The organism is Streptomyces ruber (genome assembly GCF_014648075.1).
GTDB lineage: Bacteria > Actinomycetota > Actinomycetes > Streptomycetales > Streptomycetaceae > Streptomyces > Streptomyces ruber.
This window is the reverse complement of sequence record NZ_BMQK01000013.1, coordinates 57,672-114,660: the sequence shown is the minus strand read 5'-3', so window position 1 is coordinate 114,660 and position 56,989 is coordinate 57,672. Positions and strand designations below refer to the sequence as shown.

The window sequence follows — 56,989 nt, the reverse complement described above, 5'->3', positions numbered from 1 at the left end:
GTTCCCGCGAACACGCGCTCGGGATACACTCGCCGCCGGCAACAGGGGGCCCATCGGGCGCAGCAGACGGGGAGGCCGCGGGTGGCGGTGCACGCCAAGAAGATCGCGCTGTTCGTGGTCGTGGTCTTCGTCCTCTACGTGATCATCACGGATCCGGAGAAGGCCGCCGACTACGTCCAGATAGGGTTCGAGGGCATCTCCAGTGCCGCCGGGGCCATCGGCGACTTCATGACGTGGATCGCCAACGGGGGCAAGTGACCCTCCGGGACCGCCGGCACGCCACCGTCGCCGTGCCCCCTGGGAGCGCCCCATGATCCGCCACCTGGTCCTCTTCAAGCTCGACGAGGGTGTCGAGCGCGACGACCCGCGCGTCGTGAAGGGCGTCGAAGCCTTCCGCGCCCTCGGCGGGCAGATCGACGAGCTGCGCTTCTGGGAATGCGCCTGGAACGTCTCCGACCGGCCCATCGCGTACGACTTCGCGATCAACTCTGCGGTCGACGACATGGACGCCCTCCAGCGGTACCTGGAGCACCCGGCGCACCAGGCGGGCGTCGCCCTGTGGCGTGAGTTCGCGACCTGGGTGATCGCCGACTACCCGTTCTGATCCGCGCTCCGCCCGGCCGGAGCACAGCGCCGCACGCGTACGGAGCCCCTCGCCAGGATGGCGGGGGGCTCCGGCGCTCCTCAACACGGAGGGGTGCGGTGCTTGCGCACGGTGCGGATGTCTTGTGATGCTATGACCGCTTTTGAGGGATGAGTTACGGATGCGTTGACGGAGCGAGTTGACGGAGCAAGAGGTGGAGTTGACCGTGCCGGCCAGTACCGCCCCTCAGGCCCTGCCCCACACCGAGGCCCCACCACCCCGGGACCCCGGACCCCCGGCCCCGGCCCCGGCCCCCGGCCCCGCACCGGCCCATGGCCTCACTTCCGGCCTCGCACCGGCTCCGGTTTCCAGATCCGCACCACCCCCGGAATCCGCACTGCCGTCACCGCCGTCCGACCCCACGCCCGCTTCCGACCCCACGCCCGCTTCCGACCCCACGCCCGCTTCCGAACCCACGCCCGCTTCCGAACCCGCGTCGCCCTCCGTATCCGCTCCCGGTCCCGCCTTCCCCCCCTCCCCCGCGTCCGAGCCCGCGCTCAGGCCCCCCGCCGACAAGCGCCGCGGTGCCGACACCCGGGCGCTGACCCAGGTCCTCTTCGCCGAGCTGAAGCAGCTTGAGCCCGGGACGTCCGAGCACGGCCGGGTGCGCGGTGCGCTCATCGAGGCCAACCTCCCCCTCGTGCGGTACGCCGCCGCCCGCTTCCGCAGCCGCAACGAGCCGATGGAGGACGTGGTCCAGGTCGGCACGATCGGGCTGATCAACGCGATCGACCGGTTCGACCCGGACCGCGGGGTGCAGTTCCCGACCTTCGCGATGCCGACCGTGGTGGGCGAGATCAAGCGGTACTTCCGCGACAACGTCCGCACCGTCCACGTCCCGCGCCGCCTGCACGAGCTGTGGGTGCAGGTGAACAGCGCGACCGAGGACCTCACGACGTCGCTGGGCCGCTCCCCCACGACCGCCGAGATCGCCGGGCGGCTGCGCATCTCCGAGGAGGAGGTCCTCTCCTGCATCGAGGCCGGCCGCTCGTACCACGCGACCTCGCTGGAGGCGGCCCAGGAGGGCGACGGGCTGCCGGGGCTGCTGGACCGGCTCGGCTACGAGGACCCGGCCCTCGACGGCGTGGAGCACCGGGACCTCGTACGCCACCTCCTCGTCCAGCTCCCGGAACGCGAGCAGCGCATTCTGCTCCTGCGGTACTACAGCAATCTCACCCAGTCGCAGATCAGCGCGGAACTCGGCGTCTCGCAGATGCACGTGTCCCGGCTGCTCGCCCGTAGCTTCGCGCGTTTGCGTTCGGCCAACAGAATCGAAGCCTGAGCCGGCCACTGAACCGAACACCGAACCGGGCACAGCGCGCACACCCGGCGAAATACCGAAGCGGCCCGAACACCCCGGACGGGCCGGGGCGGCCACACTCCACGCACTTCGGGACCCACCGGCATTCATCCGCCCGACCGGCCCGCATTTCCGCCGTCTCCACCGACTCCGCCGACGGACATTCCGCGGGTACGGCCCCGTCGGGTTCGAGCGCCGCGGGCCGCGGCGGCCCGTGCATCCGGGCACGCGGAGGCTTATGCACCGCGTGGGTGGGGCACGCGGGGCGCACGACAGCAGATGGGGCGCACAGATTGGGGTCCCGCCACAGCTTCGCAGGCCACGGCGTGCAACCGAATGAAAGCTCGACGCGTCACCGCTGGGAGCGAATCGTCTATCGCCGCTCTTTCCGACAGTTCTGGGCCGATATTCCGCCAGAACCCCTCTTTCCTGGGCCGATTCCTCTCGGTCATGTCGACATGTCACTACAGCGTGTTGCCGACATGTGACATTCTGCGGGAAGCGCGTTTGCCGCAGCCCCGCCTCCGGTATTCAGGTGGAGGCTGCGTTCCTTACGACGGGAGCGCCGCAACCGTCCGCGACCCAAAGGGGGTGGCATGTCCGCAGACCAGGGCAGCCCGAAGGTGCTCACGCTCGCGAAGAGCGAGCCCGCGCCCGAAGCTCTCCAGGCCGCCGCTCAGGAACTTCAGGCCCCTCAGGACCTGCCCGTCCCCGAGCTGGCCTTCCCGGCCACGGAGTCCATCGACACCCGGACCCTGTCCCGCTCCCTGTTCCTGCGGCTCGCCGCACTCGACGAGAACAGCCCCGAGCGCGCCTACGTCCGCGACACCCTCATTGAACTCAACCTCCCGCTGGTGCGCTACGCCGCCGCTCGTTTCCGGTCGCGCAACGAACCCATGGAGGACATCGTCCAGGTCGGAACGATCGGTCTGATCAAGGCGATCGACCGTTTCGACTGCGAACGGGGCGTGGAGTTCCCGACGTTCGCGATGCCCACGGTCGTGGGGGAGATCAAGCGGTTCTTCCGCGACACCTCGTGGTCGGTGCGGGTGCCGCGCCGGCTCCAGGAGCTGCGCTTGGCCCTGACCAAGGCGAGCGACGAGCTCTCCCAGAAACTCGACCGGTCCCCGACGGTCACCGAGCTCGCCGGCGTCCTGGGCGTCTCCGAGGACGACGTGGTCGACGGCCTCGCGGTCGGCAACGCCTACACGGCCTCCTCGCTCGACTCCCCGGCCCCCGAGGACGACGGCGGCGAGGGTTCCCTGGCCGACCGCCTCGGCTACGAGGACAGCGCGCTGGAGGGCGTGGAGTACCGGGAGTCCCTGAAGCCCCTGCTGGCCAAGCTGCCGCCGCGTGAGCGCCGGATCATCATGCTGCGCTTCTTCGCGAACATGACGCAGTCGCAGATCGGCGAGGAGGTCGGCATCTCCCAGATGCACGTGTCCCGCCTGCTGACCAGGACGCTGGCCCAGCTGCGGGAGGGTCTGATCTCGGACTGAGCCGGACCGGTCGCACGGACGGAGCCGTATCGCTCCCGTCGTCGTCCCGATCACGGCACCACCCGCGACACGCGGACGGTCCGACGGGTCACCGGCCGTACCGGCGCGACGCGCCGGGCGGGGCGACGACGAGGTGAGGACTTACCGGTCGAAGGACGGGATGCCCGCCGAAACGGGATGTCCGCCGAACGACGAAAGACCGCCGGTCAGACGGCAAGAGACCGGTCAGACGGCAAGAGACCGGTCAGACGGCAAGAGACCGGTCAGACGGCAAGAGACCGGTCAGACGGCAAGAAGCCGACCGAACGGCAAGTGGCCGCCGGGGCGCTGCGTGCAGCACCTCGGCGGTTCTTCCGTGTGCCGCCGGGAAACGGCACCTCTTCGCGTGCCGCCGGGAAGCGGCACCTCCCTGTGCGCCGCCCGAGCGGCGAAGGGGCGTCGCGCGGTGGTCGCGGCCGCGGCGGCCGCGCCGACCGCTACTTCAGCGCGAGCCAGGCGACGGCGGCGACGACCACGACGGCGACGACGACGCCGACGATGAGGCCGACGCGCGGCCCCGCGGACGCGGGTGCCTGCTGACGGCCCTGGGACGTCTCGTCGTCGACGAAGGCACGGAACATCTGGGTGCTGCCGGCGGGATCGTAGTTGCCCTGGGGGCCCTGGGTGTTAGCCATGCCCCCGGACCCTAGCGAATCCGAGGGGTCCGCCCAAGCGCGGGGCCTGTGTTGAGCGGGCCGGTACCACCGGTACGGGGCCTTTCGGGCGGGTTCCCGCAGTACCCCCGGGCCCTCCCGGCCCGACCGTCCGCCGACCCGACCGTCCTCCGGCCCGACCGTCCTCCGGTCCTCCGGTCCTCCGGTCCTCCGACCGACCGTCCCGCACACCCGCCCCTCCCTCACCTCACCAGCGAGTTTACGTTCGCCAATGCTTGCCTTTGCCAAGCTTTTAGCTCCGAATGCTCCTTTTCGGTTGCCTGCAGCAACCATCAAACCCTATGGTTGTCCTAAGCAACGAATGCTGGAGGCGCGATGGCGGAAACCGCGCAGTACGAGGAGCTGGCCCGCCAGCTCAGTGCCATCGGGGTCGTGAAGCGCGAGATGGGCCGGACACTGCCGTCCGACTGTCCGGCCGGCTCGGCCGGCGTGCTGACACTGCTCGGCCGGCACGGCGACATGCGGATGAGCCGGCTCGCGGAGCTGCTCGCCGTGGACATGTCGGTCACCAGCCGTCACGTCGCCCACGTCGCCGAGCGCGGCTGGATCGAGCGGATGCCCGATCCCGCGGACAAACGTTCGCGCATCCTCCGCCTGACCCCTGCGGGCCTGGCACAGATGGACGTGCTCAACGCATGCACCACCCAGCTGCTCGCCGACCGGCTGAGCGACTGGCCGGAGGACGAGCTCCGGCGGCTGACCGAGCTCATGGCCCGGCTGCGGGAGAGCTTCGGCGACTGCCGGATCGGTCCGCGGGCGCAGGCACAGCAGGCGGCATCCGTCGCTGCGGACGACGACACAACCCGTACACCCGCATAAGCAGTAAGAAGAAAAGGAAGCCCATGGCAACAACCACACCAGCCGGTGTGCGGGCCCACGCGAAGCACGGGGGCGCCGCTCCCGACAGCGGCGCTCCGATGACACACCGGCAGATCATGGAGGCGCTCTCCGGGCTCTTGCTCGGCATGTTCGCCGCCATCCTCTCCTCGACGATCGTCACCAACGCACTGCCCGAGATCGTCAACGACCTCGGCGGCGGCCAGAGCGCCTACACCTGGGTCGTCACCGCCTCACTGCTGGCGATGACCGCCTCCACCCCCCTGTGGGGCAAGCTGGCGGACCTGGTCGACAAGAAAATCCTGGTCCAGGCGGGCCTGGTCATCTACGTCATAGGTTCCGTCGTCGCGGGTCTGGCGCAGAACCCCGCGATGCTGATCAGCGCGCGTGTCATCCAGGGTCTGGGCGCCGGCGGTCTGTCCGCCCTGGCGCAGATCATCATGGCCGCGATGATCTCTCCGCGTGAGCGTGGCCGTTACTCCGGCTACCTGGGCGCGACCTTCGCCGTCGCGACCGTCGGCGGTCCGCTGCTCGGCGGTGTCATCACCGACACCAGCTGGCTCGGCTGGCGCTGGTGCCTCTACGTCGGCGTGCCGTTCGCGGTCATCGCCCTGATCGTGCTGCAGAAGACGCTGCACCTGCCGACCGTCAAGCGCAAGGTCAAGGTCGACTGGGCCGGTGCCTTCTTCATCACCGCGGCCGTCTGCCTGCTGCTGATCTGGGTCACCTTCGCCGACGACAAGTACGACTGGCTGTCCTGGCAGACGGCCGTCATGGTCGGCGGCTCGGTCCTGCTCGCGCTGATCTTCGTCTTCGTCGAGTCCAAGGCCAGCGAGCCGATCATCCCGCTGCGCCTGTTCAGGAACCGCACCATCACCCTGGCCTCGCTCGCCTCGCTGTTCGTCGGTATTGCGATGTTCGCGGGCACGGTCTACTTCAGCCAGTACTTCCAGCTGGCCCGGGACAAGTCCCCGACCATGTCGGGCGTGATGACCATCCCGATGATCGGCGGCCTGTTCGTGTCGTCCACGGCCTCCGGCATGATCATCACCAAGACCGGCAAGTGGAAGGCGTGGCTGCTGGCCGGCGGCGTGCTGCTGACCGCGGGTCTGGGCCTGCTGTCGACCATGCGCTACGACACCGCGTACTGGCACATCGCCATCTTCATGGCGCTGATGGGCCTCGGCGTCGGCATGATGATGCAGAACCTGGTGCTCTGCACGCAGAACCAGGTGGCCCCGAGCGACCTCGGTTCCGCCTCCTCCGTGGTGACCTTCTTCCGGTCCCTCGGCGGTGCGGTGGGCGTCTCGGTGCTCGGCTCCGTGATGTCCACGCGGATCAGCCACTACGCCTCGGACACCATCGGCTCGCTCAGCCCGCAGGAGCAGCAGGCGGCCGGACAGGCCTCCGGCGGCGGCGCCATCCCCGACATGGACGCGCTGCCCCCGGGCATCCGCGAGTGGCTGGAGAGCGCCTACGGGCACGGCATCGCCGACATCTTCCTGTACGTCGCGCCGATCGCCCTCCTCGCCTTCATCGTGACCCTGTTCATCAAGGAGGTGCCGCTGCGCACCAGCGGTGCCCTGGCGCAGGCCGCCGAGACCTCCGCCGGCACGCCCTCTCCCGCCGAGGCCCCGGCCGCGGCGCAGGGTGCGGCTCCGGTCGCCGAGGAGAAGGTGCCGGCCATGGCGTCCTCCGTCAGCGCGCCGGGTCCCGAGGGCACGCAGCGGCTGGCCGCGGTCGCCTCGGCGGCGACGCCGGCGTCCGGACAGTCCGGCTCCGCGGCCGGCGGTATCCCGGTCCACGGCTTCGTCCGCGGTGCCGAGCAGGCTCCCGTGCCGCAGGCCGCCGTCACGCTGATCTCCCTCGGCGGACGCCAGCTCGGCCGCTCGGTGGCCCAGGGCGACGGTGCCTACACGGTGCACGCGCCCGGCGCCGGGTCGTACGTCCTGATCGCCGCCGCCGACGGCTTCCAGCCGCAGGCGTCCACGATCGTCGTGAACGGCGCCGAGCCGGTCGCGTACGACATCCTCCTCAGCGGTACGAGCGGGCTGAACGGCCTGGTCCGGGACGCCGAGGCCGGTACGCCGGTCAAGGACGCGATGGTCGTCGTCACCGATGTGCGCGGCGATGTGCTCGCCACCGGGACCACCGGTGAGCAGGGCGAGTTCCACTTCGCCGAGCTGGTGCCCGGCACGGTCACGGTCGCGGTCAACGCGCAGGGCCACCGCCCCCAGGCCCTCCCGGTCGAGGTCGGCGGTACCGGTGTCACCCGCATCGAGATCGACCTGCGCTCCGGCGCCCTGCTCCAGGGAGTCGTCCGGGCGGCCGGCGGTCCCCTCGGGGACGCCCGGGTCACCCTGGTCGACGCGGCGGGCAACGTGGTCGGCACGGCCACGACCGGCGCGGACGGCGCGTACGCCTTCTCCGACCTGGACGGCGGCGAGTACACCGTCATCGCGACGGGCTACCCGCCGGTGGCGACGGCACTGACGGTCACCGGCCGCGGTGTCGACGACCACGACATCGAGCTCGCCCACCCCGGCGAGTAACCCGGTCCCCGGCCCGTGGAGCGCGTGCAGAGCGGACACGCGCTCCACGGGCCGGTTCCACTTCCGCCCGTTTTACCCTTGCTTCCGCCTCTTTGTCTTCCTGCCTTTTTATTCTCTGTCTCTCTTTCTTCCGGCCCACGTCCGGCCACCCCACGCCTCGGCACCACCCACAAGGAGCTGCGCCACCATGCCACTGACCGCGAAGATCCGTACCCGTGACGGCTGGGCCGTGTCGCACGCGGTCGTCACCCTGACCGACATGACCGGCTCCCAGGTCCTGCGGGCCGAGGCGAACGACGACGGCGTCGTCCAGGACGCGACGGTCCTGACGCCCGGCGCGTACACCGCGATCGTGACCGCGGTGGGTTACGCCCCCGCCGCCGCCACCGCGTTCGTCACGGCGAGCGGCCGCGCCGAGATCGGCGCCGTGACCCTGACCCGCCAGGGCGGCACCGAACTGCCGCCGCCCGGCCTCTGGTCCATCGACCCGGTCCACTCCTCCGTCACTGCGGTCGCCCAGCACCTCGGCTTCGCGAGCATCCGCGGCCGGTTCGACGAGTTCGCGGGCCGGATCGAGATCGCGCCCGACGACGTGGCCAAGTCCCGCGTCGAGGCCGCCATCACCTCGGCCTCCATCGACACGGGCAACCGCCTGCGCGACGGCCACCTCAGGTCGCCCGACTTCCTCGACGCCGAGAACCACCCCCAGATCACCTACGTGTCCTCGGGCCTCACGGCGATCGGCACCGACCGCTGGTTCGTGCACGGCGAGCTGACCCTGAACGGCGTGGTCCGCCCGGTCGACCTGGACCTGACCTACCTCGGCACCGGCCCCGACTCCTACGGCGCCACCCGCGCCGCCTTCCGCGCCACCGCCGAACTGCGCCGCGACGACTTCGCCATCAAGTACAACGAGGTCCTCCAGGCGGGCATCGCCGCCGTCGGCACCACCCTGAAGATCGAACTGGACATCCAGGCGGTACAGGGGGAGCTGCCGCAAGCCTGATCTCGCGTGCGTGATCTCGCGGGCTGCTCCGGCCAGCCCGGGCCCACCCGGGACCGTTCCGGGACCGTCAGGGACCGTTCCGGGACCGTCAGGGACTGTCCGGTACCGGCCCGAGACCGGTATGGGACCGTCCGGTACCGGCCCAGGACCGTCAGGGACCGTCCGGTACCGGCCCAGGACCGTCAAGGACTGTCCGGTACCGGCCCGAGACCGTCCGGTACCGGCCCGAGACCGTCCGGTACCGGCCCGGGACCGTTCCGGGCGGGACACTCCGGCAGCCTGATCCCGGCAGGGACACCCTGAGGGTCGCGGCACCCCGTACGCTGCCGCCATGGCACCCCAGATCGCGACCAACACCGCCGTGTCCCTGCCCGAACTGCTGGACTTCGTACGCCCCCGCCACCGCGCGATCCTGCTCACCCGACGCGCCGACGGCAGCCCCCAGGGCTCGCCCCTGACCTGCGGCGTCGACGACTCGGGCCGCATCGTCGCCTCCACCTATCCGGAGCGCGCCAAGACCCGTAACGCCAAGCGGGACGACCGCGTCAGCCTGATCGTCCTCAGCGACGAGTGGAACGGCCCCTGGGTACAGGTCGACGGCACGGCGGAGGTCATCGACTCCCCCGACTCGGTCGAGCCGCTGGTGGAGTACTACCGCAACATCGCCGGGGAGCACCCGGACTGGGACGAGTACCGCGCGGCCATGCTCAAGCAGGGCAAGTCGATCATCCGTGTCACGCCCACCCGGTGGGGACCCGTGGCGACGGGTGGTTTCCCGGCGCGGCTGGCCGCACCGCAGGACTGAGCCGGGCGGTGGTGGCGCGGCGGTTCGGCGCGGCGGCTCAACGCAGCCGCGCCACCATCGTCTCTATCCCGGCGATCACGATGTCCAGCGCCATGGTGAAGTCACGTTCGTACATCTCGGTCACCGTGTCGCCCCCGCGAGCGCTCATCAGCGCCCTCGTCGTCTCGATCGCCTCGCCGGCCCGTGACGTCCGCGGTGTCCGTGTCACCGCCGTCATGGCCTCGCTGAAGTACTCGTCCCGGCTCACCCCGGCAGCCGCGCACCGCTCCATGAAGTGGCCCTCGATCGTGCCGAATCCGTACACGAACTGGAAGACCGCGGCGAGGGCCCCGGCCTGCCCGTGCACCGGCAGGCCCGTCCGCCGGATCACCCGCTGCACGGCCCGCGAGAAGCCGAGCGCGTGCGGCCCGATGTTGAGGTACGTGCCGACGAGCGGCGACACCCAGGGATGCCGCACCAGCAACTCCCGGTACTGCGCCGCCAGCGCCCGCAACTGATCGCGCCAGTCCTCGCCGGCCCGGTCCGCGGAGTCGTCCGTCGGCACCCGCATCTCGCCGAACACCCGGTCGAGCGCCAGTTCGAGCAGGTCGTCCTTGGTCTCGACGTACCAGTACACGGACATCGCGGTCACGTTCAGCTCGGTGGCCAGCTTCCGCATGGAGAACTTCGCCGCCCCCTGCGCGTCGAGCAGCCGTACCGCCGTCGCGGTGATCCGCTCCCGGTCGAGCCCCGACGGCTGCCCGCCCCGCTCGGCCCGCGCCCCGTCCTCCAGCCAGACGCTGGCCCGCGCCGGACGTCTCGTCCGGTCGGCTGCCCTCACCATGGCGCACCTTCCTCGGAACCACATCACGAACCGCTACGGTCCTGACCATCGATGCTATGTGGGCCCTTACCCCGCTGCGCCCACGGGAGAATCCGGCCCGTGCGCCGGATCTTCCGGACCTTCCGGCTCCGTCGACTTCGTCTGCTCCGTCGACTTCGTCGATGCCGTCGATGCCGTCGATGCCGTCGATGCCGTCAGCTCCGTCGGCTCCGTCCGCCCGGCCCGCCGTAGCAACGCCGCCGCCAGCAGGCCACCCAGCAGCACGGCCACCGCCCCCACCAGCTGGCTCGTCTCCAGCCCGGAGGAGAACGCGTCCGTGATCCGTTCGCGCTCCCCGTCCGAGCCGGCCGCCGCCAGGGCCGCCGGCAGGGAGCTCGCCGCCGCCACTGGAACCAGCGCGGCGAAACGCGAGTTGAGGACCGCGCCGAGCACGGCCACGCCCAGCCCGGTGCCGAGTTCGGCGAGCGTGCCGTTGACACCGGCGCCCACGCCCGCCTTCTCCCGCGGGATCGCGCTCATGATGGCGTGCGCCATGGCCGGGTTCGCGATCGCGCAGCCTCCGCCGATGAGCAGCAGCCCGAGCAGCGTGCCGGCGTACCCGTGCCGCGTCAGCGTCGCGATCGCCACGAGTCCGCCCGACATCAGCACCATGCCCACCGCGATCGAGAACGGCAGCCCCAGTTTCGCCATCCACTTCGCCGACAGCCCCGAGAAGTTGAGCACGACGACCGTGAGCGCCAGCGGGGCGATCCGCAGCCCGGCCTCCAGCGCCTCGTACCCGAGCACGAACTGCAGGTGCTGCGTCAGCAGGAACAGCGCGCCGCCCATGCCGAAGGTGATGAGTACGGCGCCGGCGACCGCACCCGTGAACTGACGGTTCCGGAAGAAGCCGATGTCGAGCATGGGGTACGGGACCCGGTTCTCCCAGTACGCGAAGGCGGCCAGCACGGCCACCGCCACGGCCGCGGTCGCCAGTACCCGCCCGGACGTCCAGCCGTGCTCGGGACCGGAGATGATCGCGAACACGAGCGAGGCCATGCCGACGGTCGACAGCAGCGCGCCCAGGAGGTCGGGACGGTCACCACGGGGGTTCCTCGACTCGGGTACCAGCACCACCACGGCCACCAGGCCCAGGGCCACCACGGGCAGGTTGATCAGGAAGATCGCGCCCCACCGGAAGTGCTCGAGCATGAAACCGCCGAGCAGGGGGCCGGCGGCGAAGCCGAGGGCGTTGACCGCGCTCCAGATGCCGATGGCCTTGGGGTGCTCGGCGGGCGCGAAGACCTGCATCGCCACGGCGAGGGTGGTGGTGAGCAGCAGCGCGCCGCCGACGCCCATGCCGGCCCGTGCGGCGATCAACTGGCCGGTGGACCCGGCGAGTCCGGCGGCCAGCGAGCCGACGCCGAACAGGGCCAGGCCCGTGAGCAGCATCTTCTTGCGCCCGTAGCGGTCGGCGGCGGATCCCGCGGTGAGCAGCAGCCCGGACAGCACGAGCGAGTACGCGTTGATCATCCACTGGATGTCGGCGGTGGCGGCGCCCAGCTCCTGGGTGAGGGAGGGGATCGCCACGTTCAGCACGGTGTTGTCGAGCAGCACGGTGAGCTGGGCGAGGCAGATGACGCCGAGGATCAGCCAGCGCCGCGGATGCCCTTGTTGTCCCTGGTGGGCGGACGGGGTGTCGGTGGTCGTCGGCGCCGGCATGGGTGCCCCTCCGGGATCCTTATACAGCGTATGGGAAGGCTTGCCCCCTTACCGTAGGCCAGCTCTTGTACGCCGTACAAGGCGCTGTGCGGAGGACGGAAAGGGCGGGGCCCTGGGCGTGTCACCCCGGGCCCCGCCTCGACGGAAACCGGCTCAGCTCGTCGGCCGGGTCAGGTCGTAGAAGGTGGCGCTGCCCGCCGTGACCTCCTCGAAGTTCTCCTGGACCCACTCGCTGATCTGGGCGGACGTGTTGCTGTCGCCGCCCGTGCCGCCACCGCCCATGCCGCCGGCGATGAAGTAATGGATCTTCCCTTCCGCCACGTACTCCTTGAACTGGGCCGGCGTCGGGGACGGGTCGGTGCCGTTGAAGCCGCCGATCGCCATGACGGGCTCGCCGGTGGAGAGCTGGTAGCTCGCCGCGTTCTGGGAGCCGATGGCCGCGGCGGCCCAGGTGTAGTCACCGGCGTTCTTCTCCAGCAGCTCCTTGGCCTCGTCGTCGACGTCGGCGCCGTTCAGCAGGCCGCCCATGCCGCCGCCGGCCATACCGCCGCCCATGCGGCCTTCCCCGGTCCGGCCGCCGGGGCCGCCCTGCTGGCCCTGGCCTTGGCCCTGCTGGCCCTGCTGGCCCTGGCCCTGTTGCCCCTGCTGCCCCTGCTGCCCCTGCTGGTTCTGGTTGCCGCCAGGGAAGCCACCGCCGAAGCCGCCCGTCGGGGGCCGGCCGTTCTGACCGTCCTGCTGGTTCCCCTGGCCCTGACCCTGCCGGTTCTGGCCGCCGCCCGGGAAGCCACCGCCGCCCGGGCCGTCCCCGCCACCCGGGAAACCCCCGCCGCCCGGGCCGCCGCGGCCGCCCGAGACGGCCGGTCCGGCCGTGACGATGGAGCCGCTGTGACCCTCGTTCAGAGTCGTCAGGGTGTACGCCGTCGGACCGGCGAGCGAGGCGACGACACCCAGCGCCGCGACAGCGAGGACCAGCCGGCGACCGAGCTTCGCGACGAAGACCAGACCCAGCGCGGCGGCGAGACCGCCGACCAGCACGACCCACTTCACCCAGGGCACGTAGCCGGAGGACCGGTCGAGCAGGACGTACCCCCAGGCCGCGGTCGCCGTCACGGCGCCCGCCAGCGTCAGCGCCGCCCGGGCCCGGCCGCGCTCCCGCCACAGCAGGGCGGTGCCCATGCCGGTCAGCGGTGCGATGTAGGGGGCGAGGGCCACGGTGTAGTACTCGTGGAAGATGCCCTGCATGAAGCTGAAGATCGCCATGGTGATCAGCAGCGAGCCGCCCCAGAGCAGGAACGCGGCGCGGGCGGTGTCGGTCCGTCCGGTCTTCCGCAGCAGCACCAGCGCGGCGACGAGCAGGATCAGCGCCGCCGGGATCAGCCAGGAGATCTGGCCGCCGATGCTGGAGCCGAACATGCGGTCCCAGCCGGTCTCGCCCCAGCCGCCACCGCCGCCCGGACCGCCACCGCCGCCGACGCTGCCGGTCTCCTCGCCGTTGATGCGGCCGAGGCCGTTGTAGCCGAAGGTCAGCTCCAGGAAGGAGTTGTCCTGCGAGCCGCCGATGTACGGCCGGGAGGACGCCGGCCACAGCTCGACGATCGCCACCCACCAGCCGCCCGCGACGACCGTCGCGAGACCGGCGAGCAGTACCTGGCCGATGCGCTTCTTCAGGGGTGCCGGCGCGAGGACGACGTACACCAGCGCGAGCACCGGCAGGATCAGGAAGGCCTGGAGGGTCTTCACCAGGAAGGCGAGGCCGATCGCGGCGCCCGCCCATACCAGCCACTTCGTCCGCGCCTTCTCCAGCGCGCGGAGCGTGCAGTACACCGCGGTGACCATCAGCAGCGCGAGGGCCGCGTCCGGGTTGTTGAAGCGGAACATCAGCGCGGCGACCGGGGTGAGCGCGAAGGCCGCCAGGGTGAGGAACCCGGCCCCGGCGCCGAACCGGCGGCGTACGGAGGCCCAGAGCACACCGGCCGTGGCGACGGCCATCAGGACCTGCGGGAACAGGATCGCGAAGCTGTTCAGGCCGAAGACCCTGACCGACAGCGCCATCGGCCACAGCGAGGCCGGCGGCTTGTCGACGGTGATGGCGTTCGCGGCGTCCAGCGAGCCGAAGAAGAACGCCTTCCAGGACTGGCTGCCCGCCTGCACGGCCGCGGAGTAGAAGGAGTTGGCGTACCCGGAGGCCGAGAGGTTCCAGGTGTACAGGCCGCCGATCACCAGCAGGGTGAGGAGGAAGACGGGGCGTACCCAGCTCGGGTCCTCGGGCCGGCCCCGCCACGCACGGCGCACCAGCGGCTGCCTGGGCTCACCGGCGCTTTCGTCGCCCGCCGGTGGGGCGGGCGGTGGGCCCCAGGCGAGGCCCGCGCCCTCCTGGTGGGTCGTGTCGGAATGGGTCGTCATCGCGGGTTCCTCGCATCGTGCTCGTCGTGCGGACGCACCGGCTGCAGCCGTTCGGTCGCGTCCCCCCAGGTGCGGTCCGCGGCGTCACCGGCGCGGAACTCGTTGTGCGGGTCGATGGTGGGCAGGTTGGTGGCGGGCGAGTTGGTGGTGCGCGGATCGGTGATGCGCCGGTGCGTGGTGGCGTGCGCCCCCGTCGGGTACGACGGCGGGTGCGCCGTCGCCTGCTGGGGTGCGCTGACCTCGTACGACGCGCCGGAGGCGTCCCCGCGCCGGTCCGGGAACACCCAGGCCCGGAAGAGCAGGAACCGCAGCACGGTCGCCGCGAGGTTGGCGGCGATGAGGGCGGCCAGTTCCGTGGAGTGCGCGGGGCTGCTCGACGCGGCGTTGAGCGCGGCGAGCGACCCGCTGGTGAGCGCGAGTCCGATGCCGAACACCACCAGGCCCTGCGCCTGGTGCCGCACGGCACGGTCCCGGCCGCGCACCCCGAAGGTCAGGCGCCGGTTCGCCGCCGTGTTGGCGACCGCCGAGACGAGCAGGGCGAGCGCGTTGGCCGGCTGCGAGCCCGAGAACGTCCGGAAGACGCTGTAGAGCAGCAGGTAGAGGAGCGTCGACAGGACACCCACGGCGGCGAACCCCACGAGCTGGCGGGCGAGGCCGCGCGGTACGTCCTCGATCTCGCGGTCGCGCGGGTCGTCCCCGAAGGGCCGGGCGAGCCGGTCCAGCGGCAGCGAACCGGTGGCCAGCGCCTTGCCCACCCGCCACACCCCCATGAGGTCGTCGGTCGCGGTCTTCACGATGTGCACCGTCGAGTCGGGGTCGTCGACCCAGTCGACCGGCACCTCGTGGATGCGCAGGTCCGCACGCTCGGCGAGCACCAGCAGCTCCGTGTCGAAGAACCAGCCGGTGTCCTCCACCAGCGGCAGCAGCACCTGGGCGACGTCACGGCGGATCGCCTTGAAGCCGCACTGCGCGTCGGAGAAACGGGCCTGCAGCGAGCCCCGCAGGATCAGGTTGTACGCGCGGCTGATGAACTCCCGCTTGGGGCCGCGCACCACGCGGGAGGTCCGGGCGAGCCGGGAGCCGATCGCCAGGTCGGAGTGGGCGGAGATCAGCGGGGCCACCAGCGGCAGCAGTGCGTTGAGGTCGGTGGACAGGTCGACGTCCATGTAGGCGAGGACGGGCGCGTCGGAGGCGGACCACACCGTCCTGAGCGCCCGCCCGCGCCCCTTCTGCTCAAGGCGGAAGGAGGTGACCTCCGCAAGCTCCGCCTCCAGCCGCGCGGCCACCTGCGGGGTGGTGTCCGTGGACGCGTTGTCCGCGATCGTGATGCGGAACGCGTACGGGAAGGTGCGCGCGAGGTGTTCGTGCAGTCGGAGGACGCACGGCCGGAGGTCCTTCTCCTCGTTGTAGACGGGGATCACTACGTCCAGGACAGGCGTCGCGGCGTGTCCGGCCGGGAGGTGCTCCCGCGCCGGCAGGGAGCCGGGGGAAGAGTCGGTTCGCATGGCACGAACCCTCGTCAGACCCCCTGTTGTGCCCATGTGGTCGAACTGTGGTGCGCCTGTGAGTCCGGTTGCCGGTATGTTCCGGGCGTCGCACGGCCGTACGCGGGGCCGGGGCCGGGGTCGCGCGGGGAGCCGCCGAGCTCGGGCCACCGCACGGCGAGCGCGGGCAGGTGCACCGTGAACACGGTCCGCCCGGGCACGCTGTCGACGGTCACCGCACCGCCGTGCGCCGCGGCGACGGCCTGCACGATCGCGAGCCCGAGACCGGTCGAACCGGTGGTGCGGGAGCGCGCGGAGTCGCCGCGCGCGAACCGTTCGAAGACATGCGGGAGCAGCTCGGGCGGGATGCCCTGCCCGTTGTCCTCGACGTCCACGCACAGCCACGGCCCGCTGTGCCGCACCCGCGCGGTGACCGTCGTACCGGGTGGTGTGTGCGTACGGGCGTTGGCGAGCAGGTTGACGAGGACCTGTTGCAGCCGGGCCGCGTCCGCCGCGACCGGCGCGGGCTCGTCGGGCAGGTCGAGCCGCCAGGTGTGGCCGCGGCCGGCCGCGCGCGCGTCGCTGACGGTGTCCACGACGAGCGGCACGAGGTCCGTGTGCGCGAACCGGAGCGGCCGGCCGGCGTCGAGCCGCGCGAGCAGCAGCAGATCCTCCACGAGCAGCGTCATCCGTCCGGACTCGGACTCGATGCGGGTGAGGGCGTGCCGCGTGTCGGGGCCGATCTCCTCCCGGCCGCGTCGCGTCAGCTCGGCGTACCCGCGGATCGAGGCCAGCGGGGTGCGCAGCTCGTGACTCGCGTCGGCGACGAACTGCCGTACCCGCATCTCGCTCTGCTGCCGCGCGTGCAGGGCGCCGTGCACATGGTCGAGCAGGCGGTTGAGGGCCGCACCGACCTGCCCGACCTCCGTGTGCGGATCGGTCTCGGACTCGGGGACGCGCTCGTTGAGGACGACCTCGCCGCAGTGCAGCGGGATCTCGGACACCCGGGTGGCGGTGGCGGCGACCTTGCGCAGCGGGCGCGTGGCGACCCCGACGAGGACCGAGCCCGCGATACCGGCGGCGATGAGACCGGCCGCGGTGACGCTGGCCTCGACGACGACGAGGGTGTTGACGGTGTTGTCGACGTCCGTGGTCGGGACGGCGACGTAGTAGTCACCGTTGGGGCCGGTCGTGTACGTGACGCGGTACTCGCCGAGGCCGGGGAGGTCTACGGTGTGCGCGGCCCCGTCCCGGGCGACGGCGCCGAGCACGGAGATCTGGGTCTCGTCGAGCTCCTCGGCGCTCATCTCGTAGGCGTCGGACTTGTCGCCGTACTGGGCGTCGGTGACGGTGCCGTCCTCCACCCGCGCCGCGATGGTACGGCCGGGCAGCGGGCCGCGGGTGACGAAGCCGGCGATGTCGAGCGGCTCGGCGCCGGGCCCCCGGAGCCCGTCCTGCGTCTGGCCGGGCGGGCCCGACGCGCGCACCGCCGCGGCGACCTCTCTCAGCTTCCCGTCCAGTTGCTCGTACAGGTGCGACCGCAACGCGAGGGTCGTCACCGTGCCGATCACCGCGCACACCACGGCGATCAGCACCATGGACGCGACGACGAGCCGCGTTCGCAGCGTGCGCGGTTGCCGTCGCCCCTGCGCCCGGTCCTGCGTCCGCGGCCGTCGCCGTCCGCTCATGCGGCGGCGGGCACTGCGGCCTTGATCAGGTAACCGGCGCCGCGCCGCGTGTGGATCATCGGCTCCCGGCCCGCGTCGATCTTCCGGCGCAGATACGAGATGTAGAGCTCGACCACGTTGGCCTGGCCGCCGAAGTCGTACGACCACACACGGTCGAGGATCTGCGCCTTGCTGAGCACGCGCCGCGGGTTGCGCATCAGGAACCGCAGCAGTTCGAACTCGGTGGCCGTGAGGTGGATGTTGTCCCCGCCCCGCGACACCTCGTGGCTGTCCTCGTCCAGCATGAGGTCCCCGACGACCAGCACGGAGTCGGAGCGCCGGTCCGCGGCACCGGACCGCCGGATCAGCCCGCGCAGCCGCGCGACGACCTCCTCCAGGCTGAACGGCTTCGTCACGTAGTCGTCCCCGCCGGCGGTCAGTCCCGCGATACGGTCCTCGACCGCGTCCTTGGCGGTCAGGAACAGCACGGGCACGTCGGGCAGCTCACGCCGCAGCCGCCCGAGCACGCTCAGCCCGTCCATGTCCGGCAGCATCATGTCCAGCACGACGGCGTCGGGCCGGAGCTCGCGCGCCGTCCGGAGCGCTCCCTGCCCGTCCCCCGCCGTGCGGATCTGCCAGCCCTCGTAACGGAGGGCCATGGACAGCAGTTCGGTGATCGACAGCTCGTCGTCCACCACAAGCACTCGGACGGGGCTCCCGTCCGGCCTCAGCAGTTCGGTGCGCCCCTGGGGCGAGGTCGTGGCCATGCCGCACACCCTGTCGCCCCCCTCTGAGAGCCCCCTTTCGACAACCTGTGATTTCCCTGAGAAACACGCAGGCGCCTCTCAGGCAACTGCTGGGAACGGTCTGCCGGGGCGGTGGGGCTGGAAAGGTCGGGGAGCGGGGGCGGTGGCGGCGGGTGCCCCGGGCAGCCCGAGCCGCCGCACGCCCCGACTTCCTCCGATTCCCTCCACCGACTGCACCGCCTCCCCTCCTCCCTCCCACCCCTCCCCGGTTCCTGCCGCCCCCGCCCTGCCCTTCGCCCTGCCCTTCGCCACCCTCAGAAGAGCCCCTGCTGGACGCTTCCGTCCCCTCCCAGGGCACGTACGGGCACGGTGAGTACGTCCCGGACGTCCCGGTCGCTCCCCTCGACCGCGGTCAGCTCCCACCCGGTCATCAGCCGCGTGTCGAGGACGACGGCCCCGCGCCCGGTGGCCAGATGGACATCCGGCCCGGCGACCGCGAGCACCTCACCGCCCACGACCCCGCCCGCGACCAGCTCGCCCACCACCCCGTCGACGCTCCGCAGGGCGCCCAGCCCGAACACCTCGCCGTGATCCACCGGCAGGCACGGCAACCGCTCCAGCGACTCCGGCCAGCCGTCGAGCGCCACCGCCCGTCCGTGCAGCTCCACCAGCTCCGCTCCCCGCTCCCCCACCGCCGGCAAGGCTGCCCGTACGGCCCTCTTCTCGGCGTACGGAATCCTGTCCGGCACCCGGAGCGCGGCTCGCAGCACCTCCTCGGTCCGCCGCGCGGCCATCAGCGGCCCGCGCCCCAGCCAGCTGAAACAGACGGCCCCCTGCTCCAGCAGCCGGGCGTGCCCGCGCTCGACCGCGGTGATCCCCACCTTCACCATTCCGGGCCCGAACCACGCCAGATACACGTGGTACGGCCGCGGATCGTCCGTCATGGTGTCGGCGGCCACGGAATGCGCCCGGTCCAGCCGCGCACACTCATCACATCGCGCCCCGGTACTCCGCCCCGAGACCTCGGCCCGAACCGGACACGAGTTCCCCCGCGCGCCGACACACGCCCGCGCCTTCTCCCTCACCACCCCAAAGGCGACCCTCTTCCCCCGTGGCAGAGCGCTCCCGCGCCCTCCTGCCCAGACCAGCACGGGCCCCGCGGCGCCCCACCGCAGCCCCGTACATCTCCATGCCACCCGTCCCATCGCCCACGAGACTAGGCCCCACCCCTGACAACGCACGCTGACCAGCGGATACGGCCGATGGCAACGCTCAGCGGACCGGTGCTTGCGTGAGCGACGTCATCCCGGCAAGTGATCGTTCGCGTTGTCCTGCAGGAGATCGCGGACTCGGCGCAACAGGGCGTCCCGGACGACGTCCGGTGCGAGGACGCGCAGGGGCGTGCCCAGGCCGAGGAGATACCTGGCGAGTCCGTCCGCGTCGGGGCCGCCGACGTCGACGATGGTGGCGTCGGGGCCTTCGGGGCGGTGACTGCCGACCGTCGACGGGATCAGCCTCAGCGATCGGTCCATGGGCAGCGGGAGGCGGATCGTCGCGTAGAGCGGGTAAGGGCCGGTCGCGACGGAACGGGAGACGAGCAGCGCCGGGTCAGGCGGGTCGATGAGCTCCACCGGGTGCCCGGTCGGCTGCAGCCGGTCAACCCGGTCGGCCCGGAAGGTGCGCCACTGGTCCCGTGCCACGTCCCGGGCGACGAAGTACCACCGGCGGCCGGTGTGGACCAGACGGTACGGGTCGACCTCCCGGACGGTGGGTCTTCCCTCCCAGTCCCGGTACGCCAGCCGGGCGCGCTCACCCCGACGGCACGCGGCGGCCAGCTCCAGCAGCATGCCGGGGGTGATCTGCGGCTCGTCGGGCCTGGGGGTGTGCACGAAGGCGGCGTCCATCTCGCCCAGCCGGCCCGCGATCCGCGGCGGCAGCACCTGCCGCAGTTTCAGCAGCGCCGACAGGGCGGCCTGGTCCCCTCCCAGAGCGCCGCTCAGCGCCGCCTCGCGCAGCCCGACGGCCACGGCGAGTGCTTCCTCGTCGTCGAGGATCAGCGGCGGCACCCGGGATCCGGCGCGGAGACGGTAACCGCCCCAGGGCCCGGGATCGGACTCGATGGCGTAGCCGAGTTCACGGAGCTTGGCGATGTCCCGCCGCACCGTGCGCTCGGTGACCGTCATCCGCGCGGCCAGCTCACCGGAAGTCCATGACGGCCGGGCGGCCAACAGGGAGACCAGTCGCAGCAGGCGGGCGGAGGCGCTGAGCACGTGCTGCAGTCTTCCACGTGACCAGGACCGGATCCGTCCGCATCCCGCCGTAGCGTCCTCTCCATGAGCACGGAAACTCCTGCCGCACCCACGTTCCGCTACTCGGCCGTCACCTTCGACTGCCCCGACCCCGCCGAGCTGGCCCGCTTCTACGGCGACGTTCTCGGCCTGCCCGTCGTCTACTCCAGCGACCACTTCGTCCTGCTCGGCCAGGAGGGCGCGGCCGGACTGGGCTTCAACCGGCTGACCGACCACCGCCGTCCCACCTGGCCGGACCCGACCCAGGAGAAGCAGGCCCACATCGAGCTGGGCGTCGATGACCTGGATGCCGCTCAGGCCCGGCTGCTCACCCTGGGAGCCGTCGCACCCGAGTTCCAACCGGATCCCGACAGGTGGCGGGTCCTGCTGGACCCCGCCGGCCACCCGTTCTGCATTTCGACCTTGGTCTGAGCACAACGGCCGCTTCAAGCCCTCCACCGCAGGCCCCGAAGCGGTTGCCGTGGCTTACTGTCGTCACGACATGAGCCAGGGGCCCCGTGGATCGCTCCACAGGGCCCCTGGTCCGCTGTGCACTCGGCAGGATTCGAACCTGCAACCTTCTGATCCGTAGTCAGATGCTCTATCCGTTAAGCTACGAGTGCTTGTGTGTTCTGTTGTAGTCGCTCTTCCTTCCGGTTTTTTCTGCCCGGTCGGCGTTGCGGGAACAACATTACATGACTGTCGCCGTGAGGCGAAATCCGATTGCCACACCCCCTCTGACCTGCGGAAACATGGAGGGCAGCGCATGGGTGGGGCGGGGGACGGCGGAGTGGACCGGACCGTCGGACGTCCTCGTGAGCTCCGGAACCGGCCGAAAGACCAGCCCTGGAGGAGAACCGTCGGCGTACGATGCGTGGCCGGTCACTGACGACAGGGCCTCGTCGGCCGCAAACGCCGAAGCCCCGGTCGTGAACGACCGGGGCTTCGAACAGAGTGCGGAGGCGGAGGGATTTGAACCCTCGATGGGCTTTAAGGCCCAAACCGCATTAGCAGTGCGGCGCCATAGACCGGACTAGGCGACGCCTCCAGCACAACCCCCCGCGCGAGCGCGAGTGGTGCGTGCAGATGATGACACAGACGAGCGCGGTGTCACCAATCGCCTCCCACGGTACTAGGCGAAGAGCCCGCAGGGCAAAGCCGTATTGCGGTTCGGAGCGTCCGGGCGGGGAGCCCTCCCCCCGTGCTTGTGGATCACTCCTGGGAACGTCCGCCGGCCCGCCCACGGCCCGCCCTCGACTCGTCGCTGGATCACCCGCCGGCCGCTCCGGACCGCTGTTGGGTCGCTGTGGGGCGTAGGCCGTGCGGGGCAGGGCGCAACCGCTGGGGCGCCCTCACGTTAGTCAGGTCATGTTGAAGGCCTCCCCCCTGTCGCCGACGTCATCTCCGTCGCCGGTGCCTCCTCCGTCACCGGTGCCGCTCCGGTCACCGGTGGCCACCTCCTCGGTCGTCCCGGCCGTCTGTCGCCGACTCCTCCTCGGCGCCGCCGCCTCGCTCACCGCGGTCACCGGCCTCGCGTCGGCAGGATTCCCGGTGGCGCACGCCGAGGGCGCCGTCGCGATGCCCCTGCCCGCTCCCGTCACGACGCCCGTCACGACGCCCGGCGCGGTGGACCGGCTGACCGTCACCGTCCGCGGCGCGGGCCGCGCCGACGGTACGTACGAGCTGAAGTGCCACCCCCATGGCGGGAGTCACCCGGACGCGCGCGGGGCGTGCGGCAGGCTCGACCGGAACACCACCTGGAGCAGGTCCCCCTTCACCCCCGTGCCACCCGGCACCGTGTGCACGATGCAGTACGGCGGGCCCGCCACCGCGCGCATCACCGGCACCTGGGCCGGCCGCCCCGTGGACGCGTCGTTCGACCGGAGGAACGGCTGCGAGATCGCCCGCTGGGACGCGCTCGTGCCGGTACTGCCCGCCGTCCACAGGCACAGGTGAGGAACCGGCAGACGGAAGAGGCGGGCGGGAGAACAGGGTCGGGCGCTCGGCACCCGTCGGGCTCACTGTCACCCACCCGCCGGGCGACCACCGCCCGGCGACCGCCCGCGACCTTCCGCGCGACGTACGCCCGCAGCCCGCGGCCGCCGGTGATCCTCACGGAGCGAAACGCGCGGTCACAGGCGCGGAGCCGTGGATTCACCATCTGTTCACCACCGCGGGACGGTCGCACCCCGGTCACATGCGTGCGGAGATCCGCGTGCGACCTGCCTCTCATCCGGCATCGCCGACGCAACCTCTGCCCGTAGACTCCCTCGCGTGACACGTGGCGGGCCCGTTGGCAAGATGGCCCCGCGGTCGGCAAGGTGCGGTAACAGGGAGGAAGCGTTTCGTGAGCAGCAGGCCATCCCGAGGCGCTGCTCGCCTCGCAGCCATACTCGACGCGCTTCCCGATGCGTTGGTCCTGGTCAACGCCAACGGGACCGTCGTCAACGCGAACACCATCGCGCTCGAGGCCTTCGAGGCGCCCGGGACCGCCCTGGTGGGGCGCGGCTTGCTCGATCTGCTGCCCGAGTTCGACTCTCGGCTCATCCCCGGTTCCATGCGGCGCCCGGACTCCATCGATCCGCGCGGGCGGACCAAGCCGACCCGCATGACGGCCCGGCGCACCGACGGCAGCGAGTTCCCGGTCGAGGTCACCAGCGCGAACCTGGAGAACGGCCAGCAGGCGTACGACAGTTCCGGCTACACCGGTGACGAGCTGCTCATGCTGGTCGTACGCGACCTGTCGGGCACCGTCGACACCGAGGCCGAGCTGGCGCGTTCACAACGGCAGACCGAGATGATCCTGCGTGCCGCCGCCGAGGGCGTGGTGGGCACGGACACCGACGGGCGCATCGTGCTCGTCAACCCGGCCGCCGCCCAGATACTGGGCTACCGCGCCAGCGACCTCGGCGGACGGGAGCTCCACACCCTCGTACTGCACTCCCGGGACGACGGCTCGCCGTTCCCGTACGCGGAGTCGCCCCTGGCGGACACCCTGCGCTCCGGGCGCAAGCACCGGGTGCGCGGACAAGTGCTGTGGTCCAAGAGCGGCGACAAGGTGCCGGTCGACCTGACCACCGCGCCCGTGCGCGACGGGGACCAGCTCGTCGGCGCCGTCATGACCTTCACCGACCGGCGGCCGTACGACGCGCTCGCCGAGGAACTGAAGGCCGAGGCCGCCCAGCACGTCGAGGAGCTCGAGCGGGCCCGGCGGGAGCATGCCGAGGAACTGGAGAAGCTGCGCGCGCAGCACGCCGCGGACCTCGACGAACTACGCGAGCGGCACGCGGAGGAACTGGCGGCGGGCGACGAGCGGTACGCGGCGCTCGGCGAGCGCGAGAAGGACCGCTACGAGGCGCTCGCCGCCCGGCACGAGCAGCTCTTCGCCGTGCTCGGGCACTCCCTGCGCGGCCCGCTCGAGCAGCTCCGCGGCGAGCTCGGGAAACTCGCCGCCGACGACGCGGGCCAGCTGTGGCCCGAGGCCAACCAGGTCCTGCACCACCTGTCCGCCGGTTACTCGCGCATCACCACGCTCATCGACAACGTCCTCGGCTACCAGCGCCTCGACGCCTGCGACGACGAGCTCGTACGGACGGCGGTCATGCTCGACGCGGTCGTGGCGGCCGGTGTCGACGGGGCCGTCGAACTGATCGGGCCGGGGCGTGTGCAGTTCGCCGTGCACGCGCCGCCCATCGAGGCCGAGGTGGACCAGCGGCGGCTCGCGGCCGCGCTCGCGCATCTCATCGCGGACGTCGCGGGCGTCGACGCCACGGGCAACTCGCCCGTCTCCGCCGGCGGCTACATGGACAACACGGTCGTCGTGGCGGCCGCACAGCGCGGCGAGGTCGTCCGCATCGAGGTACGCGGCCCGTACGCCGGGGGAGACCCGGTGCACCAGCCGATCGTGCGCGGGATCGTGCGGGCGCACGGCGGGGTGCTGCAGACGCACGAGGTGCCGGGGATGAGCGGCAGCGCGTACGTGCTGGAGGTGCCGATCGGTGTCGGCGCCGGTGCGGTCACGGACCGGCAGCGGCCCGCGGCCGGTGCTGTCTCCGCCTCTCCTGCTGCCCCCGCTGCCCCTGTCCCTGGCGCCCCCGCTGCCCCTGCCGCCGAGCCGGGCGGCGCGGAACTCGGCGGGGCGGGAGCCGGTGCGGGGATCGGTGCGGAGGTCGCGTTGCCCGAGCCGGCCCCTGCGCAGGCCTCCGGCGGCCGGCGGCGGGCCCGGCGGTCGTCGGTGGACGCGTTCCTGGGGAGCGGGGAGGGCGCCGAGCCGGCGGAGGCCGCGGCGGCTGCCGCACCCACCGGGCGGCGCAGGCGACGTGCGGAAGCCGCGGACGCGGAGCCCGTACCGGGTCACGCGCAGGGCGAGGGCGCCCCGGTTGCCGGAAGCGGAACGGACGCCGGTGGAGCCGCTGAAGCTGGTGGGACCGGTGAGCCCGATGGGACCGGTGGTGATGACGGTGCTGTCGGCGATGCCGGTGATGGTGCTGCCGTCGCTGACACGGGCGGCAACGGACGACGCCGAGGGCGGCCGAGTCCCGCGGAGAACGGTGCCCAGGGCGTCGCCGAGGGCGCGGTCGTCACCGCCGCCGAGCATGCGGCGGGCGCCCCTGCCATGGGGCTGGGGGAGACGGTGCCTCCGCAGGGTGTGCCCGCGCCCGGCGGACGGCGCGCACGGCACGGCGGCGCCGAGCAGCACGCGCTGCCGCCTGCCCTGCCCGCGCTCCAGGGCGAGCAGGGAGCCTCCGGTACGGGAGACGCGGCGCAGACCCAGCCGACCGGACGGCGCCGTCGGGCCCTGGCCAAAGCCGAAGAGCGCGCCGCCGCACAGCAACAGCAACAGCAGTCGGCGGGGCGCGCCGTCTTCGCGCTGCCGCCCGCGGCGGCCGATCGGACGGCGGCTTCCGCCGGGTACGAGGCTCCGGGCACGGCTCCGGTTCCGGGCACGGGCGTGGGCGCGCCGACTCCTGTGGCCGAGCCGCCCGCGGTGCCTGCCCCTGGGCCTGGCCTGCCCGGTGCGCCCGCGGTTCCGACCGCCGACGGACCCGGTGTGCCTCCGGGAGCGGTTCCTGCGAACGCCGCGGCCATGGCTCCGGGTGCCGCCATGACGCCCGGGCAGGGCCCGGCTTCCGGGCAGGGCGTGGCTCCCGGGCTCGGCACGGCTCCTGTCCCTCCCGGTCAAGCCGTTGGTGCCGGTGCAGGTGCTGTGCCTGTGCACGGCTCCGGGCAGACCGGCGACGGGCGTCATGATGCGGCGCTGCAGGACCCGGCGGACGTCCACACGCCGCCCCAGCCGCACCCCGTGACCGCGCCGACGGGCCGCCGTCGGGCCCGTCCCGCCCCGGAGCAGGACGACGCGACGATGACGCCCGCCGCCGCTCAGGGAGTCCCGGCCCAGGGTCCTGTCCAGGGCGACGCCACACCCGGTTCTCCGGTTCAGGGGGCCGCTACCGTTCCCCAGGCCGTCCCGGCGGGCCAGTCGGCTGCCGGCCAGGTTCCTGCCGACCAGGTTCCGGCCGACCAGGTTCCGGCCGGCCAGGCGGCGCTTCCCGGTGTGAGTACGGGTACGGGCGTGAGTACAGGTACGGGAACAGGCGTGCCGGACCCCGCAGTCGCTCCGGTACAGGCCGGTCCCGGGCAACCGGCGCAGGCGCTGCCGACCCCCGAGCAGCCCGCTCACCCCGTCCCTGGGCACATCGTTCCCGGACAGCCTGCTCCGGGGCAGCCCGTTCCCGGCCGGCCCGCTGCCGTACACCAGGTTCCGGGACAGCAGGTTCCCGGGCAGCCCGTTCCCGGACAGCCCGTCGCTCCGCAGGACGTCGCCGCTCCGGCCACGCAGACTGCCGCCGCACACGGCGCCCCCGGCCCCGTGCAGCAGCCCGCCGTCGCCCCGGCACAGCAGCCCGTGCCCGCCCAGGGCGTGCCGGTCGCACCCCACGCCGTGCCGCCCCATCCCGTACCTCCCCAGGGCGTGCCGGGGACGGCACAGCCCGTCCCGGCACAGCAGCCGGTGCCCGCCCAGGGCATCCCGGCCGCCGCCCAGCCCGTGCCCGCTCAAGGCGTCACCGGCGCCCCCGCCGCCGTCCAGGTGCCCGGCCAGGGCGCACCCGCTCCGGCCCCACTGGCTCAGCCCGGCCCCGCAGCCCAGGGCGCTCCCGGAGTGACCGGCCCCGCCCAGGCCGTCCCCGGGCCGGCCGCTCCCGCAGGCGACGCACCGGCCGCGGGAAGCGCCGTACCGCCCGTGCCCCGGACCTGGCCGGGCGCGCAGGACACGTCGGGGGCCGGTACACCGCTGCCGCCCGAACAGCCCCAGCAGGCCGCACCGCCGCAGCAACCGGCACAACCGGTACCAGCACGCGTCGCACAGCCGCTGCCCGCCGAGGCCGCCACTCCCGTCGACCCCAACTCGACCCAGGGACGTGCGATCAACGTGCGTACGCTCGGTCAGGGAGTGCCGTTCGCGCGCCAGCCCCAGCCGGGCGCCACACCGCCGCCTCAGCAGTCCAGTGGTTCCGGTCGGCGGCGCAAGCTGGGCACGCCGCCTGAGCCGGCCGCGCGTCAGGAGGCGTCGGCGCGCCCGCACCCTCAGCCGGGACAGGCCCAGCCGGGCCCACAGGCGCCCTCGCCCACGCCCTCCCCCGCTACCGCTCCCTCCGCCCCTCCCGTACCGGCGCAGGCGCGCCCGGGCGGGGCCTCCGAGGGCGCCGGCCGCTCGTACGCCATAGGAGCACCGGACGAGAACGCCGACGAAGGTCCAGAGCCGCTCGACGGCCCCGGTGGTGCGGTGGAGGTCTCCGACCAGCCGCAGCCGCAGCCGCTGGACGACGAGCTGCCGCCGGAGCCGTTGGACAATCCGCGGCGTCTCCTCGTCTGGCCCGCGCCCGACGTCACCACTCAGCAGGCGCTGAGCGACCGGGGCTACCGGCCCGTCATCGTCAACTCGCGCGAGGAGGTCGACGCACAGATCGCCGCCTTCCCGGCCGCGCTGTTCGTCGACCCGCTGACCGGTCCGATCACGCGGACTGCCCTGCAGTCCCTGCGCCAGGCGGCCGTGGCCGCCGAGGTTCCGGTACTCGTGACGGCCGGCCTCGGACAGGCCTCGCGGGACGCGGCGTACGGCGCCGACCCCGCCGTACTGCTGAAGGCCCTCGCACCGCGTGACTCCGAGCAGCATCCGCCGCGGGTCCTGCTGATCGAGGAGCACGCGGAGATCGCGCTGGCCCTCACCGCGACGCTGGAGCGGCGGGGCATGCAGGTGGCGCGGGCGGCCTCCGACGCGGACGCGGTCACCCTCGCCGCACAGATGCGGCCCAACCTCGTGGTGATGGATCTGCTCCAGGTACGCCGCCGCCGGGCCGGGATCGTCGACTGGCTGCGTGCCAACGGCCAGTTGAATCGCACCCCGCTGGTCGTCTACACCGCCGCCGTCGACGAGGCCGAACTTCCGCGTCTGGCTTCCGGGGAGACGGTCCTGTTCCTCGCGGAGCGCTCGACGAGCCCGGAGGTGCAGGCCCGGATAGTGGACCTGCTGGCCCGCATCGGCACGAACTGAGCGCGGCGGCCGCCGGGCAGCACGACAGCAGCGGCACGGCACACATCGGGGGCACTGTTCCACGTGAAACAGTGCCCCCGCCCCCGAAGCACCGGCGTCAACGTCAGAGCTGCGTGATGTCCAGCTCCCCCTCGGCGTACTGCCTGCGCAGCACCTTCTTGTCGAACTTGCCCACGCTCGTCTTGGGCACCGCCTCGATCACCGACCAGCGCTCGGGAAGCTGCCACTTGGCGATCCGGCCCTCCCCGGCCAGGAATTCGCGCAAGGCGGTGAAGTCGACGGTCGAGCCCTCCTTCAGCACCACCGTGGCCAGTGGCCGCTCGCCCCACTTGTCGTCCGGTACGGCGACGACGGCCGCCTCGGCGACATCCGGGTGGGCCATCAGGGCGTTCTCCAGCTCGACGGAGGAGATCCACTCACCGCCCGACTTGATGACGTCCTTGGCGCGGTCGGTGAGGACCAGATATCCATCGGCGCTGATGGTGCCCACGTCGCCCGTCTTGAGCCAGCCGTCCTCGCTGAACTTCTCGGACGGACGCAGGGCCTCGACGCCCACTCCGCCGTAGTACGCGCCGGCGATCCAGGGGCCGCGCACCTCCAGTTCGCCCGCCGACTCGCCGTCCCAGGGGAGCCGTTCACCGCCTGGCCCGGTGAGCCGGGCCTCGACCCCCGCGGGGAAGCGGCCCTGCGTGACCCGGTAGGCGAACTCCTCCTCGGTGCCCACGGCATGGGCCGGCGGCAGGGCGACCGTGCCGAGCGGGGAGGTCTCGGTCATGCCCCAGGCGTGGCGCACGTGCATGCCCAGCTTGTCGAAGGCCTCCATCAGTGACGGCGGACAGGCCGATCCGCCGATGGTGACCTGGGTGAGGGAGCTGACGTCCCGCGAGTGGGCGTTGAGCTCGGCGAGCAGTCCCTGCCAGATGGTGGGGACGGCCGCCGCGTGCGTGGGACGCTCCTGCTCGATCATCTGGGCGAGTGGAGCGGGCTGGAGGAAGCGGTCCGGCATCAACATGTTCACGCCGGTCATGAAGGTCGCGTGCGGCAGTCCCCAGGCGTTGACGTGGAACTGGGGCACCACGACGAGGGTGGTGTCCTGGTCGGTCAGCCCCATGGACTCCGCCATGTTGACCTGCATGGAGTGCAGGTAGATCGACCGGTGGGAGTAGACGACGCCCTTGGGGTCGCCGGTGGTGCCGGAGGTGTAGCACATGGCCGCGGCCGACCGCTCGTCCAGCTCGGGCCACGCGTAGGTGGTCGGCTTGCCGGCGAGGAGCTCCTCGTAGTCGTGCACTCGCGCTCTGGCGCCGTCGAGCGGTGACCGGTCGCCCGGTCCGGTGACGACGATGTGCTCGACCGTCGTCAGGTGCGGGAGCAGTGGCGCGAGGAGGGGGACCAGCGAACCGTTCACGATGATCACGCGGTCGGCGGCGTGGCCGGCGATCCACGTCAGCTGCTCTGCGGGCAGGCGCAGGTTCAGCGTGTGCAGCACGGCGCCCATGGAGGGGATGGCGAAGTACGCCTCGACATGCTCGGCGTTGTTCCACATCAGGGTGGCCACACGGTCGTCGCCCTCGACCCCGAGGTCGTCCCGCAGGGCGTGCGCGAGCTGGGCGGCCCGGGCCCCGATCTCCGCGTAGGAACGGCGGGCCGGCTCTGTCTCGCCGGTCCAGGTGATCACCTGTGACGTCCCGTGGACGGACGACCCATGGGTCAGGATCCTGGAGATCAGCAGCGGTACGTCCTGCATGGTGCTCAGCACGGCGTCCTCCCGGGGCGACTCTGCCTACGCGGTGGTAAGGGTTGCGCTGATTCTGCGCACATACCGCGTGGTATGTCACTAGCCGCCGGAATGATCGATCAGGAAGAGCGCCGGCCGATAAGCCGCTGGGCGGTGTGAGGGCGCGGCACCGGGAACACGCACCGGCCCGGCACGGTGATCGGCGCGCAATCCGCCGCACGGGTGGCCGTCGCGCGTGCCCACTGTGGCCCGCCCTACCGCACGGGCCCCAGCTCGGGATCCTCCCGCAGCTTGCCCAGCGCCCGCGACACCGCCGACTTCACCGTGCCCACCGACACCCCGAGCACCTCGGCCGTCTGCACCTCGCTCAGGTCCTCGTAGTACCTGAGGACGACCATCGCCCGCTGCCGGGCCGGCAGGCGCATGATCGCCCGCCACATCGCGTCGTGCAGCGCCTGCTGCTCCGCGGGATCACCGGCCGGGACCACCTGCGGCTCCGGCATCTCCTCGCACGCGAACTCGTCCACCTTGCGCTTGCGCCACTGGGACGTCCGCGTGTTGAGCAGGGCGCGGCGCACGTACCCGTCGAGGGCCCGGTGGTCCTCGATCCGGTCCCAGGCCACGTACGTCTTGGTGAGCGCCGTCTGCAACAGGTCCTCCGCGTCACTCCGGTTCGCGGTCAGCGACCGGGCGGTGCGCAGCAGCACCGACCGGCGGGCCCTCACGTACGACGAGAACGACGGGTACGTGAGGGTCGGACGCCCTGTCGTCGCGGCGTTCGAAGCGCTGGTGCAGACGGGAGTGGTCATGGCTCCACGCTAGGAGCGCCGTTCTTCCGGCGGATCGGCCGCAGGTCGCGAAGGGGAGTCCCCCTCAGGTTGTAGGTGGCGTGCAGGCCCCACCTCCTGAAGGTGGACGGGCGGCCCCCAGACACTGCGGGTGCGTCCCTCGCACGCGTCGGCGCGACGGTACCGGAGTACCGCCGCGCCGACACCTCGTGCACCCACGAGGCACACCGCTCATCCCTTACGGGACGTCGACGGAGACGTCATGGGCCCCTCAGGACCGTACGGCCTCAGACCCTCGGGACCTCAGGGACGATGGCGCTCATGCGCCTTCGGCCCCACACCCGGAGTCAGGTGGATGAAGACGTTGCCCTTCGACTGATCGATGAACGCGATCTTGGACCCCTTGAACTGGGTGGTGTTGTTCTGGTTCAGGGCGCCGGAGCCCACCGCCTGCTGCAGCACCGTGGAGAAGTTGCCGTCCTGGTGCTTGCCGATCGCGCCGACGGCGCTCGCCACGCCCTCGTTCGACCCGTGCTTCCCGTGCTCCGCGGGGGCGCCGTCCGCTGCGGCGACGCCGGAGAAGAGGGCGACCGCGAGGGGCAGAGCCGCTACGGCGGCGACGACACGGGCGGTACGGATGCTTGCCATGATGAACCTCCAGAACCGAGTACGGAGTGCGAAGTACGCACCGGCCCTCCGGGGCCGCGCGTGCGAAGTACGAAGCAGTACCGGGCGGTTGGCCGACCGCCCCGGAGCCGAGCTCGACGTCGCGGCTTCAGAATCACTCACCGAATCTCCGCGAACCACCCCTATCGCCACTCTTCGCACTGAAGCGTGACGACTATGTCGATAAACCACCTCAGCCCCGAGAACACCGCACATCAACGACCGCAACACGGCCCACACCCAAGCGCCCCAGGCAACGAAACGTTCCTCCGCGGCACACCCGGCGAGCTCCGCGCCACCCGGACGGCCGAGTCACTCCGTATCCACCCCCTTCCTTTCCTCGAACACCCGTACGAAAATGAAGGGCATGGCCACCCCCGACCGGCAGGCCACGACCATGGCCCTGGCGTACGCCCTGTCCGCGGCCGAACGCGGACTCGCGGTGATCCCCCTGTCCCGCACGAAGCTCCCGGCCCTGCGCTCCCCGCACCGCGACGCCCCCTCGCCCACGCCGTGCCACGGCGAGTGCGGACGCTTCGGGCACGGCGTGTACGACGCCTCCACCGACCCGCACCGCATCCGCGCGCTGTTCGCCGCGGCACCCCGGGCCACCGGTTACGGCATCGCCTGCGGCCTGCCCCCGCACCATCTGATCGGCGTCGACCTCGACACGAAGTCCGGTACGGACGCGTCGGCGGCCCTGCGCGAGCTGGCGCTGCGCCACCTCTTCACGATCCCCGAGACCGTCGTCGTCCTGACCCCCAGCGGCGGCCGTCACCTGTGGCTGACCGGACCGCCGGACGTGGCCGTACCCAACTCGGCGGGCCGCCTGGCCCCGGGCATCGACATCAGGGGCGCCGGCGGCTACCTGGTCGGCCCCGGCTCGCGCACCGAGCACGGCGTCTACAGCACCGCCCCGGGCACGGGCCACCTCACACCCGCCCCCTGCCCGCCGGCCCTGCTGCGCCTGCTGCTGCCTCCGCCGCGCACACGCCCCGCACCGGCCTCGTCCACGCTCCACCGCGGCCAGGGCCTCGTCCAGTTCGTCCTGGCCGCCCACGAGGGCCAGCGCAACACCCGCCTCTTCTGGGCCGCCTGCCGCGCCTACGAGAACGGCATCGGCCCCGAACTCACCCCCGCCCTCGTCGAGGCCGCCCTCCGCACGGGCCTGACGGAACGCGAGGCCCGCTCGACGATCACCTCGGCGGCACGGATGACGGGGCAGCGGCCGCCGTAGCCCTGCGACCCGATACGCAGCCGAAGCACAGGGACGACCAGCCCAGCGGCGAACCGGAACAGGAACAGGAACCGGGCCCGAGGCCCCATACCCCACGCACGGAAGTGGCCTCTGACCGGGCAAGCCGGTCAGAGGCCACTCAACTAGGCGGTGGGTGTGGGATTTGAACCCACGGTGACTTGCGCCACGACGGTTTTCAAGATCTCTCGGCGATCAGCCCGGGTGGCCGCTGCACCGCAGGTCAGACGGGTGTGAGCGCCCCGGAGGAGCCGTCGTCATTGTCGCCGTGCCCGCTACGTGCCCCATGGTCATCATCGTGCCCGTCGAGCCAGGAGTCCGCAGCCTTGGCCACCTGGTCGTCACGACCGGCGACAGGTCGAGCGTAGTGCCGGGTCGTCACGCTCGCATTCGAGTGGCCGAGCCGATGAGCGGCGGTCATCACGCCGTACCGGTCGGCGACCCAGGTCCCGTGCGAGGCTCGCAGATCGTGCGGGGTCACGTCGGTCAGCCCGGCCGCCGACACCGCCGGGTCGAAGTACGCCTTGCGCCACTGGTTGTAGCGCAGCGGCTTCCCCGCGGGCGTGGTGAACAGCAGCGCGTCATCACCGCCGGGCAGCTCCTCGAGGTACTGCCCGAGCCGCTTCGCAAGGGACGGACCGACGCGGAGGAGCCTCTTCTGGTGTGACTTGGGGGTGTCGAAGACCAAGGTGCCGTTGGCCTCGGCGAGGTTCTCGTCGACCAGGACGATGCCGCCGGCCGCATCGATGTCTGCGCGTCGGAGCGCGAAGGCTTCACCGACCCGGAGGCCCGCGTACGCGAGCAGCGCGATCAGCAGGTCATGGGGCTTGGCGGCACTCCGGACGATCCGGGAGGCTTCCAGCGGCGTCAGGATGTGCGGCTCTGTCTGCGGCATCCGGGGAAGCCGCACGCCCCTGCAGGGCGTCTGCGGGATCATGTCGTTGTCGACGGCCGCCCGCATGATCTGCGACAGGACCCGGTACGCCTGCCGGATGCGCGAAGCGCTGAGCCCCTTCGTACTCATCCCACCGACCCACTCAGCGATCGTGATCGGGCGCAGGGTCGACAACTCACGGTCCCCGAGCGCCGGATTGATCAGCGAGTTGATCAGGGACCGGTACGTCGCCTGTGTCTTGTGCTTCAGCTGCGGGGAGACAGCGGCGAGCCAGCGAGCCGCCCAGTCGCGCACGGTGGTCTGTCCCTCGGCCGGGTCGAGCCAGCGCCCCTCTTCTATCTCGATGCGCTTCCGCTGTAGCCACCGGTCCGCATCCGTCGACGTGGCGAACGTCCGGTCCGCAGGCCGGAGCACGCCGTCAGGGCCCGGGTACCGAGCCTGGAAGCGGCCGGAGGGGAGCTTCCGGATACGGCCGAAGGCCCGGCGGGAGGACTTGCGCTTGCCAGCCATCAGGCAACCCTCCGGAGGTTCATCGGTCGCAGGACGATCGGCTCCACGGTGTTGGCCGTCACGTACGCCTCTATGGCGCTCTCAGGGATGCGGACGTGTCGTCCGACCTTGACGAAGGCGATGCGGCGTTCCTCGATGAGGCGCCGCGGGAAGCGCACGGTGGTGCCGAGCAGCTCGGCGACCTGGTGCACGTCGAGCAGTCGTTCCATGGTCACCACTCCCCCGTGATCTCGTGTGCTTGCAGGTCGGCCATGGCTTCGCGGGCCATCTCGCGGTTGTGCTGGATGTCGCGGCGGATGTTGGCGGCGAGCCAGCTTTCGCCGGGGGTGTGGCCGTGTCCGGCGTAGGCCCAGTGGGCGAGAGTGAGCGTGGTCGCTTCTGGGGTGTCGTCGGGGTCGGGCAGGCCGAGGGCTTCGCGTTGCTGGGCGGCGCGGTAGTCGGCGCGGACCTGGCGCAGGGCGCCGAGGGTGGTGGAGTAGCGGCGGGACTTGGTGGAGAAGTGGCCGCGGAAGCCGAGCATGTGAGCCCAGTCGCGGAGCTTGCGGTCCGGGTAGAGGGCGTGCAGGTCCAGGCACGCGGCGATGAGCCGGGCGGGATGGTCGGAGACGCCGAGCAGGACCAGGGCCTCTTTGTTGCCGATGCGGCGGTCGATGGTGCCGGTGGTCTCAGCGGCCTTGGTGGCGTACTTGGCGACGTAGGAGGCCACGGCCTGTTCGGTGATGTCCTCGCCGTTGCCGAAGGCGCCGATGGGTTGCACGTCGAGCTGGGTGCCCCAGCGCAGGGTGCGGGCGGGCTGGTCCCCGGCCGCGGGCACGTCGACCGCGACGCGGGCGGCTGCGGCGTGGATGGCGTCGGTCAGCAGGTCGAGGGTGGCCCAGGCCGGGGGCGGGCTGTCCGGTCCCTCGGGGCCGTCGAAGCGGATCACTGCGTGGAAGTGCACGGCCCCGCGCTTCTGGTACTCGGCGACCTTGCCGAAGGCGACCCGGGACTGCTCGTGCGCGGCTTTCTGAGTGAGTCCGGCCCGCTTGGCGATCTCGCGGCGGAGGTAGATCGTGAAGTAGCGCCACAGGTCGGAGGCGTGGTTGTTCCACAGCACCGCGCCCGCGTAGTCGTACGTGGCCGGGTCGAGGGCGGTGCCGAGTTCGGGCGCGTCCTCCTGGTGGTGGGTGCCGCAGGCGCACGGCCGGTTGCCGGGCCTGTTGTGGACCCGGCCGAAGGATGGCGCGGTGAGGGTGGCGAAGACCCGCGGGTGCTCGCGGATGGTGTCCGGGGTGCCCTTGGCGGGGTCGCCGACGAGTCCGGCGCGGATCAGGTGGTAGGTGTCGCCCGCGTAGGTCCAGGCGCAGGAGGGGCAGCGGGAGGCCCGGCGGTTGCCGCAGGCCACGCGGAGCCGCCCGCCGGGTTCGGTGTCGGTGGAGTAGGAGTGGAGGACCTGGCCGGTGGCCTTGTCGCGGGTGACGGTGGAGCCGGTCAGGTGGATCGGGTCGGTGCAGCCGCCGGTGCGGCGGATCTGGTCCTGGATGCGGTCGAAGCCGGTGGACCCGGCCAGCCTCAGCACGTCGGCGAGGGTGGCCGGGTCCAGGCCCGCCATGGTGGCGGCGTTGCTCATGGGCGGGTCACCGTCCGGCGCGCTGGAGCGCGGGGGTGGTGCGGTGAGTGCGGCCGGTGCCCTTGCAGGCCGGGCAGGCGACGGTAAGGGTGGCGCGGGTGCCGTCGCGGTGGCGGGCGCCGGTGCTGATCGTGGCCGTGGCAAAGCCGTCACATTCACGGCAGACGCGCGTGTTCGGGGCGTGCTCGGGCATCATGGAGCTTCCCTTTCGGGTCCGTTGGATCTGGAAGTGGTGCAGGCGCCCGGAGCGGCGGATACTTGGCGGTTGAGGCCGCTCCGGGGGCCGTCAGCGCTTGTCGAGGTCCTTGAGCAGCAGGCGCAGGACGACGGCGACCACGGCGACGGAAATGCCGGTGATGGCGACCGCCAGGAGCATGGAGACGAGGACCGCGCCGACGACCAGGACCACGGCGCCACCGCCCGCAGCGAGGGCGAGCGCGCTGCCCGGGGTCAGCTGTACGGTCGGCCGCTTCGACACCGGAGCAGCCGGGGCCTGGGCGGGTGCGGCGGGTGCCGGCGCATCGGTGACCGGGGCCGGGATGACGGAGACCGGGGCGGTGGCCGGGGGTGGGTACTTCGGGGTGAGCACGGACGGTGTCCCTTCGGTGGTTACTTGACGACCGCGCCGACGGCGGGGCCGAGGAAGCTGTCTGCGACGAGGTAGCCGCCCAGGAGGAGCACGGCGACCAGCCACCAGGGCGGACGGATGAGCTTGATGCCGAGGAAGCCGACGACGAGCAGTGCGAGCCAGAGCGGAACGTCCATGGCGGGGTGTCCTCCTACGCCTTGCAGCGGTGAGTGCGGGCGGCCAGCTCGGCGGCGGCGCGGTCGCGGTAGTCGGTGGAGAAGCCGCAGCCGGGGGCGGTACAGGCGGCGGTGTGCATCTCGCGGCCCCGGCCGTCGTAGTAGGTGGCGGCCTGCACGGGGCCGATGCGGATGCGGTCGCGGAAGCGGCGGTACACGGTCACGGGTGATCCCTTCCTGTGGGTCAGGTGAGCTGGAGTTCGGCGGTGATCGCGTTGGTCATCGGGGCGGGCAGGCCGAGCCGGGCGGACAGGTCAGCCGCGGGCATTGGTGTGCCGGTGGAGGCCTGGTGTGCGTCGGCGAGCTTCCGGGCGTGATCGAGCAGCGCGGCAGGCACCGCCGGGGCGCTGGCCGGGGGCTCAGGCACGGCCGGAGGCTCCGGTGCGGCCGGGGCCAGTTCCGGAACGGTCGAAGGCGGCTCGGGGACGGGGGCGGGTTCGTCGGTGCGGTGCATCTCGACTTCCGGCGCGGCCAATTCGTCCTCGGCGTCGTCCACCGGATTAGCGGGCGGTTTGGCCTTGCCGGTGGGCGAGTGGACCAGGAGCGTTCCGCCAAGGAAGGCCAGGGCGGGCCATCCGGCGACGAGGATGCACAGCCAGTCGGGTACCGCGTTGAGGTCGAGGAGCCCGGCGGTGGCGACGTTCGCGCCGAGCGAGGCGCACAGCGCGATCACGAACCAGGTCCAGGCCGAGCGGTCTCGCCGGGCCGTGCGCAGCCGACGCCAGGCGGCGACCAGGAGCAGGTCGACGGAGACCGGGTAGGCCCAGGCTTTCCAGCCGGTCTGTCCGGCTGCTTCGGCGAGGTCGTGCAGGTGGGCGAAAGACAGCGCACCGGCGATCACCGCCTGTACGAGTACGGCGTCCGGGCGGATCGAGCGGAGCATGAGGACACCTCCCTTCTGGGGAATCAGTCGGTGACCGGGCGGGGCTTGACCAGCGACGGCCCAGCGGCCGGCACCTCCTGCGCGGGTACGAACGGGCGGAACGGTTCGAGGGCGGGGAGGTCCGGGACGAGGTGGGCGTGGGCCCGGCAGACCGCCGCCACCTCCTCGCGGGAGGTCTCCGGGGTGCGGATCTTCGACCAGCCGCCGGAGGCATCGGCCACCACCGCCGTGCCGGGGCGCTCCATCGGGATGAGGCTGGCCACCGCGACCGAATCCGGTGCCACGTCGGCCAGGCCCATTTCGGCGGTCTGCTTGTCGTTGACGCGGTGCACCACCCGGCCGGTGAGCTGGGCCCGGAGCATGGTGGCGCCCTTGCCCAGGTCCGAGCCGAAGCGCTGCCCGCAGATCTCCAGGTGGATCCCGACCGCGCGGGCCATCTGCGCCAGGCGGATTAACCCCGTGACGATCCGCTCCCGGCGCTCCTCGTCCTTCTTGGAGGAGATCAGGATCAGCTCGGCGACCTCGTCCACCAGGACCACGACCGGCACCGGCCGCTCAGCCGCGGGGAGCTCCCACACTTCGGAGACGCCGTGCCGCTTCAGCAGGTCGAACCGGTCCTCCATCTCCGCGACCAGGACGGCGAGGAGGGAGGCGGCATCGTCCGGGGTGGTGGCCAGCGCCGACAGCCGCGGGGCGTAGGCGGTCTGTTCCACCCCGCGCTTGCAGTCGATGCCCACCAGCGCCACCGGCAACTGCGCCAGCCCCTTGATCAGGTTTCGCTGATACATCGACTTGCCCGAGTGGTTCGCGCCCAGGGTGAGCGCCATCGGGGCCGCCCGGTAGTCCCGCTCCCAGGCGGTCCCGTCCTCCCGCAGTGCCACCGGGACGATCAGGTCGTGCGGTCGGGCCTTGCGTGGCATCCGCACCCGGCGCAGCACGTCATAGCCGGTCATCCGCAGTTCCACGTATCCGGGCTTGGTCTCGGTGACGGTGACCGAGTGCACGCCCCAGGCGTGCCGGAGCCGCTCCGAGGTGGCGATCACGTCGTGGGGTTCCAGCCCGGCCGGGAGCCGCAGGGTGACCCGCAAGCCGGTCGAGGTGCCCCGGACCCGGCGGATCTTCGGCGGGACCGGCTGTACCTCGCGGCGGGCGACGTTGCGGGTCATGAACGCCCGCAGGCCCGAGGGCTGCACCGTCAGCCCGCACACGTCCATCGTGGAGCGGTAGGAGAGGGTGAACCGGCCCCAGGTGACCGGCATCCCCACCAGCGACCAGTACACCCGCGGGGCCCGCGCCTTGGCGTAGCCGAGGCCACCGGCCCCCGCGAGCGCTCCCGTGGCCTCCAGCCACAGCGTCCAGTCCGCCATGATCAGGCCGCCGGGGTGATCGCGACCGCGCTGAAGGAGATGCCCGAGCGCTTCTCGCCCTTGATGACGTTCTCCCAGTCCCGGGCCTTCAGGCTGACCACCCGCACCGGCATGCCCGGCACCAGGCCCTCCGGGAACCCGTCCTCCGGCACCGTGACCTTCAGGAGGTTGCCCTCCCCCTCGTCCGAGACCAGCAGGCCCACGGTCGACAGGGGCTTGCCCTCCGGGTTCAGCGCCCGCTCACCGGTCGCGAAGTTCTTCACCTTCGGCTCGGGCGCGGTCGCCACGAACACCACAGCAGTCGACGTGTCGATCTTGAACGAAGGCATCTGTACCCCTTGGTGTGTTGATGTCGAAGCAGCTCAAAGAAGAGCCTCATCAGCCCTTGCTGTCCTAGGACTGCGAGCCACTGAGAAGACAGTGCCACGCTGTCCTAGGACTGTCAACTAGTCCTAGGACTGTGTTTGACTTGACCTGACGAGAGGAGTGCGACATGGCACCCAAGTGGCGAGAGCTGGCGGACAGGCTGGCCGAGGAGATCAGGCGGGGTGACTACACGCCAGGCGACCGGTTGCCGCACATCCGAGAGCTCGTCGAAGCTGGCGAAGGGTCCAAGGCCACGGTTCACGCCGCCTACAGGGCGCTGGAAGCGGAGGGCCTGGTCACCTCAACGCGAGGTCACGGCACCGTCGTCCGGCAGCAAGTGCCCCTCAAACGGCTCGGCATTGCCCGGTACGACAAGGCCAAGTGGCGAGACGGCGACGAAGTGGCGTTCATCGCGGACCGCGTGGCCTCCGGTCGTTCCTACCGCCGAAACGAGCAGACCCAGACGGTCAGTCTCGTGGAGGCGCCCCCCGAGGTGGCCACCGCTCATGGCCTGCCGGCGGGCGCGGAGGTGTACGCGCGGGCGCGGCTGGTGAAGGAGGGCGATCAGCCCACGCACACCCTGACCAGCTACTACCGGCCCGAGCATGTCGAGGGCACGCGTCTGGTGGACCCGACGCCAGGACCGGCCGGACGCGGTGGCGGTTTTCGGGTGCTGTACGACGCGGGCTACGAGATCGACCACATGAAGGAAGCACTCTTCGCCCGTGCCGCCACACCGGACGAGGCGAAACTTCTCCAGCTGCCGCCCGGAGAGCCCGTCGTGGAGCTGCACCGGACGACCTACACGGCCTCAGGGACAGTGGTCGAGTTCGCCATCGGTGTGCATGCGGCCTCACGCTTCGCTTGGGAATACGACTTCAAGGTGCCGGACTCAGCGGAGAACAAGGAGGGACGGGAGTGATCTCGGCGCAGGACTGGGAGGATGCAGAGCGCCTGTGGCAGTACCACCACCTCGGCCACTCACCCCGGCCTTGCTCGGTTGCTGTCGGACTCGGTAGCCATGACCTAGGGGTGGCTGATACGGCGGTAGACCTGTACAAGCGCGGCATGGCGCCCCTGCTGGTGTTCACCGGAGCGACGAGCCCCACGACGCGGGATCGCATGCCGCGCGGCGAAGCCGTCCACTACCGGGAGCGGGCAGTCGAGCTGGGCGTACCCGACTCCGCCGTTCTCGTTGAACCACGGGCCCGGAACACCGGCGAGAACATCCGCTTCACCAGAGAGCTCCTGGAGGAGGCCGAGGTCGACGTGTCCTCTGTTCTCCTGATCAGCAAGCCGTACGAGGAGAGGCGGGCGTACGCCACCGCCCGCAAGCTCTGGCCTGAGGTCGAGGTCGTCAACGCTTCCACCCCAATGACGCTCGGCGAGTACGTCGAATCGATCCAGGACGCGCGCTTGGTGATCGACATGCTCGTAGGCGCGCTACAGCGCCTGCTGGTCTACCCGGAGCAAGGCTTCATGATCAGCCAGCAGGTACCGGATGACGTGCTCAACGCATACGAACGACTATGCCGCAACGGGTTCACCAGTCGACTCCTCACCACCCAGGAGCCTTCGGCCTGACCCGCATCGAAGCGGCAGCCCCGACCATCGAGAAGCGATCTGTTACAGGTTTCTCTACCTCATCAAGCCCGGCTGCGCTCCGCTCCGCCGGGGCGTGCTCCCGGCTCCGCCGCCCTCCGCGCTCCTGCCTCCGGCCCGCGCTGCGGGCGCTGCGCCGACGCACGCCCACGAGGGAAAGAGGCCGGGCTATGAGTGGCGAGCACCGCACGACCGCGGCCCGGTCAGAGACTGTGCCTCCGGCGGGGGATCGGCCGGCACCGGGATGGAGGGGGCGCCGTTGCCGAGTGCGGGCACATTGTGGCGTGCGCGGGGAGCTCCCATCCCGTCCACCGTCGACCCAGGCAGAGCCGAGCAGACGCGGCCCAGGGCGTCCAGGTCGTTCGTACAGTGGCGCGCTCCACCTGGACGCCCTGGACCACGCCCGCTCCACGGTGTGTGGGTCGACGGCGGACGGGATGGGAGCTGGGGTGAGTGGTGGGCTGAGGGGTGTAGCAGGTTGAGCGGCAGCCCTGGTGAGCGCAGACACCCGGTGAACAATGGCAGCGTGACGCTGACGATTTGGGTCGATGACTGGCAGATGCAGTGCTGCGGGCAGAAGTTCACGCCGGGAGGCGTTGTCTCGTGGAGGCTCCTGGAGGCCGACCCGGAGGACTACGCCGACATTGTGGGTAGCGAACGTGCGACTGAGATCGATTTCCGCGAGGAGCATCACGGCCCGGGGCTGGAGCGGCTAACACCTACCTGGTTGGAGGTGCTGACCATTACCGAGGTGCACTGCCGTTACGAGGTGCCCCCAGCCAGCACGGCCCATGTGGAATACCCAGTTCCGGGCACGACCGTTCTGGTTCCAGTCAGGGAAGCGGACAAGTGGGCAGAGGCCCGACCAGGCCTTCGCTTCGCTGGCTACTTGGTGACTGCCCGGCGTGCCCCAGCCGTGCCCGATCGAGCGGGAAACCGCGGGGAACGACGGGCACTCACGGACAGCACGCAGCACGACGGCCCCTGACCGATCTACCTGGTCAGAGGCCGTCAACCTGCGCGGTGGGTGTGGGATTTGAACCCACGGTGACTCGCGCCACGACGGTTTTCAAGACCGTTCCCTTAGGCCGCTCGGGCAACCCACCCCGCGCGCCCCGCGATCGTGAGGCGCGCGGGGACAAGACTAACCGTTAGCTGTCGCCCTCGCGCTTGCCCAGGGTGAGCTCGGCCGTTCGGGTTCTGCCGTCGCGGGTGTAGGTGAGGGTCACCTTGTCGCCGGGCTCGTGCGTCCAGATCTCGCCGATGAGGGTGGGGCCGCTGTCGATCGGGGTGTCGTCGAGCTTGGTGATGACGTCTCCCGGCTGCAGGCCCGCCTTGTCGGCGGGGCCGTCCGGGGTGATCGACTCGGCGCCGCCGCCCTCGACGATCTTCGCGCCGCCCGAGCCCTCCTCCAGGGACACCGAGGCGCCGATCACGGGGTAGACCGGTTCGCCCGTCCTGATCAGCTGCTGGGCGACGTTCTTCGCCTGGTTGATCGGGATCGCGAAGCCGAGGCCGATCGAGCCGGCCTGGCCGGCGCCGCCGAGGCCGTTGCTCGCGGACTGGATCGCGGAGTTGATGCCGATCACGTTGCCCTGCGCGTCCAGGAGCGGGCCGCCGGAGTTGCCCGGGTTGATCGAGGCGTCCGTCTGCAGGGCGCTCATGTACGAGGCCTTGCTGCTGGAACTGCCGTCGCTCGAGGCCACGGGGCGGTTCTTGGCGCTGATGATGCCCGTGGTCACCGTGTTGGACAGACCGAAGGGGGCGCCGATCGCGATGGTCGAGTCGCCGACGGCCACCTTGTCGGAGTCGCCGAGGGTCAGGGGCTTCAGGTCCGACGGAGCGTTCTGCAGCTTGATGACCGCCACGTCGTAGCCCTGGGCGTTGCCGACGACCTCGGCGTCGTACCTCTCGCCGTCCGGGAAGGTGGCGGTGACCTTGCCGCCGTTGACGGCGCCCGCCACCACGTGGTTGTTGGTGACGATGTGGCCCTGCTTGTCGAAGACGAAGCCGGTGCCGGTGCCGCCCTCGCCGTTGCTGCTCGCGGCCTCGATGGTGACCGTGCTGGGCAGCGCCCCGGCGGCCACGGCGGCGACCGTGCCGGAGTCGCGCTTGAGGTCCCCGCCGCTGTCGGATGCGGAGACGGTGGTGGAACCGCCGCTGCCGTTGCGGTCGGCCAGCGTGTAGCCGATGCCGCCGCCGACACCCCCCGCGACGAGAGCGGCCACGAGGACCGCGGCGACCAGACCGCCGCGCTTGCCGCGCGGCTTGGGCGCGGGCTGCTGGCTGGCGGCGTCCCAGCCCGCCCCGAAGCCGCCGCCGTCCGCGTACGACGAGGTGGCGGGCGGCGGGGGCGGCGGCCAGCCCGCCTGGACGGGCGACCCGGCGCCCGCGGGCGGGGGCGCCGTGGAGACGCCGGGAGAGGGAGCCCGACCGTACGCGTCCCGGTCGCCTCCGGGCTGCGCGTAGCCGCCGCTCGCCGTCTGCCCGGCCGGCGCCTGTCCGTGGTCGTACGCGTTCCGGTCGACTGCGGCCTGCTGTCCGTAGGCGTTCCCGGCCTGGCCCTCGCCGGGTGCGGGTGCAGGTGCTCCCGCGGGAGCGCCCGCCGCGGGAGGCAGGTCCTGCTGACCGGTCCGCGGGGGGTGGGCGGGCACCGTCGGGATCGCGGCCGTCGGGGCCCCCTGCGCGCCGGGGGCCGGTGCGTGGGCGTCGGCCTCGGGCGCCGGGGCGGGTGTGGAGGCAGCAGGAGACTCCGCCGGCACGGGAGGTGCGGGCGGGGCGGGTGGTACCGCGTTGCCCTCGTTCTCGGTGCTCACAGCTCTTCTCCTCGGTCCACGGCGGTTGTTCTCGGTCGCACTCGGTCGCACTCAATCACGCTTGATCATGCTGCTACGGTCCGGCGCCATGAAGCCGGGCATCTGTGCATGCGTTCGTCATGTGCTCTTGTATGCCATCAGCTTTTCCCATGGACCGTCAGAGCACCATAAACGGAGGCTGTGGGTGCGGGGCCATTCCTTACTTCGGTCCTGTCGGACAAAATGGACGGACCCTGCACGGCCGTCCTCACGCCTACCCGCTCCCGGTGGCACCATGACGCGGTGACCCACGCACGACAGCACCCGATCCAGGTCGTCGCCCACCGCGGCGCCTCCGAAGAGGCCCCCGAACACACGCTGGCCGCCTACAAGAAGGCGATCGAGGACGGCGCGGACGCCCTCGAGTGCGATGTGCGGCTGACCGCGGACGGCCACCTCGTCTGCGTGCACGACCGCCGCGTCAATCGCACGTCCAACGGCCGCGGCGCGGTCTCGGCGCTGGAACTCGCCGACCTCGCCGCTCTCGACTTCGGCTCCTGGAGGAACCACGAGGAGGCACCCGACTGGGAACACCGGCCCGAGGACCGGGAGGACACCTCCGTCCTCACCCTGGAACGCCTCCTTGAACTCGTCGCCGACGCGGGCCGCCGGGTGGAACTGGCCATCGAGACCAAGCATCCGACCCGCTGGGCGGGACAGGTGGAGGAGCGGCTGCTGCTCCTGCTGAAGCGGTTCGGCCTGGACTCCCCGGAGTCGGCCGCCGCCTCGCGGGTACGGGTCATGAGCTTCTCGGCGCGTTCGCTGCACCGCGTCCGGGCCGCGTCCCCGACGCTGCCCACGGTCTACCTGACGCAGTTCGTCTCCCCCCGGCTGCGCGACGGCCGGCTCCCGGCGGGAGTGCGGATCGCGGGCCCCTCGATCCGCGTCGTACGCAACCACCCCGCGTACGTCCGGCGCCTGAAGCAGGCCGGCCACCAGGTGCACGTGTGGACCGTGAACGATCCCCAGGACGTCGACCTCTGCGTCGGCCTGGGCGTCGACGCCATCATCACCAACCGCCCGCGCGCGGTGCTGCGTCAGCTCGGCCGCTGAGGCGACGAGGCGTTCCGTACACACCTCCGAGGCACCCCAGCCCTTGACATCACGGGGTGTGCACCGGCGCGTTCAGCCCGTATCCGATCGTTACGAGTGCGTCAGCGGACGGCGACTGGCCGGTTTCCAGTCCAGTCCAATGGGGCATTCACACCGTGGCGTGGGGCGAAGGAGGTCTCGGGGGTGGCGTTGGTGGTGGCACAGGAGGTGCCCACGTCGTCGAGCATGGCCGTACCCCATGGCCCTGCGGGCGTGGGGAAAGCACGGCACCGGATGCGGGATCAGTTGCGCATCCGCGGTGTCACGGAATCGGTCATCGACGATGCCGTACTCATTCTTTCCGAACTGCTCAGCAATGCCTGCAAACACGGCAGGCCCCTGGGCGACGCACTGGCCGGCGACGGTGACGTACGCGCCGCGTGGCATGTGGACACCTCGGGGCGCCTCATCATCGAGGTGACGGACGGGGGTGGTCCGACGAGCCCGGTTCCGTCGACGCCCTCGGTCACCGCGCGCGGTGGCCGTGGGCTCAACATCATCACGGCACTGGCCCACGACTGGGGCGTCCGTAACGACGTCTGCGGCGAGGTCACGGTGTGGGTGGTCGTCCAGGACGACGTGTACCGCACGCGCCGTCGCGACGACTTCGTCACCCGCGTCACGGCCGCCTCGGTGCCCGTGATGTCCGACCTGCGTTTCGCGGACGCGTTCAAGGACCTGGACTGACGCTCCGCGTGCGGACCCCGGCGCACATCCGGACACGGCCCTCCGGCCGAAACGCACCCGGCGCCCCGGGTTCCCGGGGCCGGCGGCGGGCCCTCGGGAACCGGCTGTTCCGGGACGACTCGGTGCGTTGTCCACAGGATCCCGTCGGTCCTCGTACGAGCGGCTAGGCTCGCGCCCGTACGAGACGAGCCGTAACCGGGAGACCCCACGATGGCCAAGAAGCGACCCCAGACGAAGGCCAGGAAGCCTCAGCCCACCAACCGGGCGGGTGCCGCAGGCGCCGACGGGCAGGTCCCGGTCGTCGGCGCGCGCGAACCCTGCCCGTGCGGCAGCGGCCGCCGGTACAAGGCGTGCCACGGCCGCGCCGCCGCGCAGGCGGCGACCGAACTGGTGCAGCGCCCCTTCGAGGGGCTGCCGGGCGAGGGCGACTGGGTCGCGCTGCGCGAGCTGGTGCCCGCCGCGACCGTGCAGCTGACGCTGCGGGAACCGCTGCCCGAGGACGTCCCCTCGGTCACGCTCGCCACGGTGCTGCCCATGGCGTGGCCCGCGCTGCGCCGCGACGACGGCTCGGTGCTGATCGGTCTGCAGAACGACACGGCGTCCGGTGACATCAGCCGCGACCTGGCCGACACGCTCCAGCGCGCGCTCACCGCGAAGCCCGGCACCCCGGTGCAGGGCCGTCGCGCCCCGGTGGACGGTCCGCGACTGCAGGATCTGCTCGACCCCGAAGGCGCGTTCGAGCCAGTTGTGCACTCGGGCTTCGAATTCTGGGTTCCGGACGCGGAGAACGCGACGCCGGAGGTGACCGCGTCCCTGGAGCGCGCCAACGCCGCGGCCATCCCGACCGTGAAGCTCAAGGGCGTCGACGCCGCGTACTGGTGCGAGACGCCGGAGAAGAACCACCTGCGCTGGGTCATGCCGTACGGCGAGGAGCAGCTTCTGGACGCCCTCGCGCGGCTGCACGCGGCGGGCCGGTCGAGCCTCGGGGAGGACACGCGCCTGGTGGGCTCGTTCCGTGCGCACGGCCTCACGGTGCCGGTCTGGGACCTGCCCGCCGGCGTCGGCGCGGAGGACGTCGAGGAGCCGGCGGCCGCGTTCGCGGAGCGCCTCGCCACCGCCCTGGCCTCGGACGCGCCGCTCACCGCGGACGAGCGCCGGGCGCGCGGCGGGCTGACCAACCGGCAGGTCACGCTCAGCTGACGGACGGGGCGCTTTCCGGGGGCCGGCCGGTCGACCGGCCCCCGGAAAGCGTGCGGAACGGGTGACTCCTGTCACAACTCGACGCTGTGACAGGGAATTCACTGTCCGAATAGCCGAGATCGAATTTGCGAACCGCCGATCTCTTGTTACCGTTCCAGTAGCCCGGTTGCTGGTGCATCCCCCGTCGCCAGCAACCGGGTCTTTCCATGTGCGGAACACGCGCGGGGCCGTGGGCGGGACGAGCTGCACGGAACCGCTCCGAACGTCAACCGCACTGCGCCGCGGGTCAGTTGCTTCCCGCGCGCAGGAGCAGCGGCCCCCGACCGGTGTCCGCGCCGTCGGGCCCGGCGGTGGCGAACTCGGCGACCGCCGTGTACGCCTCCAGACCGCCCTTGCCGCGCTCCTTGGGCGTCTCGCACACCCCCGGCTCGTCCTGCGCGCCCACGGTGCAGTGCATCCGCACCGAGCGCCCGTCGGGGCTCATGAGACTGAGCACGGAGCTGAGTCGCCTGCCGGTGGCGTTGCGGTAGTAGGCACGCGCCCAGGTCTCGTCGTCCTGCCTCAGCACACAGGTCTGCGCCTCGACGCCGCCGGGGGAGGACAGTGCGGAACCGCACCGGGCGGTGGTGGCGAGCCCCAGGTCGAGCAGCCCGGGCGACACCGCACCGGCCGACGGCCCGTCGGGGCCCGGCCCGCCCACGTCCGGCCCGTCCGCGTCCGATCCGCTCGCGTCCGGCCCACCGCCGGGCTGCTCCGCGGCGTCCGGTCCGCCGGCGCGCCCCTCACCACCGGGCGCCGCCTGCTCGAGTGCGCCCGCGCCGCGTGCCTCGTCGCCCCGCGTACCGCCGTCCCGCGCGCCGGCGCCGTGCGGACCGCTCTCCCGTTTCGCGTCGCCGTCGGACCGGGGCGTGTCGTCGGTGCGTCCGGTCAGCCGTTCGGTCGCGCGTTCCGCGTCACCGACGGGCCCTGCGGACGCCATGGCCAGGGGGAGGGCGGCCAGGGCCACCACGACGGCGGCCAGCGCCGCCAAGCGGCGCCGTCGGGAGACGGGCCCGCCGTGCGACGGCCACGAGACCCGGTGTCGCCCAGAGTGAAGATGCATGAACGGAAGATAACGAGCCACAACGGACACCCGGTTCCCCGCGCGCCCGACACCCCTACATCTCGGGCGCGCTCACACCCGTACGAGTGAGAGCCTCGACCACCGCGTCGACGACGGCCTCCACATCGGGCACCCAGGGCGCCGCGGAGCCCGGCAGCGGGGCCCGCTCCCAGCGGACCTCGCCGAGACCGGTGCCGGACGGCGGCAACGCCAGGTAGCCGCCCTCACCGTGGAACCGCAGCGATCCCGGCACGAAGTCCTTGGCGTACAGCAGCTCGCCCAACTGCTCCATGGAGTAGGGCGCGACGAGGATCGACCAGCGCGCGGGGGTCGCGACGACCGGTCCGAGACGCATGCCCATGCGGTCGAGCGCGCCGAGCGCACGTGCGGCCGCCAGGGCGGGCAGGCTCACCGCGCAGGGCGCCGTGCCTCCGGTCGCCAGCACGATGGGAGCCGAGGGGCGGTTCGTCCACCACCAGCGCACCATGCGCTCATCGGTGGTGGCCGCGAGGAGACCGGGGTCGAAGGGGTGAGCACCGGGCACCACGCACTCCGGGTCGGGGCACGCGCAGCGGGACCGGCTCTCCGGGTCCGGTGCCGCGCCCGGGAGCACGGGCCACTGCCATTCGGCCGCGAACGTCAGGGCCTGCTCCAGCATCTCGAGCTCTCCGCCGTTTCGCCTGGACAGGAGCCTGCGTCGCCTTCCGAGGATCTCGCGCATGAGCGCTCGTTCCTTTCCGTTGCACGCCTGGCAACACTGTGGTCCACATCACAACATGAGTCGATCACTTCACTGTGCGTACCCGCTGGCGCATCACACCCCTGTCTCGGACAAGGGGGACCCCGATGGGCGGAGCGTTGGCCGCGTCCGCGTCCATACTGCGTCTATCAAAAGCGTGGGCATGGCGTGGGGGTGGCGACGCCTGGCGTTTTGCCGTCCCGCTATTGCTCGTCGCCTCCGCCACGGAAGGATGGGGCACGGTCGTCGGTGGCTAAGACGCCCGGTTCGGTCACCAGGTTCCGGGCGATCCCCGCCACGCTGGCCTTCACCGAGTACGTACCCATCACAACCGCTGTGACGCTCTGTCGAACGAGCACAGTCGACCGCAATACGCCGTTCCCTGAGACTGTTTTCAGTCAACTTCATCAATAAGCAAGAGACTCATCAGCCCCACGGACACCAGGAATCCCAGCAGGACAATGCTGGACATTCCAGTACACATGCGTGTACATGTGGAGCACCCGCTAGCGGCGCAAAATGACATGGGGGTTTGCGATGCTATGGAACAAAATGCACCGGCTCGAAAGCCGGATGCGATGAACACCCCTCACCTTCCGAAAGTGGCCGGAATCGATTCCACCGTCCCAGCCCCCGCACAGACTGTCGCACCGGCTCCCGCCACCCCCGCCGTTCCCGCCACCACGGGCGCCCCGTCGGTCACGTCGCACATCGCCCCCGGGACCGTCCTCCAGGACCGGCTCGCGGGCTGGGTGTCCGACCTCACGACCCTCCATGAGCTCACCGAACGCCTCGCCCGCACGGCCGTCCTCGGCGAGACGCTGCACGAGCTGCTGCGTGCCGGTGCCGCCCTCGTCGGAGCCCGGCGCGGCCTCGTCGTGCTGGAGCCCGGTGACGGACTCGGTCCGGACACGACCGTCGGCCTCGGGCTCGGACGGGCCGATCTCGGCCACATCGAGACCGTTCCCCGCGCCTCCATGTCGTACGGCAGGATCCTGGACGGGCCACCGGACGGCGAGGTCGAGATCACCCACCCCGATCTGTTCGCCGAGGACGGGCTCGACCCCCGCCACCGCGAGGTGGCCGCCCGCCTCGGTTACGCCGCCAGCCACACGCTGCTGCTCGGCACGGCGGCGACGGGCCGGCTCGGCGCGGCCGTCTGGCTCTACGACGAGCCCGCCCGGCCGACCGCGCGGCAGCGGCACCTGATCGGCCTCTACACCCGCTACGCGAGCGAGCACCTGGCCCGGATCGTGGAGATCGAGCGCACGCGCGCGTGCATGGCCACGATCTCCGGGGAACTGCTCCCCTCCCGGCTGCCCCGGGTCGCCGGCGTCCGGCTCGCCGCCCGCCACCGCACCGGTCCGCGCGGCGGCGGTGACTGGTACGACGCGCTGCCGCTGCCCGACGCCGCGCTCGGCCTCGCCGTCGGCTCCGTCACCGGCTCCGGGCCGAGCGCCGTCGCCGCGATGGGCCGCCTGAGGGCGTCGTTGCGGGCGTACGCCGTGATGGAGGGCGAGGACCCCGTCGCCGTCCTGTCCGACCTGGAACTGCTCCTCAGACTCACCGAACCCGCCCGCTGCGCCACCGCCCTCTTCGCGTACTGCGAGCCCGCCCTGCGCAGGATCACGCTGGCCGGCGCCGGGCACAGCCCGCCACTGGTGACCGGCGAGCGGCGCACGGAGTTCGTCGAGACCTCCCTGTCGGCCCCCCTCGGCATGCTGGCCTGCTGGGAGGCGCCGAGCGTCGAGCTGAGCCTGGAGCCGGGCGAGACCGTGCTGCTCTACACCGACGGACTGCTGCGCCGTACCGGCGACCCCGCCGACCGCGCCTTCGCCCGGCTCCACGCGGCTGCGGCGAGCGCGCCACGGGCGGTGCGCGCCGACCCCGCGGCGGTCGCCGACCACGTGCTGCGCACCGTGCTGCTGGACGAGCCGGCGGGCGCGTTCCCCGGAGGGACGAGGCCGGGGCAGGGTGACGAGCAGAGGCACGGGCAGAGGCAGGCGCCGACTCGGGGGCGGAGGAACGACCGCGACGAGGACGTCGTGCTGCTGGCGGCGCGTTTCGACTGACCGGCCGGCCGAGCGGGAGCGTCCCGCCGCAGCCGCTCCGGCAAGCGTTTTCGCCCCCCGACGGTTCGTACACACGACCGTACGATGGGGGAGGTCCAGTGCCGTAACGAGGAGGATGACCGTGACGGACGAGCTCCCGGAGACCCCGGAGAACGAGTCGGAAGAGCCGATCAAGCAGCGCAAGAACGGCCTGTACCCGGGCGTGTCCGACGAGCTGGCCGACAACATGAAGTCCGGCTGGGCCGACACGGAGCTGTACGACCTGGCGCCGATCGCCCAGGCCGCCGAGACGGCCGCCCGCCGCGCCGCCCTCTCCGCCCGCTTCCCGGGCGAGCGCCTCGTCGTCCCCTCGGGCAACCTGAAGACCCGCTCGAACGACACCGAGTACCCCTTCCGCGCCTCGGTCGAGTACGCGTACCTCACCGGCAACCAGACCGAGGACGGCGTCCTGGTGCTGGAGCCCACGGACGAGGGACACCGGGCGACGATCTACCTGCTGCCGCGCTCCGACCGGGAGAACGGCGAGTTCTGGCTCTCCGGCCAGGGCGAGCTGTGGGTCGGCCGCCGCCACTCCCTCACCGAGGCCGAGAAGCTGTACGGCATCCCGGCCTCGGACGTCCGCGAGCTGCCCGAGAAGCTCAAGGAGGCCACCGGCCCGGTCCGGGTCGTGCGCGGGTACGACGCCGGCATCGAGGCGGCGCTGCACGACAAGGTGACCGCCGAGCGCGACGAGGAGCTGCGGGTCTTCCTCTCCGAGGCACGGCTGGTGAAGGACGACTTCGAGATCGGCGAGCTGCAGAAGGCCGTCGACTCGACCGTGCGCGGCTTCGAGGACGTGGTGAAGGTCCTCGACAAGGCACAGGCCACGTCCGAGCGGTACATCGAGGGCACGTTCTTCCTCCGCGCGCGCGTGGAGGGCAACGACGTCGGCTACGGCACCATCGCCGCCGCCGGCGCGCACGCCTGCACGCTGCACTGGGTGCGCAACGACGGCCCGGTGCGCGCCGGGGACCTGCTCCTGCTGGACGCGGGCGTCGAGACGCACACGTACTACACGGCCGACGTCACGCGCACGCTGCCGGTCGACGGCACGTACAGCGACGTCCAGAAGAAGGTGTACGACGCCGTGTACGAGGCCCAGGAGGCCGGTATCGCGGCCGTGCGGCCGGGCGCCAAGTACCGCGACTTCCACGACGCGGCGCAGCGCGTGCTGACCGAGAAGCTCGTCGAGTGGGGGCTGGTCGAGGGCCCGGTCGAGCGAGTGCTGGAGCTGGGCCTCCAGCGCCGCTGGACGCTGCACGGCACCGGGCACATGCTCGGCATGGACGTCCACGACTGCGCGGCCGCGCGGACCGAGACGTACGTGGACGGCACGCTGGAGCCCGGCATGGTGCTCACCGTCGAGCCGGGCCTGTACTTCCAGGCCGACGACCTGACCGTGCCCGAGGAGTACCGCGGCATCGGCGTCCGCATCGAGGACGACATCCTGGTCACCGAGGACGGCAACAGGAACCTGTCCGCGGGCCTGCCCCGCCGTTCCGACGAGGTCGAGGCGTGGATGGCGTCCCTGAAGGGATGACGTTCGTGAAGGGCGGCACCCCGTCCCGGACGTGACGGTGCGCACGCGCCGCGGACGGTGCCGGATCCAGGCCCTATGGTGCGTTCCGCACACGGATACGAAACTGATGGCCGGGTGCCCTCCTGGGTACCCGGCCACTGGTGTACCCGGGGTGGCACGTGTCCCCTTGGGTTGTTCATGTGCCTAGGGGGGCGATTCTCTGTGGTCAGGGGACCCGGTCACACCGAGGACTTCTGGTCCGGCGTCGGGAGGGAGCTGCAGGGCGGGCCGCACGCGGACGCGGGGCGCAGGGCGGGGCTGGAGCGCACGCTCAGGGACGCCGTGCGCGCGGGGCGGCTGGCTCCGGGCACCCGGCTGCCCGCGACCCGGCGCCTCGCCGCCGAGCTCGGTATGTCCCGGGGGACGGCCAAGGCCGCGTACGACCAGCTGGTCGCCGAGGGCTATCTGACGGCCCGTCAGGGGTCGGGCACGGAGGTGGCGCCGCTGCCCGCGGACGCCGTCCCACCGCCCGTCGACGACGCACGCGCGCGTGCGCCCCGGTTCGATCTGCGGCCAGGCAGCCCCGACGTGGGCACCTTCCCGGCGGCGTCCTGGCTGCGCGCGATGCGGCGCGCGATCGCGACGGCGCCCTCCCTGGCGTACGACTACGGCGATCCGCGCGGCCGCATCGAGCTGCGGACGGCGCTCTCGGCCTACCTGGGGCGGGCGCGCGGGGTCCTCGCACCTCCCGAGCGGATCGTCGTCACCTCGGGCTACGTACAGGGGCTGGCCCTGCTCACGCGTGTGCTGGGCGGCGGGACGGTCGCCATGGAGGACCCCGGGACGCCGTTCCACCGGGAGGTCGTGCGCCGCAACGGCGGGTCGGTCGTCCCGCTGCCGGTGGACGGACGGGGCGCCCGCGTCGACGGCCTGGACAGCCCCGCGGCCGTCGTGGTCACGCCGGCGCACCAGTACCCGACCGGTGTCACCCTGCACCCCGAGCGGCGGCGGGCGCTCACCGACTGGGCGCGCACGCACGACGGGCTCCTGGTCGAGGACGACTACGACGGCGAGTTCCGCTACGACCGGCAGCCGCTGGGCGCCCTCCAGGGCATGGCGCCCAACCACGTCGCCTACCTGGGAACCGCCTCCAAGACGCTCGGACCCGCGCTGCGCCTCGGCTGGATGGTGCTGCCGCCGCACCTCGTAGACGCCGTCGCGGACGCCAAGCTGCACAGTGACCACCACACCGAGTCCGTGGGCCAGCTGGCACTCGCCGACATGATCACCAGCCAGGCGTACGACCGGCACGTCCGCGCCTGCCGGCTCCGGTACCGGCGGCGCCGGGACCAGTTGCTGGACCTGCTGGGCCCGGAGCGGGAGGTGCGGGGCATCGCGGCGGGGCTGCACGCGCTCGTCGACGTGCCGGACGAGGACGCGGTACTGGCGGGAGCCGAAGCGGAGGGACTCGCCGTCGGCCGCCTGGGTGACCACTGGCACACCCCCGGCGCCGACCGCCCGCAGGGGCTGGTGATCGGCTACGGGACGCCCCGGGAGCGGGCCTATCCGGAGGCGCTCAAGGTGCTGGGGAAGGTGCTGGAGGAAGCGGCGGGCGGGCGCTGAGCCGTACGGGCCCGGGCGGCCGCGCGGCCGCGCACAGCACCGCCGTGCGCCGGGGGAAGAGGTCCGGCCGGCGGTGCGCCCTGTTCCGCGTGGGCGGCCGCCGGACCGGACGTACACGTCGCCTGCACCGCCGCACGGCTATGCGGCTATGCGGCTATGCGGCTATGCGGCTACACCGCCATGAGCGGAGCGCCCTCGCGCCACTTGAGGATCTTGTCGAAGCTCACCACGGCACCGTCCCGGCCCGGCTTGTTGCCGATGTGCACGTGGTCGGCGAGTTCCTCGATGAGGCAGAGGCCGCGGCCGTGCTCGGCGTCGGTGCGGGCCGGGCGGATCACCGGACGGCTCCGGCCCGTGGGGAACCCGGGGCCCGAATCGGCGACTTCGATACGGCACTTCTCGCCGTCGAGGTACGCGGTGACCCGGTACGCGCCGGACGGGCTGCCGGACGCGTCCCCGCCGTGCTCGACAGCGTTGGCGCAGGCCTCGCTGAGTGCGACGGAGAGGTCGTAGGAGACGTCCGGGTCCACACCCGCGGTCTCCATGGTGCCGAGCAGCAGCCTCCGGGCGAGCGGCACGCTGGCGGCTTCCCGCCGAAGATGGAGTGACCACCAGATGCTCATGCTCCAGCCTCCCGGCCACGGCTCGACATACCGATACGTATTGCCCTGCCCAGGGCCGTATAAGCCCGTGGAGCGCGTGATGACGCCCATACGGCGGATGCGCCGATCCTGCGAACCGGTGTAAGCGGGATCGTGTCCCCGCGCGAACGACCGGCGAAGCAATATCACCTTTTCCGGTGATTGTGCGCGATATTCCCCCGATGCCCTCCCAGGTTCCTCGGCATTCACTGCCCCCCACACCTCTTCCGCTTCTGCCACTGCCTGTGTCCCCCCTCAGAACCCCAGCTCGGACAGCCGTTGCGGTGAGGAGATGAACGTACGCCCCTCCTCCGCCCGTATGTAACCGTGTGGACCTGCCGTATGGGGTGGTTAAGGCCAGTGCGATGATGAGTGCGCCATGACTGCCCCCGACCAGCGCCCAGCGCGCTCCGGAGCGGAGCTCCGGGTCCTGCGGGCCGCGGTGTTCGCCGCGGTCTGCGTCGTGCTGGCCGCGGCGGGTCATGCGCTCGCCTCGTGCGCCGCGATCCCGCTGTGGAGCCTGGGCGTGGGATTCGCCGTCGTCTTCGCCGTCGCGGCACCGCTCGCCGGGCGGGAACGCTCGCTGGCGGGCATCGCGGGGCTGCTGACGCTCGGTCAGCTGGCGCTGCACGCGCTCTTCGGGCTCGGGCAGCACGGCACGGCCACCGCGACGCACACCGCCGGGGCCGCGGACGCGGCCCTCGTCGAGCGCGCCGCACGCCTGGTGTGCGGGGCGACCGCTGCGGCGATCAGCCCGGCCCAGGCCCGGCGCATCCTCACCGACGCCGGACTCGCCTCGCACACGGCACACGCCGGGCACCACCCGGCGGACGCCCTGTCGACGACCGCGGGTTCCACGGCCCTCCTGCCGTCCCTGCCCATGCTGCTCGGCCACGTCCTCGCGGCCGTCGCCGCCGGATGGGTGCTGCGCCACGGGGACCTGGCGCTCCTGCGGATCGCCCGGCTCTCCGCCGACGCGTCCTTCGTACGGTCCCTGCGCGGCGCCCTCGCCCTGGTGCGGGCGCTGCGGTCCGGGCTGACGGGCTCGACGGGCCCCGCGCCCCGTGCCGTGCGCACCTCGCACGAGGCACCGCCGGCCCTGCGGACGACCGCACTCCAGCACACGGTGATCCGGCGCGGCCCGCCCTCCCGCGGTGCCGCCCTCACCCTCGCCGCCTGACGCGACACGCCGCCCCGCGCGGAACGGCCGCCGTCATGTCGGGTGGCACGCGCGCGTACCCGCCGTGCACGACGCGGCCGCCGGCTGTCGTCCTCCGACGGCCGTCGCCTCCGGCGTCGCCTCGATAACCGACGATCTCGCCCTTTCCGCCATTCCCGGCGTTCTCGGCGTTTCCGGCGTTCTTGTCGTTCCCGGCGTTCTTGTCGTTCCCGGCGTTCCCGGCGTTCTTGCGTTCTCGTCGTTTTCGTCGATCGGGGCGGCATCGTGGGTACGCGCCACCTTCTCACCGGACCATCACTCACTGTGGAGTGTCAGCTGTCATGAAGACTTCCCGTATCGCCGCCGCCGGTGCCGTCGCCGCCTCGGCCGTCGTCGTCCTGTCCTCGCCCGCGTTCGCCCACGTCAGCGTCCAGCCGGAGGGCACCGCCGCCCAGGGCGGGTACGCGACGGTCGACTTCAAGGTCCCGAACGAGCGCGACAACGCCTCGACCACCAAGCTCGAGGTGAGCTTCCCGACCGACCACCCGCTCGCCTCGGTACAGCCGCAGCCCGTCGCCGGCTGGGACGTCGAGGTCACCCGGACCAAGCTCGACGAGCCGGTCGAACTGCACGGCGAGAAGATCGACGAGGCCGTCTCCAAGGTCACCTGGACCGCGTCCGGCAAGGGCATCGAGCCGGGCTTCTTCCAGAAGTTCCCGCTCTCCGTCGGCCAGCTCCCCGAGGACACGGACGAACTGGTCTTCAAGGCCCTGCAGACGTACTCCAACAAGGAGGTCGTCCGGTGGATCGAGGTGCCGCAGGACGGCGCGGAGGAGCCCGACTACCCGGCGCCCGTGCTGGAGCTGTCCGCCGCGGGCGACGACCACCACGGCTCGTCCGGCGAGGACGAGGCCGGTGAGGCCGAGAACGCCTCCGCCGACACCTCCGACACCGCCGCCGGTTCCGCCGACAGCAGCGACACCACGGCCCGGGTCCTGGGTGTCGTGGGCATCGTCGTCGGCGCCGTGGGCGTGGCGTACGGCGTGCTGGCCGGCCGTCGGCGCGGCAACGCCTGAGTCATTCCCCCAGCTCCGGCGCGCGACGGAGGTCGTACGGCTGAAGCCGCCGTACGACTCCGGCGCGCGCCGGGGCTCGAAGATCTGGGACTTTTCCTATGCACACCGACAGCCCCTCCACCGGCCGCACCGACAGCCGGACCGACAACCGGACCGACAACCGGACCGACAACCGGACCGGCAACCGGACCGGCAACCGGACCGACAGCCGCACCAACGGCTCGAACCACATGAAGAGCATGAAACACACGGAAAGCTCGAAGCGCGTGAAGAAGACCTACGCGGCGGCCGCTCTGCTGACCGCCGCCGCCCTCGCCCTCTCCGGCTGCGGCGGTGGCGGCGGTGACGACGCGAGCGCGCCCGTCGCCGAGGTCTCCGCGGAGACCGGCTCGGCCAAGGCGGCGACGGTGCTGGACAAACCGTTCGAGAAGCCGGACCTGGTCCTCACGGACACGAACGGCAAGTCGTACGACTTCCGCGCCGAGACCGAGGGCAAGCCGACACTGATCTACTTCGGCTACACCAACTGCCCCGACGTCTGCCCCCTGACGATGAACAACCTCGCCGTCGCCAAGAAGGAGGTGGCGAAGGAGCTGTCCGCGCCGGAGCTCGACCAGCTGCGCATCGTGTTCGTCACCACCGACCCGGAGCGTGACACCCCGAAGGCGCTCGGCGAGTGGCTG

The 56,989-nt window shown here is 71.9% G+C and carries 50 protein-coding genes and 3 tRNA genes (1 of these 53 running past the window's edge); 24 read left to right on the top strand and 29 right to left on the bottom strand.

The features are described 5' to 3' along the window. Positions 1-81 precede the first annotated feature (81 nt). From IEZ04_RS24550 to IEZ04_RS24535, 4 genes are all read left to right on the top strand, one after another. Complete coding sequence (locus IEZ04_RS24550; protein ID WP_189219111.1) at positions 82-258, top strand: hypothetical protein; 177 nt, start codon at positions 82-84, stop codon at positions 256-258. A 52-nt stretch (positions 259-310) separates the two neighbouring features. After that, positions 311-604 carry a Dabb family protein gene (locus tag IEZ04_RS24545; RefSeq protein ID WP_189219110.1) on the top strand — a complete coding sequence of 98 codons (294 nt, stop codon included), beginning with the start codon at positions 311-313 and terminating at the stop codon, positions 602-604. Positions 605-980: 376 nt separating this feature from the next. Beyond that, positions 981-1,925, top strand: coding sequence for an RNA polymerase sigma factor SigF (locus IEZ04_RS24540; RefSeq protein WP_189219184.1), 945 nt, complete (start codon positions 981-983; stop codon positions 1,923-1,925). Between the two features lie 614 nt (positions 1,926-2,539). Beyond that, positions 2,540-3,442: an RNA polymerase sigma factor SigF gene (locus IEZ04_RS24535; protein ID WP_189219109.1), complete on the top strand. Its 903-nt coding sequence runs from the start codon at positions 2,540-2,542 to the stop codon at positions 3,440-3,442. A 476-nt stretch (positions 3,443-3,918) separates the two neighbouring features. Here IEZ04_RS24535 and IEZ04_RS24530 read toward each other — a convergent pair whose 3' ends face one another. After that, a complete protein-coding gene (locus tag IEZ04_RS24530; RefSeq protein ID WP_189219108.1) occupies positions 3,919-4,116 on the bottom strand; it encodes a hypothetical protein in 198 nt (65 codons plus the stop codon). Positions 4,117-4,470: 354 nt separating this feature from the next. On the opposite strand from IEZ04_RS24530, the gene IEZ04_RS24525 reads away from it, so the two are divergent. The 4 genes from IEZ04_RS24525 to IEZ04_RS24510 all read left to right on the top strand — a co-directional run bounded on the left by IEZ04_RS24525 (position 4,471) and on the right by IEZ04_RS24510 (position 9,355). Continuing rightward, positions 4,471-4,974, top strand: coding sequence for a MarR family winged helix-turn-helix transcriptional regulator (locus tag IEZ04_RS24525; RefSeq protein WP_189219107.1), 504 nt, complete (start codon positions 4,471-4,473; stop codon positions 4,972-4,974). Between the two features lie 98 nt (positions 4,975-5,072). After that, entirely contained in the window at positions 5,073-7,544 is a 2,472-nt protein-coding gene (locus tag IEZ04_RS24520; RefSeq protein ID WP_487222063.1) for an MFS transporter, read from the top strand. A gap of 187 nt (positions 7,545-7,731) precedes the next feature. Next, positions 7,732-8,550 (top strand): YceI family protein, encoded by an 819-nt coding sequence (locus IEZ04_RS24515; protein WP_189219105.1) that lies wholly within the window; start codon positions 7,732-7,734, stop codon positions 8,548-8,550. A gap of 331 nt (positions 8,551-8,881) precedes the next feature. Further along, positions 8,882-9,355, top strand: coding sequence for a PPOX class F420-dependent oxidoreductase (locus IEZ04_RS24510; RefSeq protein ID WP_189219104.1), 474 nt, complete (start codon positions 8,882-8,884; stop codon positions 9,353-9,355). 37 nt (positions 9,356-9,392) lie between these two features. Here IEZ04_RS24510 and IEZ04_RS24505 read toward each other — a convergent pair whose 3' ends face one another. The 8 genes from IEZ04_RS24505 to IEZ04_RS24470 form a co-directional block, all read right to left on the bottom strand. Next, positions 9,393-10,178 carry a TetR/AcrR family transcriptional regulator gene (locus tag IEZ04_RS24505; protein ID WP_189219103.1) on the bottom strand — a complete coding sequence of 262 codons (786 nt, stop codon included), beginning with the start codon at positions 10,176-10,178 and terminating at the stop codon, positions 9,393-9,395. A gap of 66 nt (positions 10,179-10,244) precedes the next feature. Further along, positions 10,245-11,879 carry an MFS transporter gene (locus IEZ04_RS24500; protein ID WP_189219102.1) on the bottom strand — a complete coding sequence of 545 codons (1,635 nt, stop codon included), beginning with the start codon at positions 11,877-11,879 and terminating at the stop codon, positions 10,245-10,247. A gap of 153 nt (positions 11,880-12,032) precedes the next feature. Continuing rightward, the gene (locus tag IEZ04_RS24495; RefSeq protein ID WP_189219101.1) at positions 12,033-14,282 is read right to left on the bottom strand and encodes a mannosyltransferase YkcB-related protein; all 2,250 of its coding nucleotides are present in this window, start codon (positions 14,280-14,282) and stop codon (positions 12,033-12,035) included. After that, entirely contained in the window at positions 14,279-15,787 is a 1,509-nt protein-coding gene (locus tag IEZ04_RS24490; RefSeq protein ID WP_189219100.1) for a bifunctional glycosyltransferase family 2/GtrA family protein, read from the bottom strand. The genes IEZ04_RS24495 and IEZ04_RS24490 overlap by 4 nt, the downstream gene beginning before the upstream one ends. A gap of 14 nt (positions 15,788-15,801) precedes the next feature. Beyond that, positions 15,802-17,454, bottom strand: coding sequence for a sensor histidine kinase (locus IEZ04_RS24485; RefSeq protein WP_189219099.1), 1,653 nt, complete (start codon positions 17,452-17,454; stop codon positions 15,802-15,804). Beyond that, positions 17,451-18,200 (bottom strand): response regulator transcription factor, encoded by a 750-nt coding sequence (locus IEZ04_RS24480; protein WP_229821250.1) that lies wholly within the window; start codon positions 18,198-18,200, stop codon positions 17,451-17,453. Before IEZ04_RS24480 ends, IEZ04_RS24485 begins: the two co-directional genes overlap by 4 nt. 293 nt (positions 18,201-18,493) lie before the next feature. Further along, on the bottom strand, positions 18,494-19,384 hold the full coding sequence (locus IEZ04_RS24475) for a DUF2797 domain-containing protein (RefSeq protein ID WP_189219098.1): 891 nt from the start codon (positions 19,382-19,384) through the stop codon (positions 18,494-18,496). Positions 19,385-19,480: 96 nt separating this feature from the next. Continuing rightward, on the bottom strand, positions 19,481-20,449 hold the full coding sequence (locus IEZ04_RS24470; RefSeq protein ID WP_189219097.1) for a helix-turn-helix transcriptional regulator: 969 nt from the start codon (positions 20,447-20,449) through the stop codon (positions 19,481-19,483). Positions 20,450-20,512: 63 nt separating this feature from the next. On the opposite strand from IEZ04_RS24470, the gene IEZ04_RS24465 reads away from it, so the two are divergent. Next, on the top strand, positions 20,513-20,899 hold the full coding sequence (locus IEZ04_RS24465) for a VOC family protein (protein WP_189219096.1): 387 nt from the start codon (positions 20,513-20,515) through the stop codon (positions 20,897-20,899). Between the two features lie 118 nt (positions 20,900-21,017). Here the strand turns inward: IEZ04_RS24465 and IEZ04_RS24460 are convergent. Together IEZ04_RS24460 and IEZ04_RS24455 are read right to left on the bottom strand one after the other, a co-directional pair. Then, positions 21,018-21,090 (bottom strand) — tRNA-Arg (locus tag IEZ04_RS24460). A gap of 334 nt (positions 21,091-21,424) precedes the next feature. Beyond that, a tRNA-Ser gene (locus IEZ04_RS24455) sits at positions 21,425-21,515 on the bottom strand. 401 nt (positions 21,516-21,916) lie between these two features. Between IEZ04_RS24455 and IEZ04_RS24450 the strand changes: the two genes are divergently transcribed. Continuing rightward, a complete protein-coding gene (locus IEZ04_RS24450) occupies positions 21,917-22,423 on the top strand; it encodes an SSI family serine proteinase inhibitor (RefSeq protein ID WP_229821249.1) in 507 nt (168 codons plus the stop codon). A 391-nt stretch (positions 22,424-22,814) separates the two neighbouring features. Further along, positions 22,815-28,019, top strand: coding sequence for a hybrid sensor histidine kinase/response regulator (locus IEZ04_RS24445; protein ID WP_189219094.1), 5,205 nt, complete (start codon positions 22,815-22,817; stop codon positions 28,017-28,019). Positions 28,020-28,122: 103 nt separating this feature from the next. Here the strand turns inward: IEZ04_RS24445 and IEZ04_RS24440 are convergent, their stop codons facing one another. From IEZ04_RS24440 to IEZ04_RS24430, 3 genes are all read right to left on the bottom strand, one after another. Beyond that, entirely contained in the window at positions 28,123-29,766 is a 1,644-nt protein-coding gene (locus IEZ04_RS24440) for a long-chain fatty acid--CoA ligase (protein WP_189219182.1), read from the bottom strand. 245 nt (positions 29,767-30,011) lie between these two features. Beyond that, on the bottom strand, positions 30,012-30,566 hold the full coding sequence (locus tag IEZ04_RS24435; protein ID WP_189219093.1) for a SigE family RNA polymerase sigma factor: 555 nt from the start codon (positions 30,564-30,566) through the stop codon (positions 30,012-30,014). 282 nt (positions 30,567-30,848) lie between these two features. Beyond that, positions 30,849-31,193 (bottom strand): hypothetical protein, encoded by a 345-nt coding sequence (locus tag IEZ04_RS24430; RefSeq protein ID WP_189219092.1) that lies wholly within the window; start codon positions 31,191-31,193, stop codon positions 30,849-30,851. Between the two features lie 385 nt (positions 31,194-31,578). Here IEZ04_RS24430 and IEZ04_RS24425 point away from each other — a divergent pair, with 385 nt between their 5' ends. Then, on the top strand, positions 31,579-32,448 hold the full coding sequence (locus tag IEZ04_RS24425; protein WP_189219091.1) for a bifunctional DNA primase/polymerase: 870 nt from the start codon (positions 31,579-31,581) through the stop codon (positions 32,446-32,448). Between the two features lie 241 nt (positions 32,449-32,689). Here the strand turns inward: IEZ04_RS24425 and IEZ04_RS24420 are convergent, their stop codons facing one another. From IEZ04_RS24420 to IEZ04_RS24375, 10 genes are all read right to left on the bottom strand, one after another. Then, a complete protein-coding gene (locus IEZ04_RS24420; RefSeq protein ID WP_189219090.1) occupies positions 32,690-33,871 on the bottom strand; it encodes a tyrosine-type recombinase/integrase in 1,182 nt (393 codons plus the stop codon). Beyond that, the gene (locus IEZ04_RS24415) at positions 33,871-34,080 is read right to left on the bottom strand and encodes an excisionase family DNA-binding protein (RefSeq protein ID WP_189219089.1); all 210 of its coding nucleotides are present in this window, start codon (positions 34,078-34,080) and stop codon (positions 33,871-33,873) included. The genes IEZ04_RS24420 and IEZ04_RS24415 overlap by 1 nt, the downstream gene beginning before the upstream one ends. A 2-nt stretch (positions 34,081-34,082) precedes the next feature. Next, a complete protein-coding gene (repSA, locus tag IEZ04_RS24410; protein ID WP_189219088.1) occupies positions 34,083-35,480 on the bottom strand; it encodes a replication initiator protein RepSA in 1,398 nt (465 codons plus the stop codon). Between the two features lie 7 nt (positions 35,481-35,487). Further along, positions 35,488-35,673, bottom strand: coding sequence for a hypothetical protein (locus IEZ04_RS24405; protein ID WP_189219181.1), 186 nt, complete (start codon positions 35,671-35,673; stop codon positions 35,488-35,490). Positions 35,674-35,766: 93 nt separating this feature from the next. Continuing rightward, positions 35,767-36,069: a SpdD protein gene (locus IEZ04_RS24400; protein WP_189219087.1), complete on the bottom strand. Its 303-nt coding sequence runs from the start codon at positions 36,067-36,069 to the stop codon at positions 35,767-35,769. Positions 36,070-36,089: 20 nt separating this feature from the next. Continuing rightward, complete coding sequence (locus tag IEZ04_RS24395; RefSeq protein ID WP_189219086.1) at positions 36,090-36,245, bottom strand: hypothetical protein; 156 nt, start codon at positions 36,243-36,245, stop codon at positions 36,090-36,092. A gap of 14 nt (positions 36,246-36,259) precedes the next feature. Continuing rightward, positions 36,260-36,448, bottom strand: a complete 189-nt coding sequence (locus IEZ04_RS24390) for a mobile element transfer protein (RefSeq protein ID WP_189219085.1) — start codon at positions 36,446-36,448, stop codon at positions 36,260-36,262. Between the two features lie 20 nt (positions 36,449-36,468). Continuing rightward, positions 36,469-37,167: a DUF2637 domain-containing protein gene (locus IEZ04_RS24385; protein WP_189219084.1), complete on the bottom strand. Its 699-nt coding sequence runs from the start codon at positions 37,165-37,167 to the stop codon at positions 36,469-36,471. 23 nt (positions 37,168-37,190) lie between these two features. Next, on the bottom strand, positions 37,191-38,534 hold the full coding sequence (locus tag IEZ04_RS24380; protein ID WP_189219083.1) for an FtsK/SpoIIIE domain-containing protein: 1,344 nt from the start codon (positions 38,532-38,534) through the stop codon (positions 37,191-37,193). 2 nt (positions 38,535-38,536) lie between these two features. Further along, positions 38,537-38,863, bottom strand: coding sequence for an SCO3933 family regulatory protein (locus IEZ04_RS24375; RefSeq protein ID WP_189219082.1), 327 nt, complete (start codon positions 38,861-38,863; stop codon positions 38,537-38,539). Between the two features lie 164 nt (positions 38,864-39,027). On the opposite strand from IEZ04_RS24375, the gene IEZ04_RS24370 reads away from it, so the two are divergent. The 3 genes from IEZ04_RS24370 to IEZ04_RS24360 all read left to right on the top strand — a co-directional run bounded on the left by IEZ04_RS24370 (position 39,028) and on the right by IEZ04_RS24360 (position 41,490). Beyond that, positions 39,028-39,822 (top strand): GntR family transcriptional regulator, encoded by a 795-nt coding sequence (locus IEZ04_RS24370; protein ID WP_189219081.1) that lies wholly within the window; start codon positions 39,028-39,030, stop codon positions 39,820-39,822. After that, positions 39,819-40,484, top strand: a complete 666-nt coding sequence (locus IEZ04_RS24365; protein WP_189219080.1) for a YdcF family protein — start codon at positions 39,819-39,821, stop codon at positions 40,482-40,484. The genes IEZ04_RS24370 and IEZ04_RS24365 overlap by 4 nt, the downstream gene beginning before the upstream one ends. Before the next feature lie 544 nt (positions 40,485-41,028). Beyond that, complete coding sequence (locus tag IEZ04_RS24360) at positions 41,029-41,490, top strand: DUF6578 domain-containing protein (protein WP_189219079.1); 462 nt, start codon at positions 41,029-41,031, stop codon at positions 41,488-41,490. A 33-nt stretch (positions 41,491-41,523) separates the two neighbouring features. Here the strand turns inward: IEZ04_RS24360 and IEZ04_RS24355 are convergent. Then, positions 41,524-41,608: transfer RNA gene (locus IEZ04_RS24355), tRNA-Ser, on the bottom strand. A 45-nt stretch (positions 41,609-41,653) separates the two neighbouring features. Next, on the bottom strand, positions 41,654-43,318 hold the full coding sequence (locus IEZ04_RS24350; protein WP_189219078.1) for a S1C family serine protease: 1,665 nt from the start codon (positions 43,316-43,318) through the stop codon (positions 41,654-41,656). A gap of 282 nt (positions 43,319-43,600) precedes the next feature. Between IEZ04_RS24350 and IEZ04_RS24345 the strand changes: the two genes are divergently transcribed. From IEZ04_RS24345 to IEZ04_RS24335, 3 genes are all read left to right on the top strand, one after another. Then, positions 43,601-44,410: a glycerophosphodiester phosphodiesterase gene (locus tag IEZ04_RS24345; RefSeq protein WP_189219077.1), complete on the top strand. Its 810-nt coding sequence runs from the start codon at positions 43,601-43,603 to the stop codon at positions 44,408-44,410. 96 nt (positions 44,411-44,506) lie between these two features. Next, positions 44,507-45,136, top strand: coding sequence for an ATP-binding protein (locus IEZ04_RS24340; protein WP_189219076.1), 630 nt, complete (start codon positions 44,507-44,509; stop codon positions 45,134-45,136). A gap of 210 nt (positions 45,137-45,346) precedes the next feature. Beyond that, the gene (locus tag IEZ04_RS24335) at positions 45,347-46,336 is read left to right on the top strand and encodes a DUF5926 family protein (RefSeq protein ID WP_189219075.1); all 990 of its coding nucleotides are present in this window, start codon (positions 45,347-45,349) and stop codon (positions 46,334-46,336) included. Positions 46,337-46,622: 286 nt separating this feature from the next. Here IEZ04_RS24335 and IEZ04_RS24330 read toward each other — a convergent pair whose 3' ends face one another. Both IEZ04_RS24330 and IEZ04_RS24325 read right to left on the bottom strand, forming a co-directional pair. Next, positions 46,623-47,438 (bottom strand): hypothetical protein, encoded by an 816-nt coding sequence (locus IEZ04_RS24330; RefSeq protein WP_189219074.1) that lies wholly within the window; start codon positions 47,436-47,438, stop codon positions 46,623-46,625. Between the two features lie 55 nt (positions 47,439-47,493). Continuing rightward, positions 47,494-48,159 carry a bifunctional DNA primase/polymerase gene (locus tag IEZ04_RS24325; protein WP_189219073.1) on the bottom strand — a complete coding sequence of 222 codons (666 nt, stop codon included), beginning with the start codon at positions 48,157-48,159 and terminating at the stop codon, positions 47,494-47,496. A gap of 479 nt (positions 48,160-48,638) precedes the next feature. On the opposite strand from IEZ04_RS24325, the gene IEZ04_RS24320 reads away from it, so the two are divergent. From IEZ04_RS24320 to pdxR, 3 genes are all read left to right on the top strand, one after another. Beyond that, a complete protein-coding gene (locus IEZ04_RS24320) occupies positions 48,639-50,249 on the top strand; it encodes a PP2C family protein-serine/threonine phosphatase (RefSeq protein ID WP_189219072.1) in 1,611 nt (536 codons plus the stop codon). 115 nt (positions 50,250-50,364) lie between these two features. Next, positions 50,365-51,828 (top strand): aminopeptidase P family protein, encoded by a 1,464-nt coding sequence (locus IEZ04_RS24315; RefSeq protein ID WP_189219071.1) that lies wholly within the window; start codon positions 50,365-50,367, stop codon positions 51,826-51,828. A 177-nt stretch (positions 51,829-52,005) separates the two neighbouring features. Then, positions 52,006-53,430, top strand: coding sequence for a MocR-like pyridoxine biosynthesis transcription factor PdxR (gene pdxR / locus IEZ04_RS24310; RefSeq protein WP_189219070.1), 1,425 nt, complete (start codon positions 52,006-52,008; stop codon positions 53,428-53,430). Positions 53,431-53,600: 170 nt separating this feature from the next. On the opposite strand, the gene IEZ04_RS24305 is transcribed toward pdxR, so the two are convergent. Next, the gene (locus IEZ04_RS24305; protein ID WP_189219069.1) at positions 53,601-54,053 is read right to left on the bottom strand and encodes an ATP-binding protein; all 453 of its coding nucleotides are present in this window, start codon (positions 54,051-54,053) and stop codon (positions 53,601-53,603) included. 397 nt (positions 54,054-54,450) lie between these two features. Between IEZ04_RS24305 and IEZ04_RS24300 the strand changes: the two genes are divergently transcribed. From IEZ04_RS24300 to IEZ04_RS24290, 3 genes are all read left to right on the top strand, one after another. Next, complete coding sequence (locus tag IEZ04_RS24300; RefSeq protein ID WP_189219068.1) at positions 54,451-55,251, top strand: hypothetical protein; 801 nt, start codon at positions 54,451-54,453, stop codon at positions 55,249-55,251. A gap of 320 nt (positions 55,252-55,571) precedes the next feature. After that, positions 55,572-56,306, top strand: a complete 735-nt coding sequence (locus IEZ04_RS24295; RefSeq protein WP_189219067.1) for a YcnI family copper-binding membrane protein — start codon at positions 55,572-55,574, stop codon at positions 56,304-56,306. 239 nt (positions 56,307-56,545) lie between these two features. Then, on the top strand, positions 56,546-56,989 hold the 5' portion of the coding sequence (locus tag IEZ04_RS24290) for an SCO family protein (protein ID WP_189219180.1). Its footprint extends 252 nt past the window's final position; 444 of the gene's 696 nt are visible here — the first part of the coding sequence; its start codon is at positions 56,546-56,548; its stop codon lies beyond the right edge, outside the window.

Bases quoted from the DNA above. Each gene is read 5' to 3' on its own strand.
- IEZ04_RS24545 (WP_189219110.1), top strand. From the start codon at position 311: ATGATCCGCCACCTGGTCCTCTTCAAGCTCGACGAGGGTGTCGAGCGC.
- IEZ04_RS24535 (WP_189219109.1), top strand. From the start codon at position 2,540: ATGTCCGCAGACCAGGGCAGCCCGAAGGTGCTCACGCTCGCGAAGAGC.
- IEZ04_RS24530 (WP_189219108.1), bottom strand. From the start codon at position 4,116: ATGGCTAACACCCAGGGCCCCCAGGGCAACTACGATCCCGCCGGCAGC.
- IEZ04_RS24525 (WP_189219107.1), top strand. From the start codon at position 4,471: ATGGCGGAAACCGCGCAGTACGAGGAGCTGGCCCGCCAGCTCAGTGCC.
- IEZ04_RS24520 (WP_487222063.1), top strand. From the start codon at position 5,073: ATGACACACCGGCAGATCATGGAGGCGCTCTCCGGGCTCTTGCTCGGC.
- IEZ04_RS24515 (WP_189219105.1), top strand. From the start codon at position 7,732: ATGCCACTGACCGCGAAGATCCGTACCCGTGACGGCTGGGCCGTGTCG.
- IEZ04_RS24510 (WP_189219104.1), top strand. From the start codon at position 8,882: ATGGCACCCCAGATCGCGACCAACACCGCCGTGTCCCTGCCCGAACTG.
- IEZ04_RS24505 (WP_189219103.1), bottom strand. From the start codon at position 10,178: ATGGTGAGGGCAGCCGACCGGACGAGACGTCCGGCGCGGGCCAGCGTC.
- IEZ04_RS24500 (WP_189219102.1), bottom strand. From the start codon at position 11,879: ATGCCGGCGCCGACGACCACCGACACCCCGTCCGCCCACCAGGGACAA.
- IEZ04_RS24495 (WP_189219101.1), bottom strand. From the start codon at position 14,282: ATGACGACCCATTCCGACACGACCCACCAGGAGGGCGCGGGCCTCGCC.
- IEZ04_RS24490 (WP_189219100.1), bottom strand. From the start codon at position 15,787: ATGCGAACCGACTCTTCCCCCGGCTCCCTGCCGGCGCGGGAGCACCTC.
- IEZ04_RS24485 (WP_189219099.1), bottom strand. From the start codon at position 17,454: ATGAGCGGACGGCGACGGCCGCGGACGCAGGACCGGGCGCAGGGGCGA.
- IEZ04_RS24480 (WP_229821250.1), bottom strand. From the start codon at position 18,200: ATGGCCACGACCTCGCCCCAGGGGCGCACCGAACTGCTGAGGCCGGAC.
- IEZ04_RS24475 (WP_189219098.1), bottom strand. From the start codon at position 19,384: ATGGGACGGGTGGCATGGAGATGTACGGGGCTGCGGTGGGGCGCCGCG.
- IEZ04_RS24465 (WP_189219096.1), top strand. From the start codon at position 20,513: ATGAGCACGGAAACTCCTGCCGCACCCACGTTCCGCTACTCGGCCGTC.
- IEZ04_RS24440 (WP_189219182.1), bottom strand. From the start codon at position 29,766: ATGCAGGACGTACCGCTGCTGATCTCCAGGATCCTGACCCATGGGTCG.
- IEZ04_RS24435 (WP_189219093.1), bottom strand. From the start codon at position 30,566: ATGACCACTCCCGTCTGCACCAGCGCTTCGAACGCCGCGACGACAGGG.
- IEZ04_RS24430 (WP_189219092.1), bottom strand. From the start codon at position 31,193: ATGGCAAGCATCCGTACCGCCCGTGTCGTCGCCGCCGTAGCGGCTCTG.
- IEZ04_RS24425 (WP_189219091.1), top strand. From the start codon at position 31,579: ATGGCCACCCCCGACCGGCAGGCCACGACCATGGCCCTGGCGTACGCC.
- IEZ04_RS24420 (WP_189219090.1), bottom strand. From the start codon at position 33,871: ATGGCTGGCAAGCGCAAGTCCTCCCGCCGGGCCTTCGGCCGTATCCGG.
- IEZ04_RS24415 (WP_189219089.1), bottom strand. From the start codon at position 34,080: ATGGAACGACTGCTCGACGTGCACCAGGTCGCCGAGCTGCTCGGCACC.
- repSA (WP_189219088.1), bottom strand. From the start codon at position 35,480: ATGAGCAACGCCGCCACCATGGCGGGCCTGGACCCGGCCACCCTCGCC.
- IEZ04_RS24405 (WP_189219181.1), bottom strand. From the start codon at position 35,673: ATGCCCGAGCACGCCCCGAACACGCGCGTCTGCCGTGAATGTGACGGC.
- IEZ04_RS24395 (WP_189219086.1), bottom strand. From the start codon at position 36,245: ATGGACGTTCCGCTCTGGCTCGCACTGCTCGTCGTCGGCTTCCTCGGC.
- IEZ04_RS24385 (WP_189219084.1), bottom strand. From the start codon at position 37,167: ATGCTCCGCTCGATCCGCCCGGACGCCGTACTCGTACAGGCGGTGATC.
- IEZ04_RS24380 (WP_189219083.1), bottom strand. From the start codon at position 38,534: ATGGCGGACTGGACGCTGTGGCTGGAGGCCACGGGAGCGCTCGCGGGG.
- IEZ04_RS24375 (WP_189219082.1), bottom strand. From the start codon at position 38,863: ATGCCTTCGTTCAAGATCGACACGTCGACTGCTGTGGTGTTCGTGGCG.
- IEZ04_RS24370 (WP_189219081.1), top strand. From the start codon at position 39,028: ATGGCACCCAAGTGGCGAGAGCTGGCGGACAGGCTGGCCGAGGAGATC.
- IEZ04_RS24335 (WP_189219075.1), top strand. From the start codon at position 45,347: ATGGCCAAGAAGCGACCCCAGACGAAGGCCAGGAAGCCTCAGCCCACC.
- IEZ04_RS24330 (WP_189219074.1), bottom strand. From the start codon at position 47,438: ATGCATCTTCACTCTGGGCGACACCGGGTCTCGTGGCCGTCGCACGGC.
- IEZ04_RS24325 (WP_189219073.1), bottom strand. From the start codon at position 48,159: ATGCGCGAGATCCTCGGAAGGCGACGCAGGCTCCTGTCCAGGCGAAAC.
- IEZ04_RS24320 (WP_189219072.1), top strand. From the start codon at position 48,639: ATGCTGGACATTCCAGTACACATGCGTGTACATGTGGAGCACCCGCTA.
- IEZ04_RS24315 (WP_189219071.1), top strand. From the start codon at position 50,365: ATGACCGTGACGGACGAGCTCCCGGAGACCCCGGAGAACGAGTCGGAA.
- pdxR (WP_189219070.1), top strand. From the start codon at position 52,006: ATGTGCCTAGGGGGGCGATTCTCTGTGGTCAGGGGACCCGGTCACACC.
- IEZ04_RS24305 (WP_189219069.1), bottom strand. From the start codon at position 54,053: ATGAGCATCTGGTGGTCACTCCATCTTCGGCGGGAAGCCGCCAGCGTG.
- IEZ04_RS24300 (WP_189219068.1), top strand. From the start codon at position 54,451: ATGACTGCCCCCGACCAGCGCCCAGCGCGCTCCGGAGCGGAGCTCCGG.
- IEZ04_RS24295 (WP_189219067.1), top strand. From the start codon at position 55,572: ATGAAGACTTCCCGTATCGCCGCCGCCGGTGCCGTCGCCGCCTCGGCC.